General features: G+C 61.2%; 56 protein-coding genes (2 of these 56 running past the window's edge). 22 read left to right on the top strand and 34 right to left on the bottom strand.

Features of this window, described 5'->3' with window-relative positions:
• The 4 genes in view from INS80_RS11010 to INS80_RS10995 are tightly spaced (at most 1 nt apart) and all read left to right on the top strand, a layout consistent with a single transcriptional unit that may run on beyond the window.
• Positions 1–981: the 3' portion of an ABC transporter ATP-binding protein gene (locus tag INS80_RS11010; protein WP_192965682.1), read on the top strand. Its footprint begins 564 nt before the window's first position; only the last 981 of its 1,545 coding nucleotides appear in the window; its start codon lies beyond the left edge, outside the window; it ends in the stop codon at positions 979–981.
• Positions 971–2,020: an ABC transporter permease gene (locus tag INS80_RS11005; protein ID WP_192965681.1), complete on the top strand. Its 1,050-nt coding sequence runs from the start codon at positions 971–973 to the stop codon at positions 2,018–2,020. Before INS80_RS11010 ends, INS80_RS11005 begins: the two co-directional genes overlap by 11 nt.
• A 1-nt stretch (position 2,021) precedes the next feature.
• Complete coding sequence (locus INS80_RS11000) at positions 2,022–2,966, top strand: ABC transporter permease (RefSeq protein ID WP_192965680.1); 945 nt, start codon at positions 2,022–2,024, stop codon at positions 2,964–2,966.
• Entirely contained in the window at positions 2,966–4,243 is a 1,278-nt protein-coding gene (locus INS80_RS10995; protein WP_192965679.1) for an amidohydrolase family protein, read from the top strand. Before INS80_RS11000 ends, INS80_RS10995 begins: the two co-directional genes overlap by 1 nt.
• 71 nt (positions 4,244–4,314) lie before the next feature.
• On the opposite strand, the gene INS80_RS10990 is transcribed toward INS80_RS10995, so the two are convergent.
• The 9 genes from INS80_RS10990 to INS80_RS10950 all read right to left on the bottom strand — a co-directional run bounded on the left by INS80_RS10990 (position 4,315) and on the right by INS80_RS10950 (position 13,597).
• Entirely contained in the window at positions 4,315–5,538 is a 1,224-nt protein-coding gene (locus INS80_RS10990; protein WP_192965678.1) for a hypothetical protein, read from the bottom strand.
• A 184-nt stretch (positions 5,539–5,722) separates the two neighbouring features.
• Entirely contained in the window at positions 5,723–6,412 is a 690-nt protein-coding gene (locus INS80_RS10985) for an ABC transporter ATP-binding protein (protein WP_192965677.1), read from the bottom strand.
• Positions 6,409–7,170, bottom strand: coding sequence for an ABC transporter ATP-binding protein (locus INS80_RS10980; protein WP_192965676.1), 762 nt, complete (start codon positions 7,168–7,170; stop codon positions 6,409–6,411). The genes INS80_RS10985 and INS80_RS10980 overlap by 4 nt, the downstream gene beginning before the upstream one ends.
• Positions 7,163–8,149 carry a branched-chain amino acid ABC transporter permease gene (locus INS80_RS10975; RefSeq protein WP_192965675.1) on the bottom strand — a complete coding sequence of 329 codons (987 nt, stop codon included), beginning with the start codon at positions 8,147–8,149 and terminating at the stop codon, positions 7,163–7,165. Before INS80_RS10975 ends, INS80_RS10980 begins: the two co-directional genes overlap by 8 nt.
• On the bottom strand, positions 8,149–9,069 hold the full coding sequence (locus INS80_RS10970) for a branched-chain amino acid ABC transporter permease (RefSeq protein WP_192965674.1): 921 nt from the start codon (positions 9,067–9,069) through the stop codon (positions 8,149–8,151). The genes INS80_RS10975 and INS80_RS10970 overlap by 1 nt, the downstream gene beginning before the upstream one ends.
• A gap of 61 nt (positions 9,070–9,130) precedes the next feature.
• Positions 9,131–10,267: an ABC transporter substrate-binding protein gene (locus INS80_RS10965; protein WP_192965673.1), complete on the bottom strand. Its 1,137-nt coding sequence runs from the start codon at positions 10,265–10,267 to the stop codon at positions 9,131–9,133.
• A gap of 328 nt (positions 10,268–10,595) precedes the next feature.
• Positions 10,596–11,345, bottom strand: coding sequence for a maleate cis-trans isomerase family protein (locus INS80_RS10960; RefSeq protein ID WP_192965672.1), 750 nt, complete (start codon positions 11,343–11,345; stop codon positions 10,596–10,598).
• 4 nt (positions 11,346–11,349) lie between these two features.
• The gene (locus tag INS80_RS10955; RefSeq protein WP_192965671.1) at positions 11,350–12,513 is read right to left on the bottom strand and encodes a M24 family metallopeptidase; all 1,164 of its coding nucleotides are present in this window, start codon (positions 12,511–12,513) and stop codon (positions 11,350–11,352) included.
• On the bottom strand, positions 12,506–13,597 hold the full coding sequence (locus INS80_RS10950; protein WP_439650940.1) for a pyridoxal-phosphate dependent enzyme: 1,092 nt from the start codon (positions 13,595–13,597) through the stop codon (positions 12,506–12,508). The genes INS80_RS10955 and INS80_RS10950 overlap by 8 nt, the downstream gene beginning before the upstream one ends.
• A gap of 238 nt (positions 13,598–13,835) precedes the next feature.
• Here INS80_RS10950 and INS80_RS10945 point away from each other — a divergent pair, with 238 nt between their 5' ends.
• Positions 13,836–14,306, top strand: coding sequence for an Lrp/AsnC family transcriptional regulator (locus INS80_RS10945; RefSeq protein ID WP_192965670.1), 471 nt, complete (start codon positions 13,836–13,838; stop codon positions 14,304–14,306).
• A 14-nt stretch (positions 14,307–14,320) separates the two neighbouring features.
• On the opposite strand, the gene INS80_RS10940 is transcribed toward INS80_RS10945, so the two are convergent.
• From INS80_RS10940 to INS80_RS10925, 4 genes are read right to left on the bottom strand one after another with little or no spacing between them, the layout of a single operon-like run.
• Entirely contained in the window at positions 14,321–15,085 is a 765-nt protein-coding gene (locus INS80_RS10940; RefSeq protein WP_192965669.1) for an SDR family NAD(P)-dependent oxidoreductase, read from the bottom strand.
• Positions 15,082–16,017, bottom strand: coding sequence for an SDR family oxidoreductase (locus INS80_RS10935; RefSeq protein WP_192965668.1), 936 nt, complete (start codon positions 16,015–16,017; stop codon positions 15,082–15,084). Before INS80_RS10935 ends, INS80_RS10940 begins: the two co-directional genes overlap by 4 nt.
• Positions 16,014–16,916, bottom strand: a complete 903-nt coding sequence (locus INS80_RS10930) for a bile acid:sodium symporter family protein (RefSeq protein ID WP_192965667.1) — start codon at positions 16,914–16,916, stop codon at positions 16,014–16,016. The genes INS80_RS10935 and INS80_RS10930 overlap by 4 nt, the downstream gene beginning before the upstream one ends.
• Complete coding sequence (locus INS80_RS10925) at positions 16,913–18,229, bottom strand: flavin-containing monooxygenase (protein WP_192965666.1); 1,317 nt, start codon at positions 18,227–18,229, stop codon at positions 16,913–16,915. Before INS80_RS10925 ends, INS80_RS10930 begins: the two co-directional genes overlap by 4 nt.
• A 79-nt stretch (positions 18,230–18,308) precedes the next feature.
• Between INS80_RS10925 and INS80_RS10920 the strand changes: the two genes are divergently transcribed.
• Complete coding sequence (locus INS80_RS10920) at positions 18,309–18,956, top strand: TetR/AcrR family transcriptional regulator (protein ID WP_369411395.1); 648 nt, start codon at positions 18,309–18,311, stop codon at positions 18,954–18,956.
• A 6-nt stretch (positions 18,957–18,962) separates the two neighbouring features.
• Here INS80_RS10920 and INS80_RS10915 read toward each other — a convergent pair whose 3' ends face one another.
• Positions 18,963–19,979 carry a LacI family DNA-binding transcriptional regulator gene (locus tag INS80_RS10915; RefSeq protein ID WP_369411394.1) on the bottom strand — a complete coding sequence of 339 codons (1,017 nt, stop codon included), beginning with the start codon at positions 19,977–19,979 and terminating at the stop codon, positions 18,963–18,965.
• A 233-nt stretch (positions 19,980–20,212) separates the two neighbouring features.
• Here INS80_RS10915 and gap point away from each other — a divergent pair, with 233 nt between their 5' ends.
• Complete coding sequence (gene gap / locus INS80_RS10910; protein ID WP_192965664.1) at positions 20,213–21,241, top strand: type I glyceraldehyde-3-phosphate dehydrogenase; 1,029 nt, start codon at positions 20,213–20,215, stop codon at positions 21,239–21,241.
• 18 nt (positions 21,242–21,259) lie between these two features.
• On the opposite strand, the gene INS80_RS10905 is transcribed toward gap, so the two are convergent.
• A complete protein-coding gene (locus tag INS80_RS10905) occupies positions 21,260–23,194 on the bottom strand; it encodes a putative bifunctional diguanylate cyclase/phosphodiesterase (RefSeq protein WP_192965663.1) in 1,935 nt (644 codons plus the stop codon).
• A gap of 446 nt (positions 23,195–23,640) precedes the next feature.
• Here INS80_RS10905 and INS80_RS10900 point away from each other — a divergent pair, with 446 nt between their 5' ends.
• Positions 23,641–24,348 carry a VPLPA-CTERM sorting domain-containing protein gene (locus tag INS80_RS10900; RefSeq protein WP_192965662.1) on the top strand — a complete coding sequence of 236 codons (708 nt, stop codon included), beginning with the start codon at positions 23,641–23,643 and terminating at the stop codon, positions 24,346–24,348.
• 146 nt (positions 24,349–24,494) lie between these two features.
• Here the strand turns inward: INS80_RS10900 and INS80_RS10895 are convergent, their stop codons facing one another.
• Both INS80_RS10895 and INS80_RS10890 read right to left on the bottom strand, forming a co-directional pair.
• Complete coding sequence (locus INS80_RS10895) at positions 24,495–25,142, bottom strand: ChrR family anti-sigma-E factor (protein ID WP_192965661.1); 648 nt, start codon at positions 25,140–25,142, stop codon at positions 24,495–24,497.
• Positions 25,139–25,804 (bottom strand): sigma-70 family RNA polymerase sigma factor, encoded by a 666-nt coding sequence (locus tag INS80_RS10890; RefSeq protein ID WP_192965660.1) that lies wholly within the window; start codon positions 25,802–25,804, stop codon positions 25,139–25,141. Before INS80_RS10890 ends, INS80_RS10895 begins: the two co-directional genes overlap by 4 nt.
• A 190-nt stretch (positions 25,805–25,994) precedes the next feature.
• Here INS80_RS10890 and INS80_RS10885 point away from each other — a divergent pair, with 190 nt between their 5' ends.
• The 9 genes from INS80_RS10885 to INS80_RS10845 all read left to right on the top strand — a co-directional run bounded on the left by INS80_RS10885 (position 25,995) and on the right by INS80_RS10845 (position 34,990).
• Complete coding sequence (locus INS80_RS10885) at positions 25,995–27,290, top strand: NAD(P)/FAD-dependent oxidoreductase (protein WP_192965659.1); 1,296 nt, start codon at positions 25,995–25,997, stop codon at positions 27,288–27,290.
• The gene (locus INS80_RS10880; protein WP_192965658.1) at positions 27,287–28,054 is read left to right on the top strand and encodes a DUF1365 domain-containing protein; all 768 of its coding nucleotides are present in this window, start codon (positions 27,287–27,289) and stop codon (positions 28,052–28,054) included. The genes INS80_RS10885 and INS80_RS10880 overlap by 4 nt, the downstream gene beginning before the upstream one ends.
• Positions 28,054–29,211, top strand: a complete 1,158-nt coding sequence (locus tag INS80_RS10875; protein WP_192965657.1) for an SAM-dependent methyltransferase — start codon at positions 28,054–28,056, stop codon at positions 29,209–29,211. Before INS80_RS10880 ends, INS80_RS10875 begins: the two co-directional genes overlap by 1 nt.
• Positions 29,204–29,731, top strand: a complete 528-nt coding sequence (locus INS80_RS10870) for a chalcone isomerase family protein (protein ID WP_192965656.1) — start codon at positions 29,204–29,206, stop codon at positions 29,729–29,731. The genes INS80_RS10875 and INS80_RS10870 overlap by 8 nt, the downstream gene beginning before the upstream one ends.
• Complete coding sequence (locus INS80_RS10865) at positions 29,731–30,951, top strand: MFS transporter (protein WP_192965655.1); 1,221 nt, start codon at positions 29,731–29,733, stop codon at positions 30,949–30,951. Before INS80_RS10870 ends, INS80_RS10865 begins: the two co-directional genes overlap by 1 nt.
• Positions 30,948–31,496, top strand: a complete 549-nt coding sequence (locus INS80_RS10860; RefSeq protein ID WP_192965654.1) for a DUF3833 domain-containing protein — start codon at positions 30,948–30,950, stop codon at positions 31,494–31,496. The genes INS80_RS10865 and INS80_RS10860 overlap by 4 nt, the downstream gene beginning before the upstream one ends.
• A gap of 1 nt (position 31,497) precedes the next feature.
• A complete protein-coding gene (locus INS80_RS10855) occupies positions 31,498–32,223 on the top strand; it encodes an SDR family NAD(P)-dependent oxidoreductase (RefSeq protein WP_192965653.1) in 726 nt (241 codons plus the stop codon).
• A gap of 9 nt (positions 32,224–32,232) precedes the next feature.
• Positions 32,233–32,961 (top strand): SDR family NAD(P)-dependent oxidoreductase, encoded by a 729-nt coding sequence (locus tag INS80_RS10850; RefSeq protein ID WP_192965652.1) that lies wholly within the window; start codon positions 32,233–32,235, stop codon positions 32,959–32,961.
• A 76-nt stretch (positions 32,962–33,037) separates the two neighbouring features.
• The gene (locus INS80_RS10845; RefSeq protein WP_192965651.1) at positions 33,038–34,990 is read left to right on the top strand and encodes a sensor histidine kinase; all 1,953 of its coding nucleotides are present in this window, start codon (positions 33,038–33,040) and stop codon (positions 34,988–34,990) included.
• Positions 34,991–35,034: 44 nt separating this feature from the next.
• Here the strand turns inward: INS80_RS10845 and INS80_RS10840 are convergent, their stop codons facing one another.
• From INS80_RS10840 to INS80_RS10800, 10 genes are all read right to left on the bottom strand, one after another.
• The gene (locus INS80_RS10840; protein ID WP_192967254.1) at positions 35,035–36,384 is read right to left on the bottom strand and encodes a sigma-54-dependent transcriptional regulator; all 1,350 of its coding nucleotides are present in this window, start codon (positions 36,382–36,384) and stop codon (positions 35,035–35,037) included.
• 8 nt (positions 36,385–36,392) lie between these two features.
• Positions 36,393–36,518, bottom strand: a complete 126-nt coding sequence (locus INS80_RS19400; RefSeq protein ID WP_255430526.1) for a hypothetical protein — start codon at positions 36,516–36,518, stop codon at positions 36,393–36,395.
• A gap of 4 nt (positions 36,519–36,522) precedes the next feature.
• A complete protein-coding gene (locus INS80_RS10835) occupies positions 36,523–37,827 on the bottom strand; it encodes a c-type cytochrome (RefSeq protein ID WP_192965650.1) in 1,305 nt (434 codons plus the stop codon).
• 22 nt (positions 37,828–37,849) lie between these two features.
• Positions 37,850–39,070 (bottom strand): formate dehydrogenase subunit gamma, encoded by a 1,221-nt coding sequence (locus INS80_RS10830; protein WP_192965649.1) that lies wholly within the window; start codon positions 39,068–39,070, stop codon positions 37,850–37,852.
• 128 nt (positions 39,071–39,198) lie between these two features.
• Positions 39,199–39,795, bottom strand: a complete 597-nt coding sequence (gene fdh3B / locus INS80_RS10825; RefSeq protein ID WP_192965648.1) for a formate dehydrogenase FDH3 subunit beta — start codon at positions 39,793–39,795, stop codon at positions 39,199–39,201.
• Positions 39,796–39,810: 15 nt separating this feature from the next.
• A complete protein-coding gene (locus INS80_RS10820; RefSeq protein WP_192965647.1) occupies positions 39,811–42,705 on the bottom strand; it encodes a formate dehydrogenase subunit alpha in 2,895 nt (964 codons plus the stop codon).
• Between the two features lie 116 nt (positions 42,706–42,821).
• Positions 42,822–43,013 carry a twin-arginine translocation pathway signal protein gene (locus tag INS80_RS10815; RefSeq protein WP_192965646.1) on the bottom strand — a complete coding sequence of 64 codons (192 nt, stop codon included), beginning with the start codon at positions 43,011–43,013 and terminating at the stop codon, positions 42,822–42,824.
• Between the two features lie 58 nt (positions 43,014–43,071).
• Positions 43,072–43,695 carry a TorD/DmsD family molecular chaperone gene (locus INS80_RS10810; protein ID WP_226892600.1) on the bottom strand — a complete coding sequence of 208 codons (624 nt, stop codon included), beginning with the start codon at positions 43,693–43,695 and terminating at the stop codon, positions 43,072–43,074.
• A 14-nt stretch (positions 43,696–43,709) separates the two neighbouring features.
• Positions 43,710–44,402, bottom strand: a complete 693-nt coding sequence (locus INS80_RS10805; RefSeq protein WP_192965644.1) for a DUF3306 domain-containing protein — start codon at positions 44,400–44,402, stop codon at positions 43,710–43,712.
• On the bottom strand, positions 44,399–44,938 hold the full coding sequence (locus INS80_RS10800; protein WP_192967253.1) for a DUF3305 domain-containing protein: 540 nt from the start codon (positions 44,936–44,938) through the stop codon (positions 44,399–44,401). Before INS80_RS10800 ends, INS80_RS10805 begins: the two co-directional genes overlap by 4 nt.
• Before the next feature lie 375 nt (positions 44,939–45,313).
• On the opposite strand from INS80_RS10800, the gene INS80_RS10795 reads away from it, so the two are divergent.
• Positions 45,314–47,260 (top strand): 4Fe-4S binding protein, encoded by a 1,947-nt coding sequence (locus INS80_RS10795; RefSeq protein WP_192965643.1) that lies wholly within the window; start codon positions 45,314–45,316, stop codon positions 47,258–47,260.
• Here the strand turns inward: INS80_RS10795 and INS80_RS10790 are convergent.
• On the bottom strand, positions 47,254–48,090 hold the full coding sequence (locus tag INS80_RS10790) for a hypothetical protein (RefSeq protein WP_226892599.1): 837 nt from the start codon (positions 48,088–48,090) through the stop codon (positions 47,254–47,256). The two genes, INS80_RS10795 and INS80_RS10790, sit on opposite strands and share 7 nt — an antisense overlap.
• Positions 48,091–48,174: 84 nt before the next feature.
• Between INS80_RS10790 and apbC the strand changes: the two genes are divergently transcribed.
• Genes apbC through INS80_RS10775 form a run of 3 tightly spaced genes read left to right on the top strand, consistent with a single transcriptional unit; the run spans position 48,175 to position 50,431 of the window.
• Positions 48,175–49,239 (top strand): iron-sulfur cluster carrier protein ApbC, encoded by a 1,065-nt coding sequence (apbC, locus tag INS80_RS10785; protein WP_192965642.1) that lies wholly within the window; start codon positions 48,175–48,177, stop codon positions 49,237–49,239.
• Positions 49,236–49,952 (top strand): biotin/lipoate--protein ligase family protein, encoded by a 717-nt coding sequence (locus INS80_RS10780; RefSeq protein WP_192965641.1) that lies wholly within the window; start codon positions 49,236–49,238, stop codon positions 49,950–49,952. Before apbC ends, INS80_RS10780 begins: the two co-directional genes overlap by 4 nt.
• The gene (locus tag INS80_RS10775) at positions 49,952–50,431 is read left to right on the top strand and encodes a DUF6505 family protein (RefSeq protein WP_192965640.1); all 480 of its coding nucleotides are present in this window, start codon (positions 49,952–49,954) and stop codon (positions 50,429–50,431) included. The genes INS80_RS10780 and INS80_RS10775 overlap by 1 nt, the downstream gene beginning before the upstream one ends.
• A gap of 141 nt (positions 50,432–50,572) precedes the next feature.
• Here INS80_RS10775 and INS80_RS10770 read toward each other — a convergent pair whose 3' ends face one another.
• From INS80_RS10770 to phnC, 6 genes are all read right to left on the bottom strand, one after another.
• Positions 50,573–51,031: a hypothetical protein gene (locus tag INS80_RS10770; protein ID WP_192965639.1), complete on the bottom strand. Its 459-nt coding sequence runs from the start codon at positions 51,029–51,031 to the stop codon at positions 50,573–50,575.
• Between the two features lie 265 nt (positions 51,032–51,296).
• Complete coding sequence (locus tag INS80_RS10765) at positions 51,297–51,911, bottom strand: LbetaH domain-containing protein (RefSeq protein WP_192965638.1); 615 nt, start codon at positions 51,909–51,911, stop codon at positions 51,297–51,299.
• A gap of 22 nt (positions 51,912–51,933) precedes the next feature.
• Complete coding sequence (gene phnE / locus INS80_RS10760) at positions 51,934–53,331, bottom strand: phosphonate ABC transporter, permease protein PhnE (protein ID WP_192965637.1); 1,398 nt, start codon at positions 53,329–53,331, stop codon at positions 51,934–51,936.
• Positions 53,328–54,209, bottom strand: coding sequence for a phosphonate ABC transporter, permease protein PhnE (phnE, locus tag INS80_RS10755; protein WP_192965636.1), 882 nt, complete (start codon positions 54,207–54,209; stop codon positions 53,328–53,330). Before phnE (INS80_RS10755) ends, phnE (INS80_RS10760) begins: the two co-directional genes overlap by 4 nt.
• A gap of 131 nt (positions 54,210–54,340) precedes the next feature.
• Positions 54,341–55,243 carry a phosphonate ABC transporter substrate-binding protein gene (phnD, locus tag INS80_RS10750; protein WP_192965635.1) on the bottom strand — a complete coding sequence of 301 codons (903 nt, stop codon included), beginning with the start codon at positions 55,241–55,243 and terminating at the stop codon, positions 54,341–54,343.
• Positions 55,244–55,308: 65 nt separating this feature from the next.
• Positions 55,309–56,133 (bottom strand): phosphonate ABC transporter ATP-binding protein, encoded by an 825-nt coding sequence (gene phnC, locus INS80_RS10745; RefSeq protein ID WP_192965634.1) that lies wholly within the window; start codon positions 56,131–56,133, stop codon positions 55,309–55,311.
• Between the two features lie 250 nt (positions 56,134–56,383).
• Between phnC and rpe the strand changes: the two genes are divergently transcribed.
• On the top strand, positions 56,384–56,596 hold the 5' end (the start) of the coding sequence (gene rpe, locus INS80_RS10740; protein ID WP_192965633.1) for a ribulose-phosphate 3-epimerase. It continues 477 nt past the right edge of the window; the window shows 213 of its 690 coding nt (coding positions 1–213); the start codon lies at positions 56,384–56,386; its stop codon lies beyond the right edge, outside the window.

Below are 56,596 nucleotides of genomic sequence, written 5' to 3'. Positions count from 1 at the left end.
CTGCGCGAGGCGATTGCATCCGGCCTGTCGGTGATTTTCATTTCCCACAAACTGCACGAGGTGATGGCGATTTCCGACCGCGTGCTGGTGCTGCGCCATGGCCGCCTTGTGGCCGAGCGCGCCACCAAAGACACCAACGGCGAGGAACTTGCCGCGCTGATGGTCGGCGCCGAGGTGAGCGCACCCAGCATCGCCCCTGCCTCCCCCGGCGCGCCGCTCCTGTCCATGCGTGATGTCACCACGCCGGGGGTCGGCTCCGCGCCGGGCCTTGCCCGCGTCAGCCTTGATCTGCGGGCCGGTCAGATCACCGGGCTTGCCGGTGTGTCTGGCAACGGCCAGGCGGCGCTGTCGGATCTGATCTCGGGCCTCATCGCCCCGTCCAGCGGTAGCATGGAGCTGCATGGGCAAGCCCCTCAAGGATGGTCGCCGCGCAGCGCCATCGCAAATGGCGTGGCCCGCATTCCCGAGGACCGGCACAAGACCGGCACCATCGCCGATTTCGACCTCACCGAGAACGCCATCCTCGAAACCTACGCCACCCGGTTCAGCAAACGCGGCTGGCTTGACTGGAGCGGCGCGCGCGCCTTTGCGCAAAAGCTGATCGAGGGCTACGACATCCGCTGCCCCGGCCCGGATATCCGCATCCGCCTACTATCTGGCGGCAATATGCAAAAGCTGATCTTAGGACGGGTTCTGGAAGGCGCACCGGATATCATCCTGGCAAACCAGCCTGTCCGCGGCCTGGACATTGGCGCGGTGAACTATGTGCACGAGCAACTGGCCAAGGCCCGCGACCGGGGCGCCGCCGTTCTGCTGATTTCGGAAGACCTCGACGAAATCATGCGCCTGTCGGATGTGATCCATGTGATCTCCGAAGGACGGCTCAGTCCGGAATTTGCTCGTGGCACCATGCGCCCCGAGGATCTGGGCCGCTGGATGGCAGGCGAGGGTTTTGACAAGGGAATGACCGATGCGGCTTGAACCCATTGCAGCGCCCTCTTTCGGGCGGCGCGTCTTGCCGCCCGCGCTGGCCATCGGCGCGACCTTCGTGGTGGCGGCGCTTCTGGCAATGATCGCGGGCGGCAATCCTTTTGCGGTCTTTGGCCTGATCGTGAAAGGCGCTTTCGGGTCGAAGTTCGCCATATTGGAGACGCTGAACAGCGCAACGCCGCTGATCTTTACCGGCCTTGCCATCGCGGTGGCCTTTCGCGCCAAGCTGTGGAACATCGGTGCCGAGGCGCAGCTTTATGCGGGCGCGGTGCTCACCGTGGTTCTGGGGACAGGTGCCCTGTCCCTGCCTGCGCCGCTGATGCTGGCGCTTTGTGGCCTTGCCGCGATGCTGGCCGGCGCGCTGATCCTCTTGGGGCCTGCGCTGCTCAAGACCCGGCTGGGCGTCGATGAGGTGGTGACGACGCTGCTGTTCAACTTCATCTTTCTGCTCTTTGTAAGTTACCTGCTCGAAGGGCCGCTGAAGGATCCCATGGGCATGGGCTGGCCGAAATCCGCGCGGCTGATCCCTGAGGCCCGCCTGCCCCGCATTGTTGAAGGGCTGCGCCTGCACTGGGGCTTTGCCCTGGCTCTGATTGCCGCTGTCGCCGTCTGGATCATCAACACGCGCACCACGCTCGGCTATGAAATGCGCGCCGTCGGCCAGAACGCCGAGGCCGCAGCTTTCGCAGGCATTCCGGTGACCAAAGTCATCCTCAAGACCGCGGTGCTATCCGGTGGCCTTGCCGGCCTTGCGGGATTTTCCGAGGTCTCGGGGCTCAAAGGCTCCCTCACGCTCGATCTGTCGCCCGGCTTTGGCTACACCGGCATCGTGGTCGCCATGCTTGCGCTCTTGCACCCCTTGGGCGTGGTCGTCGCGGCTCTGTTCGTGGCGGCCATATTCGTTGGCGCGGACAGTATGAGCCGCGCAGCAGGCGTGCCGAGCTATCTCGCCGATATCATGCTGGCTTCGGCGCTGTTGTTCATGGTGCTGGCAATCCTTCTCACCAAATTCCGCGTGCGGAGGGACTGATATGGACCTCATTGACATCCTATTGTCCGCCAGTTTCTGGGCCGCCGCCATCCGCATCGCCTCTCCCCTGATCTTTGCCACCATCGGAGAGCTGATCTGCGAGCGTGCAGGCGTTCTGAACCTCGGCATCGAAGGCATCATGGTCGCGGGCGCCTTTGCAGGCTGGATCGCCGTCTGGGGCGGACTGCCCTTGTGGGGCGGGGTTGCCGTGGCGCTGCTGACGGGCATGATGCTGGGGCTGGTGCATTCCATTTTCAGCGTTCCCTTTGGCCTCTCGCAGCATGTGGTGGGGGTTGGCCTCACGCTGCTGGCGACCTCGCTGACCTTCTATACCTACCGCGTGGTGCTGCCCGAAGTGTCATCGCCGCCCAAGATCACGGCCTTCCAGCCTTATGAGATCCCGCTTTTGTCTGATCTGCCACTGGTCGGCCCGGCGCTGTTTTCGCAGACACCGCTCACCTATGCGGCATTCGTGCTGGCCGGTCTGACGGCATTGGTGCTTTATCGCACGCCCCTTGGCCTTGCGGTGCGCGCCGCCGGAGAAAACCCGCAGGCCGTCGCCGCCCAGGGTCTGTCGGTCACCGCCATCCGCATGGGCGCGGTTGTGGTCGGCTCGGGCTTCATGGCCATCGGAGGCGCTTTCCTGACGCTTTCGGCCTTTGACAGCTTCTTTTTCGACATGGTCAACGGGCGCGGCTGGATCTGCATTGCGCTGGTGGTCTTTGGGGCCTGGAAGCCGGGCAAAGCGGTGCTGGGTGCAATCCTGTTCGCGGCCTTTGACGCGCTGCAGATCCGCCTGCAGCAAACCGGCATCGGCGCGGTTGTTCCTTACCAGGTTTTCCTGATGATGCCCTATATCCTGTCCATTCTGGCGCTGGTGGTGATGTCCCGCCGCGCCGAGATCCCGGCGGCGCTGATGGTGCCCTTCAACAAGGGGGAAAGATGATGTTCGACCTGATCGTCAAGGGCGGCACCCTGCCCGATGGAACGGTGGCCGATATCGGCATCGCGGGCGGCAAAATCACCGCGATTGATGCCAATCTGGAGGCGGAAGCGGCCGAGGTGATCGACGCCAGCGGAGACCTCGTCGCCCCGCCCTTTGTGGACCCGCATTTCCACATGGATGCGACTTTGTCTTACGGCAGACCCCGGCTCAACGCCTCGGGCACGCTGCTGGAAGGGATCTCGCTTTGGGGAGAGCTGCGCGACATCGCCACGGTGGATGAGATGGTCGAACGCGCGCTGACCTATTGCGACTGGGCCGCCTCCATGGGGACGCTGGCGATCCGATCCCATGTGGACACCACACCCGACCATTTGAACACCGTAACCGCCATGCTGGAGGTCAAGGAGAAGGTCAAAGGCTACATCGATCTGCAACTGGTCGCCTTCCCGCAGGATGGGCTTTATCGCACGCCAACGGGGCGCGAGAATGTGCTGCGCGCCCTCGATATGGGCGTTGATGTGGTCGGCGGCATCCCCCATTTCGAGCGCACCATGCAGGACGGCGCCGCTTCCATGCGCGACCTCTGCGAGATCGCCGCCGAGCGGGGTCTGATGGTCGATATCCACTGCGACGAGACCGACGATCCCCTATCCCGCCATATCGAGGCGCTGGCCTATGAAACCCAGCGACTGGGATTGCAGGGGCGCGTTGCGGGCAGTCACCTGACCTCGATGCATTCGATGGACAACTACTACGTCAGCAAACTGCTGCCGCTAATCGCCGAGGCCGGGATTTCCGCAATCCCCAACCCTTTGATCAACATCATGCTGCAAGGGCGGCACGACACCTTTCCCAAACGCCGCGGCCTGACCCGCGTGAAGGAGATGCAGGCCCTTGGCATCCCCGTCGGCTGGGGGCAGGACTGCGTGCTCGACCCCTGGTATTCCCTTGGCACCGGAGACATGCTGGACGTCGCCTTCATGGGTCTGCACGTGGCGCAGATGAGTCACCCCGATGAGATGGCCCGCTGCTTCACCATGGTGACCGAGGTCAACGCCCAGATCATGGGATTAAAGGACTATGGCCTGAAAGTGGGCGGCGACGCCTCGCTGGTGATTCTAGACGCCAGTACCCCAACCGAAGCCGTCCGCCTGCGCCCCCCCCGTCTGGCGGTTGTGTCCAAGGGCAAGATCATCGCCCGCAGCGCCCGAGGGGATGCGAGTCTTTCGTTGCGGGGACGGCCCGAGACTGTGCGGCGGCGGCATGGGGTTGGGTAGTAAGGTGTAGTTTTCGCAGTTGGCGCCAGATATTTCGTTGCGTCAAAGCTACGGATCGAAACAGAATGCCTTTACGAGCGGGACAATGGTACTTTGCATGTGGTGCCCCGCCAGCCCTTGTAGACTCTTCTATCAATGATATCTCCCCGATACCCAATCACCCCAAATACCAGGACCTCAACCAGCCACTGCGCTATCAACCAGGTTTCGTGAAGCTGGATTCCGGTAGGAGAATGCTTCGCGTCTTGATGGACCAACTTATTTCTGAATCTCGAAATAATTTCAAACACATCTATGCCATTGCTTCCAATTGAAAAGGCAGCTAGCTCCGGGCTTTGAGACAGCAATTCAGTGCAAACTCCAAAATGCTGCGCAGCAGCACGGCTTTTATCTGAAAACGCTATGCTACGGTTATTCATCATCGACTTCGACCAGCCCGCTCGATGTTCGAGAACAAAATTCACAATCGACTCCAGGGCCGAATGCGCAGCAATAATAGACATTTCGACAGATACACTTCTCGAAGCATTCGATGCACGATAAAAACTGACAGTCTGACGAAGCGCGCGACCGGTCAAATCATCTGAAAATGCCCCAGAAAAGAGAGTGAATATTTCAGGAAGGTTTTTCTGTATTTCTATGTCAAACCAGTTTGTTTCCCGCTTCTCAACGTCACTGTGTGAAAATCCGAGCAATCTAAACGCAACGGCATCTTCCTCATCATAGGCGAACAGATTGCCAAGCCCACAATGACAACCCTTCATAAATGTAAGGAAATTCAGGATTGGCGAAAGTGGCCTAAGTGGGTCTTCCGCACTAAGGTGAAGACTTGACCGAAGCAGACACGCGGCCCCCTCTGCCGTTTCAAGGGGTTCTATCTCAAATTTATTTTTGTTCTCATCATGAAGAACAATAGGCGCTGAAATAAACTTGGGAGGGGACAAAAGAACAGCCTCAAATCTTGTTGAGTTTGGCTTGTCAAAAAGGACTAGAGGCTCCCTAGCAAGTCGGGCTTCAACAATTGGGCTAGCCTGCTCAGAGTAGATGCTACGCTTGGTTATTATCAACGGCCATGGCTCACTCTCTACCTTATAATTAATCTGAACTTCAGAGCTCAAGACCGACAGTGTCGACGGAAAAAGGTCCCCCAAGTGAAGAAGCGGCCGTCCTTTTTCATCGTATGACACCAAAATTTCAGTGGATCCTGTAACGACGCCGCCTACCTTGACCTGCTCGACAGAAAGTGAAAATTTCGAACCCTGTTCAATGTCCGAAAATTGACCGGGAAGTAGCATGAGAGTACCTTCTAAACCGTAGGTTGCCTTGGGGAATGGCCTGATAAAATTGAAAGCCTACGCTATGAAACTACGATGAGAAAACCAGATTTACAAATTGACTTCGCGCACGAAGAAATCGGAGTAAATTGGCTGATCGGCTCAGGACACTGAGCCAACCTTGTGCAACGCTGTCCGTGCCCGCTCAAACCCCCAAATACTGATCCGTCAGATCCGGGGTCAACTCCTCCATTTTCCCAGTCCAGACGCTTTGACCTCGGTTCAGGATCACCGCGTGATCGGCGATCTGGGCGAGCTCCTTCAGCGTCTTGTCCACCACCAGGATCGACAGGCCCGCCTCGCGTTTCAGCTGCGCAATGGCCGCCCAGATTTCCTGCCGCACCACGGGGGCGAGGCCCTCGGTTGCCTCGTCTAGGATCAACAGGCGCGGGTTGGTCATCAGGGCGCGGCCAATGGCGAGCATCTGCTGCTCTCCGCCCGAGAGCGAACTGGCGGTCTGGTCGCGCCGCTCTTTCAGGCGCGGAAACAGGCCCGCCACCCGGTCGAAATCCCAATGCCCCGGGCGGGCGGCGGCGGTCAGGTTTTCCTCTACCGTCAGCGGGCCGAAACAACGCCGCCCCTCGGGCACAAGGCCGATGCCCAGCCGCGCAATCTTGTGCGACGGAAGCTGCCGCAGGTCGTGGCCATCGAACCGCAGATCACCAGCAAAAGGCTGGACCATGCCGCAGATCGACTTGATGGTAGTGGTCTTGCCCATACCGTTGCGGCCCATCAGGGCGACGACCTCACCCTCGGCGAGATCCAGCGAAACGCCAAACAGCGCCTGCGAGGGGCCGTAGGAGGCTTCGATATTCTTCAGGGACAACAGGCTCATGCGGCGTCCTCCTCTCCGAGGTATGCGCGGCGCACCTCTGGGTTGGCGCGGATCTCATCCGCCGTGCCGGTGGCGATCACCGCACCGTAGACCAGCACGCTGATCCTGTCGGCGAGGGCGAAAACCGCGTCCATGTCATGTTCGACCAAGAGGATCGGCGCCTCATGGCGCAGCTCATCCAGAAAACCCGTCAGGGCCTTGGACCCGCTCGCCCCCAGACCCGCCATGGGTTCATCCATCAGGAAAAGTTTCGGCTGAAGTGTCAGCGCCACGGCGACCTCCAGCTGGCGACGCTGCCCGTGGGACAGATCGGCGGTGCGCCGCTGCGCTTCCTCCTGTAGGCCGACGCGTTCCAGTGCGCGCTGCGCAGGTTCCAGCAGGGCCTTGTCCTTCATCACGTTGCGGAAGAAGGAAAACGCCCGCCCCCGCGCGCCCAGCGCGCCAAGGACCACGTTCTGCAGCACCGTGAACTCCATGGCGAGGGACGAGATCTGGAAGGTCCGCCCCAGCCCCAGCCGCGCCCGCGCCACGGTATCAAGATCGGTGACATCGCGGCCCAGAACCTCGATCCGGCCACTATCGGGGCGCAGGCTGCCCGAGATCTGCTTGATCAGGGTGGATTTGCCCGCACCATTGGGGCCGATCAGGGCGTGGATTTCACCGGGCCGCAGATCAAGGCTCACATTGTCGCTGGCCTTCAGCGCGCCAAAGCTTTTGCTGATGCCCTCAACCTTCAGAACCGGGGTCATGTCAGTCATGGGCCACCTCCCGTCCGGCGACGGCTCCGATCAATCCGCCGCGTGCGAACAGCACCATCAGGAGGAGCAAGAGGCCGAGGAAGATCTGCCAGTATTCGCTGAAACCCCCAAGGATATGCTCCAAAAGGATAAAGACCGCCGCGCCCACGAGCGGGCCGAACAGACGCCCCACCCCGCCGATGATCACGAAGACCATGATCTCACCGCTGGTGTGCCAGCTGAGCATGGTGGGGCTGACAAAGCGATTAAGGTCGGCATAAAGCGCCCCGGCAAGCCCGGTGATCGCGCCCGAGATGACAAAGGCCACGAGCCGCAAATGAAAGGGCGTGAGGCCCACGGTCATCACGCGTTCCTCGGTCTGCCGGGCCGCCGCCAAGGCAAGGCCAAAAGGTGAGCGTGCAAGGCGCGCAGAAAAGACCAGCACCACGCATAAGATCACATATGCAATCAGGAAGAACTGGATCGGATCGAGCGTGTTAAGGCCCGGGAATTCGTTGCGCACCCAGATCGACTGACCATCCTCGCCGCCATAGGCAGACCAGCTGATCGCGAAGTAGTACAGCATCTGCCCGAAGGCCAGCGTGATCATGATGAAATAGACGCCCGAGGTGCGTAGGGAAAGCGCCCCGATCACCAGCGCCGCCAATGCGCTGGCGACGATGGCAACCAGCCAGATGATGGGCATCTGGTTGGTACCCTCGATCAGGAAAGGCACCTCCATGATCGGGTCATAGTTCTGCGCATGCGCAGCAAGGATCCCCATTGCATAGCCGCCGATCCCGAAAAAGGCCGCGTGCCCAAGGCTCACCAGGCCGCCGATGCCCAGCGCGATATTGAGGCCGACACCGGCCAGCGCCAGGATCGCAACCTTGGTGGCCAGCGTAATGATAAAGATCTCATCCATCGCCAGCGCCAGAAGCGGCACCGCCAAGAGGGTCGCGGCCAGCGCGATGTTCAATGTTGTTTCGCGGGTCGGCATCAGTTGCTCCCCCCATATAGGCCCGACGGGCGCACGAGCAGAACCAGCGCCATCAGGATGTAGATCAGCATAGAGGCGAGCGAAGCGCCCACGGAGGTTGCACTGGCAGGCTCAAGGAACAGCCCAAAGAATTGCGGCAGAAACACCTTGCCCAGCGTGTCGGTCAGCCCCACCAGAACAGCACCGACAAGGGCCCCCTTGATCGACCCGATACCGCCAATCACGATCACCACGAAGGCCAGGATCAGCACAGGCTCTCCCATGCCGACCTGCACCGACTGGATCGCGCCGACCAGGGCGCCCGCAAGGCCGGCCAGCGCCGCGCCAAGGGCAAAGACCAGCGTATAGAGCTTGGAAATGTCTACTCCCAGCGCCGCGATCATCTCGCGATCGGCTTCGCCTGCGCGGATCTGGATACCGATCCGGGTGCGGGCAATCAGCCAGAACAGCGCCGCCGCCACCACAAGACCGATGGCAATGATCGTAAGCCGGTACATGGGATACTCGATTCCCCCGGGCAGTGTCACCGGGCCAGAGAGGTAATCCGGCACATCAAGGAACAGCGGGAAGGAACCAAAGATCCAGCGCGTCCCTTCAGAGAAAATCAGGATCAGCGCGAATGTGGCCAGCACCTGATCAAGGTGATCGCGATCATAAAGCCGCCGGATCACGGCAACCTCGACAATCGCGCCAGCCGCTGCGGCGGCCGCAAGGCTCGCCACCAGCGCCAACAGAAAGGATCCGGTCAGCCCCGCCACGGCGGCGGCGGCAAAGGCCCCCACCATGTAAAGCGCGCCATGGGCGAGGTTGATCAGCCCCATCACGCCGAAGACCAGCGTCAGGCCCGCAGCCATGAGGAATAGCATGACCCCGAACTGCAACCCGTTCAGGACCTGCTCAAGAATGAGGAGTATGGACATGGGAATGTTCCGCCACTGCAGGGGCGCCTTTCGTCAGCGCCCCCGCGAGATTGGAGGTCTCTTACATCTTGCACTCGGCAGCGTAGGCGTCGCCGCGCATCTCAAGGCCGGTGGCGATGATCTTGTTGGTGAAGACCTCGCCTTCCTTGATCACTTCGCGCACATAGATGTTCTGGATCGGGTGATGGTTGGGGCCGAATTTGAACTCTCCCCGCACCGAGGCGAATTCCGCCGCTTCCAGAGCCGCGCGGAAAGCGTCCTTGTCGGATACATCGGCCTTCTCAAGCGCACTCAGGATCAGGTTGGCGGTGTCATAGCCCTGGCTGGCGTAAAGCGAGGGCAGACGGCCGTATTTCTCCTGAAAGCCTGCCACGAATTCGGCGTTGGCCGCGTTGTCCAGATCCTTGTTCCACTGGGAGGTGTTTTTTACACCCAGCGCCGCTTCACCCACGGCTTGCAGGATGCCCTGATCAAAGCTGAAGGCTGGCCCAACGACCGGCAGATCGACGCCGCTGTCGGCATATTGCTTGAGGAAGGAGATCCCCATGCCGCCGGGCAGGAAGAAGAACACCGAATCCGCACCGGAGGCCCGGATCTGGGCGATCTCGGCAGCATAGTCGGTCTGACCCAGTTTGGTGTAGATTTCACCGGCCAGATCGCCTTCGTACATGCGTTTGTACCCGGTCAGAGCGTCCTTGCCCGCCGGGTAGTTGGGCGCGAGGATGAAGGTGTTCTTAAAGCCTTCGGCGCTGGCATAGGCACCGGCGGCCTCATGCAGGTTGTCGTTCTGCCAAGCGACGTTGAAGTAGTTCTCGTGGCAGCGCTTGCCCGCCAGGGCCGAGGGGCCGGCATTGGGCGAGAGGTAAAACACGCCCTGCGCGGTGGCAGCAGGCACAACGGCCATGGCAAGGTTCGACCAGATGATGCCGGTCATGATGTCCACCTTCTCGGACTGGATCATCTGATCGGCGATCTGAACCGCGCTTTCGGGTTTGCGCTGATCGTCCTCGATCACCACTTCGATATCGTCGCGGCCCGCTTTTTCGATGGCCAGCATGAACCCGTCGCGCACATCCACACCGAGACCGGCGCCGCCGCCGGAAAGGGTGGTGATCATGCCGATCTTGGTGTCCGCCTGCGCCGCCATGGCGAGCGCGGATACGGCGGTTGCCAGCGCCAGTGTCTTGATTGCTTTCATTTCCCAAAGTCTCCCTATTGCAGTTATTGGGCCGGATCCGCGTTGCCCGCGGTTATCTCCATGGCACCACTATTCCGCCTTAGGGCGCAGGGCGCCAGCCCTTCGTGACCTTTTCCCTCTAGCGGGGTACCTTCCGCCCGTTTTACCGGGCGTGGCATCTCTCAAGGCGCATTTCCATCGCACCACCCGCAAACGCCTGCTCTTTTTGACTGGCAGGTTCGCAGTTGCGAGGACCGATAGAGAAACTCTAGGCAGCTTCACGTAGTTATTTCAAGATTAAAATATTAAACCCTAAAATATAATTCAGACCTCTTCGCACCAGCGCCATTCAAACGGGCAATGTCTGAAACAGATGGCCGGGACCGTTGCAAACCTCTGATATCTTGGCAAGCTTTGCCATATGCCAGGCCAAAACCTGATTGCTGCTCAGGACCGGTTTGCCAAGGACCGCCTCCAGATCCTCGATGATGTCCAGCGTGCGCAGGTTCGTGCAAGACAAGAAAACCGCGTCTGCATCATCCGCAACGGACAAGGCGGCCGCGCGAATCGAGGCGGGATCAATCCGTGCCACCCGCGCCTCCACCTCTTCACCGAAAGAGGCGGTCGCGCGTACCTCATACCCCTGCGCCGCAAAGGCGTCTCGAACCGGAGCGCTGACGCTATCCACGTAGGGCGACACGATCGCCAGCGACTGGATACCCAAACTCTCCAGCGCCGCCAGAGCCGCGCTCAGAGGATCAGTAACATGGGCCGAGGCGGCGCCCTGACGCACCAGATCCGCCACTCGGTCCGCCCCGATCAACGTGGTGCCCGAGGTGCAGCCATAGCCGATCACATCGAACGCAGCCGCCGGGGGCAACAGAGCCGCGGCGGCTGGCAGTGTGCCCTCCATCGTGGCGATGGTATCGGGCGTCAGAGCGTCCCCGCTGGGAATGCGTGTCACGTGATGGGCCACATCGCCTCCGGGCAGCAGGCGGCGCATGTCCTGTTCCAGCGTTTCATCCACCTGCAGTACGATCAGCCCCAGTGTGGCACGGCTGCCGATCGGACCTGTCAGATCATATGGAAAATGCTGCATTGGATCACTCCAGAACCGGCAAGTCCGCAGGAGCGCGGGTTGACAGGAGTTCCGGGCCGCCCTCGCGCAATACGATGTTTTCTTCGTGGACAAGGATGCGTCCCGGTGCGATCTGCGCCCCCGGCTCCAGCGTCAGGACCATGCCCGACCGCAAGACCGTCTGATCCTTTGGCGTGAAAGAGGGCCATTCAGTCAGGGTCACCCCTAGCCCATGCCCCAGCCGCCCGCCACCGGGCGTGGCGCCATGTGCGCGCATCCCTTCGCACAGGATCCGGTGCACATCGGCTGCCGTCATGCCGGGGCGCAGGGTCTCCAGTGCCAGATCCGTCGCCGCAAAAAGAGCCGCATGTGCACGCATCGTGTCTGGCGCGACATCGCCAATGGCATAGTTTCGATCAAAATCGCAGAAATACCCATCCCGCACTGCGCCGGTGTCCAGCATCAGCACATCGCCCCGTGCCAGCGGCTGCGCTGTCGCAGGGGAAATCACATCTCCATATCCACCCTGCCCGGCGCCGCCCGCCGTATAGCTGACCCAATCGGCACCTTCCTCCAGCAGAACGCGCTGGAAGTCGCGAAAGACCGCATCAAGCGGCCGCCCGAGACTTGCGAACTCTGGCACGCGGGCAAAGGTGCGATCCGCCACTGCGCAGGCGGCGCGAATCTTGTCCACCTCGGCCTCTGACTTCACCTCCCGCACGCGCTGCACCACATCGGTGGCATCCACCATCCGGCGCGGCGCAAGACGTGCCGTCAGCGCGAAATAGTCCCCCAGTGCCATACGCAGCTGTGTTTCCATCCCCATCGGCGTGCCGATCACGCCCTGCTCGGGCACAAGGTCGCCAAGTGTCGTGGCCAGAAGGCTGACCCCATCGTCCTCGGGATCGGGCGCATCCCAAGTCCGGATCTCTGCAACCCAGGTCTGTCCCATCAACTCGGCGCCGATGGAGGGGATCACCGCCACCGGATCGCCTTTCGCCGGGACCACCACGAACCAGGGGCGCGCGGGGCTTTCCCAGAACCGGGTCAGAAAGCCGGTGACATAAAAGATATCCGCCGCCGTGGTCAGCAGCAGCGCGTCCATCCCCGCAGCCCTCAGCCCCGCCTGAAGCGCACCGCAGCGGCGCAGGAACTCTGATCGCTGAAAGCCACGCGCTGGCTCAGCCATCTTCGCGCCCTTCACTGAGGATCGCGAGCACAGAAGCATCCGCGCCGCAATTCGGGATCCGGTGCGTCAGAAGAGCCGCCAACCCTGCCCCGCCCGAAGGCGTTGTGGCATATCCCATACGGGTCAAGGTCTGCGCGGCTTCGGCGCCCTCCTCCTCCGAAATGGTCACAAAGAGATCCGCATCACAGGCCAGCCCGTTGAGCGCCACCAGCGACGGCGTTTTGCAATCAAGGCGCCCCATGCAGGACACCGCACCAAGGGTATCGACCAGCTGTCCGGCCCGAATGCTCTCGATCAGGGCCGGCGCGACGTCAGGCTCGACCACCACGATCTGCGGGTCATCACCCCAGACGTGGCGTGCGTAGGCCGCGACTGCCGCAGCCATACCGCCAACCCCGGCCTGCAACACGATGTGAGTCGGCGCCTGATCCATCTGGGTCGCGGTTTCGGCTGCCAATTGCAGATACCCCTCCATCACCGCGCGCGCGGGCTCGGTATATCCCGGCCAGGAGCTGTCGGACAAAAGCGACCAGCCATTTTCCTCCGCCGCAGCCCCAGCGGCCGCCATGCTGGCCTCGTAATCGCTGCCTGCGCGCACCACCTCAGCGCCCTTTTCCCGCAGGCGCGCGGCAAAGGCGTCGGGCACGGTCTCGGCAAGGAATATCACCGCATGCGCCCCAAACAGTCGCGCCCCTGCAGCGACCGACAGCCCGTGGTTGCCAGCGCTGGCGGTAACAAAGGTGCGCCCCTGAAGCGCGGTGTCCCAAACCGGCTCCTCGGGCGTTTCTTCCTGCAGGGCCTGCGCTGCTTCACGGGCGATGGCATAGGCCGCTCCCAACGCCTTGAAACTGCCCAGCCCCATCCGGGCGCGCTCGTCCTTGATCCAGAGCTGGCCGACCCCGATCTCCTGCGCCAGATCGTCTGCATCGATCAGGGGCGTCACCGCATGCCGGGGACATAAGGTCAACAACTTGGCCACGGCAGCGGCGTTGATGCTGGGAAGGATCGGCGCCGCAACGCCCCCAACCGGCAACGCTTTGCCACGCCACATGTTTTCGAGAGTGTTGCTCAATACCACGCCCATGCGATCTCCCACGTCTTGTCTTGCCTTGCAGCCCTGCGCAAGGATAGCTCAGCTTGACGTCGGTTTATCGGAAATATCGACGCCGTTCTGACCGAAATTCAGACGGTTTAGGCAAAATGCGCTTTGAAAACGGATCACAGCTCTGCTTTATCCTGAAGAACGTCGGAAATTAGGCCGCCATCAAGCGAACACGCGCGGCCCACCGGGCCAACAGTCACACAGGTAAGAGGACACCCGCTTGGACACATTCGACAGGTTGATCCTGAATGCCATTCAGACCAACAACCGCCTGACCGCAGAAGCACTGTCAAAACAGGTCAGCCTTTCACCGGATGCCTGCCGCAAACGCCTGGCACGACTGCGTTCACAAGGATATGTCGATGCGGATATCGCCGTGCTCAACCCGGAGAAGCTGGGTCGCGGCCTGATGCTGATTGTCGAGGTATCACTTCAAAGCGAGCGACCCAGCGACATCGACCGCTTCCGCCGCCGCATGAGCGAGGCGCCCGAGGTCATGCAATGCTACTATGTGACGGGCAACGCCGATTTCATCGTCATACTGACCGCCCGTGACATGGCCGATTTCGAAGCTTTCACACGGGCGCATTTCTTTGACGAGGAGAATATCGCGCGGTTTCGCACCTCGGTGGTGATGAACCGGGTCAAGGCTGGTTTCTCGTTGCCAGTCCTGGAAGACGGGGCGACCTGAAATCGCCCCCGCCCTTAGTGTGTGTGCCCGCCGATCTTGCGCTCCATCAGGTGCTGGTACAGCCGCGGCGCGAGGCTGTTGATCCACCAGGCCAGATGGGCCACGCGCCCCACCGGTATCATCGGCTTGCGCCCCTCATACCCGCGCAGGATCTCTGCCGCCGCCGCTTCGGGGGTCATGTAATCCACACCGTCAGTGGCCGAACCAGGGCGCGCGGTGCCGTCGCTTTGGCGCTGATCGTTGCCTATATTCGTTGCCACGAAGGAAGGAGCGGCGATCAGAACATCAACGCCATGTGGCCCTTCTTCGGAGCGCAGCGATTTGAAGAACCCCTCAAGCGCGTGTTTCGACGCCGCATAGGACGTGCGATGATAGAGGGGCGTAAACCCCGCCACCGATGAGATTGCGATATGGGTACCTGCGGCGCGGCGCACCGCCGTCAGTAGCTGGCTCGCCATGGCGACCGCTGCAAAATAGTTGATCTCGAACACTCGGCGGTGGCTGGCCTCGTCAATTGTGTCAAAGCCCCCGATCTGGGTGATACCGGCGTTGTAGATCACCAGATCGATCACAGGATACTGCAGCAGAATATGTTGTACGGCGTCGCGCAACTGCTCACCGTCGGTCAGATCGCATCGGATCGGGATCTGGGTCTCGGTCCTTTCGAGCGCCGACACATCGAGATCCAGCAGAATAACGCGCCAGTGCCGCTCTTGCAGGGCGGCGGAAAGAGCGCGGCCCAGCCCCCCTGCGCCGCCGGAAATGATCGCTGTCTTCATAGTCCCGCCTGACGCCTCCAAAGGTCAAAGACTTCGGCGCTTGTTAGCTTGGGCGTGTAGCCAAAGTCGGTTTTTAGGGCACTGTTGTCCAACACCGGTCTATACTGCAAAAACCGCACCTGTTCGGGACCGTATTGCGTGAGGCCAAACGGTTTGGCCAAGGCAAGCACCGCCTTCAATATCCAGGGCGGCAGACGCAGCACGGGTTTGTTCAGCACCCGCGCCAGATCTGTCACTCCCATGGCGCCGTCACCGGCCACGTTGAATACTCCAGTGGGGCCATCCGTGGCTGCCCGCGCCAGGATCCGCGCCAGATCACGCGTCCAGATGAAGACGAAAGGGCTTTCGCTTCCCGCCACCGCCAAGAGGCGCGACCGATGGAACAGCGCGGTGATCTGATTCTCGGTGCCCTCCCCCAGCACTGTGCCGACGCGCAGCACCACCTGCTCCAGCTGGGGTGCCGTGTTTCGATATTCGGCAAGCATCTCCTCGACCTGCCGCTTGTGATCGGAATAGGCAAACTCCCGGTTACCGCGCAGGCTGTCGGTTTCGCGCAATGGCACCGGGTTATCCGCGTGATAGCCATAGGCCGCGCCGGAAGAGGTGACGACAATACGTCCCACACCATGTGCAACCGCTGCCTCCAGCACCTTGCGCGTACCTTCGACATCCACCGCATAGGCCAAATCCCGTCCACTGCCCTTGGGCGGGGTCGCGATGGAGGCCAGATGCACGATGACATCGGGCTTTTCCTGGCCAATCACGCAGGCGGGATCCTCCGTGGTGACATCCATGCGCCGGAACTCTGCCCCTTCGGGCAGGTCTGCGGGCGTGGCAAGGTCCGAGGCGATGATGCGGCAACCCTGCAATTCTTGCAGCAGGGCGCGGCCCACCATGCCGGCCGCGCCTGTGATCAAGATCGTCTTTCTCATCTTGCAGCCTCCGTCCGGGACATCAGCGCCGCCAAGGCAAGGCCAGATATGGCATGCCAGATCCCCCAGAATGCCGCCGCCACCGCCATGCCGCCTAGCCCGCCGAAGAAGGCAAAGATCAGGACAAGGCCAAGGCCCGAGTTCTGAATGCCTGTTTCAATCGTTACCGCGCGCCGGTCATAGGGCGAAAGGCCTGCCAGCGTCGCAGAGCCCCAGCCGCCACCCAACGCAAGCGCGTTGTGCAAGACCACAAGGCCCGCGACCGCGCCCGCAAATTGCAGGAAAAACGCCCAGTTGGCGGCCAGAGCCAGCACGATGAAGGCAATGAAAATGCCCATCGAAAGCCATTGCAATGGCCGCCGGATACGGTCGGTCCAACCGGGTCTGCGCATGTTGAGCTGTACCCCCAGCACGAGCGGCAGCACCAGCATCAGCCCAACGGTGATGGCAATCTGCAGCGGGTCGATTTCGGTCTGCTGCAAGATCGCGCGCGTGGGCGGATAAAGCCCGCCCCAAAGCCCGATGTTGATGGGCGTCAGCAGGATCGCCCCCACCGTGGCAAAGCCCGTCATCGACACCGACAGGGCGGAATTCCCACCTGCGCGGTGGGTGATGAAATTGGAGATATTCCCCCCCGGACAGGCCGCCACAAGGATAAGCCCCAGCGCAATCGAAGGGTGGGGCGCCGTCAGCCAGACCATCGCGAAGGTAAGAACCGGCAGGACCACGAACTGAGACAGAAGCCCCACGATCAGCGGCTTTGGCGCCCGGCGCAAGCGGTGGAAATCGGCGGGCTTCAGGTCAATGGCGATCGAGAACATCACCACCGCAAGGATAGCGTTCAACAGCGTCAGCGAGGCGGGGCTGAAATTCAGCGTGATCTCGTCTATCCCGCTCATGCGCCTGCCCCGGATAGGCGCTTGATCCAAGCAGTCACTGCTTTGCGATAGGTCGCCTTGTCCACGTAATAGGCCATCCGAGCGAGCTTCAGATAGGCCATGCCGCCGGTAGCACGCTCGAACCCTGCGGCCTTTTCATCTCTCAACGCTCTGGCCTCGGCATTGCCGGTTTGCAGACCCTTGATATAGCGGGCGACCATCTCGGCCTGCTCGTGCCGGCCCTGCCAGCCAAGGCCGCTGGCCTCTACCATGCCCAAAACGAACAGGTCGTCACGGCCCGGGTGCATCGCATTGAGGTACAGATGCGGCGCATCGCCCTGCCAGTTCAAGAGCGCCTGGTCAATGAAGGGGTAATGCAGCTTATAGCCCGTGGCGGCGAGGATCATGTCATAGTCGGCTTGGCTGCCATCGACAAACTTCACGGTCTTGCCTTCGATCCGGTCGATATCTGGTCGGATCTTCAGATCGCCGTGCCCCGCATGATAGAGCACCAGCGAATTCACCACCGGGTGGCTTTCGTAAAGCTGGTAGTCGGGCTTTGGAAACCCGTACTTCTGCGGATCGCCCACGAACCATTTCAGGATCATCCCGTCGATGCGCCGCTTGAGCCACATGGGCAGCTGGATCAGCCCGCCCATGGTATCCGCCGGTTTGCCAAAGACGTATTTGGGCACGAAGTAATAGCCGCGCCGCATGGAGAGATCGCAGGAGACGCCGTGATGAATGGCATCCACCGCAATGTCACAACCGGAGTTGCCCGCGCCCACCACCAGCACGCGCTTTCCGCCGAACTGTTCAGCCTTGCGGTACTGGCTGGAGTGGATCAGCTCGCCCGCGAATTCGCCCGGAAAGGTGGGCATATTTGGCTCCGACAGCGTGCCATTGGCGATCAGCACGCCCGCGAACTCCTCGCTATGCTCGCCCTCAGGGTCGCGCCAGGTTACGCGCCAACCCTCGCCTGGGTCACCCAGAGGCTCGGTCTTCAGCACCTCGGCATTGAACTGGTAGTGCTGGCGCAGTCCGAAATGATCTGCAAAGTCGTGGAAATACGCCTTCAGATCCCGGTGCGAGGGGTATTCGGCCACCTCGTCCTTCATGGGAAAATCGGCAAATTCCGTCATCCGCTTGGATGAGATCAAATGCGCGCTTTCGTACATCGTGGACTTTGGCCCATCGATATCCCACAAACCGCCCACATCCGAATGCAGTTCAAACCCCTGAAAGGGAATGCCTTGTTCGACCAATACCTTGGCCATGGCCAGCCCCATCGGCCCAGCGCCGATAAGGGCATAGCGCCCGCGCGTTTCCGTCATAAGTCCTCCCTGTCCTCCGGCTTTAGGTTGAACAACTGTTCAAAATAAGGCAAGATCTTTTCGTCAAAGGGAGTTTTTCGTGGAAAAACAACGCAAAAGAGCGCCATCGGCCCGGTCGTTGCAAACCAAGGCGCGCATCCTGGATGCCGCCGAACAGCTTTTTGCGGAGCGGGGATTCGAAGGCGCCTCCCTGCGCGATATCGCAAAGCTGGCCGACGTGCAGGTGGGCCTGGTGCATCATCATGGCGGCGGCAAGGAGGAGCTTTTTCACCAGACCGTCACCCGACGCGCCGATGAGCTGGCTTCGCTGCGTCTTGAGCGGCTTGAGGCGCTGAAACAGTCGGGCGAAGTCTCCTTGCGCGGTCTTCTGGATGTCTTCATGCGGGCCTATGTGACGCTGGCCCAAACCGGCGGGGCGCAATGGCAGCATTACGGGCGCCTTGTTGCGCATGTCTCTGCCGACCCGCGCTGGCGTGCGCTGGCCGCCCAGTGTTTCGACCCAACCGCCAACCGCTTTATCGAGGAGATCATGACCCTCCACCCCGACGCAGAGCGGCAGGCCGCTGCAACGGGTCAGGTCTATTCGGTGGCCGCCATGCTCGCCTTTCTCAATACCGGCTGGCGAATCGAGGCGCTCAGCCCCGGAGCCGCAGAAGCACAGGTGGATCAGCTCATTGATTTCTGCACCGCCGGGATGGAGGCGATCCTGACGCCGAAAACGGAGTAATCGTGTCTAGAGCGATTGGCCAAGACTGATCAGCGGACTGAGCCGCGTGCATACGGGCGCCAGTGGCTGCTTGGCCTTGCGCGCCTGCAGGACAATCATTGCGGCCCGCTCTCCGATTTCGCGGCGGCAAGCATCGGTAGTTGCCAGTTCCAGCGGCAGGCCCTGAAGGATCTGAAGATTGTTGAAACCAGCCAGCGCCACATCCCCCGGCACCGAGAGCCCCGCTGCCTGACAATGCATCAAGCCACCCAAACTCATGACGTCAGAGGAATAGTAGATGCAATCAAGGTCGGGGCTGCGCCCCAGCATTTGCGCGGTCAGCTGTCGCCCGGTCTGGATCGAGCTTTCCCCGGCATAGTGTTCGCGGTCCAAGAGCGTAACGCCCTGGTCTGCCAGCCCTTCAACAAAGCCGTCAAAACGTTTTCTGGCACGAAAATCCTGCGGCATCTTGGTGCCGATAAAGCCGACCCGCCGGTAGCCGCGCGCCAGGATCTGCGCCGCCATATCGCGGCCCGCCTGCAGGTGCGAGATGCCCACGCAATGCCCCACCGGGGTTCCATCCACATCCATAACTTCCACCACCGGGCAATCGGCCTGCGCCATCATCCGGCGCGTCGCCTCGCTATGCTCCAGCCCCGCCACGATCAGACCGGAAGGACGCCAGCTGAGCATTTCGCGGATGACCTCCTCTTCCTCTTCCAGCTCATAGCTCGACACCCCGACCACAGGCTTCAAAGGCGTTTCTTTGAGGACCGAGGATATGCCCGAAAGCACTTCGGGGAAGACAAAACTGTTGAGCGACGGAACCACCACGGCCACCAGATTGACCGATTGTGACGACAGCGATCCGGCGATGCGATTTGGCACGTAGCCGTGGGCGCGAGCGATTTCTTCCACGCGGGCACGCGTCGCCTTTGAGACATCCGCCGTGCCCCGCAATGCCCGCGAAGCGGTCATCTCGCTGACACCGGCAAGGCGCGCGACATCCTTCAAGAGCAGTTTCTTGGTCTCAGGTTTTGTCACGGCTTTGTCCCGGTCCGATGGTTCAGAATTCTGCGCTTGGCTTTCATGGCGCATCGTCCAGCACTTTGCCCGCCACCGCAAGAGGCAGTGCAACGCCATGTCGACGCTTCCTCCAAGAGACTTGATTTTCGATTTCGTTATCGATAACGATGCGCTGAACACAAGATGTTAGCGATACCGCTATCGATACCGCCTAGGCATCTTGTAATCTTCAGCAGACGGAGGCAGAAGCCATGACCCTCAAAATCGCAATCAATGGATTTGGCCGGATCGGTCGCGGCGTACTGCGGGCGCTTTTGGAACGGGGGGACACAGACATCGACGTTGTTGCCATCAACGATCTGGCCCCGGCAGAAACTCTGGTGCACCTTCTGAAATATGATTCCGTCCATGGCCGCCTGCGCAGCCCTGTGGCTCTGTCTGACGGCTCCTTGCGGGTCGGTCGCCACACAATCCGGCTAAGTAGCGAGCGCAAGCCCGCCGATCTGCCTTGGGGCGATGTGGACATCGCCTATGAATGCACCGGCCTGTTCACAAAACGCGATGCGGCCGCGGCGCATCTTGAGAATGGCGCAAAACGCGTTCTGATCTCGGCGCCGGGCACGGACGTGGACCGCACCGTCGTCTACGGCGTCAACCATATGGACCTGACTGCCGAAGACCTGATCGTCTCCAATGCCTCCTGCACGACCAACTGCCTGGCGCCCGTAGCTCAAGTTCTGGACCGCGCATTCGGGATAAAGACCGGCTACATGACAACGATCCATGCCTACACCGGGGATCAGCCGACCCATGACAGCCCCCACAAGGATCCCTATCGCGCCCGTGCGGCGGCCTTGTCGATGATTCCGACCTCCACTGGCGCTGCCCGCGCCATTGCCGAGGTCCTCCCACATCTGAAAGGGCGGCTTGAGGGCTCTGCCATCCGGGTGCCGACACCCAATGTCTCTGTCGTTGATCTGAGTTTCGTGCCCGAACGCCCCACCACGGTCAAGAGCGTGAATGCTGCGATCAAAGCGGCGGCCTCATCCGATCTGGTAGGCATACTGGCCTATGAAGAGGACCCAATGGTCTCGGTGGATTTCAACCACGATCCGCATTCATCGTGCTTTGCAGCCGCCCAGACAGCCGTCACGGCGGAGGGGCTGGTCCGGGTGGTCAGCTGGTACGACAACGAATGGGGTTTCTCGAACCGGATGCTCGACACGGGCCGCCACATGGGCCGCCTGCTGCGGTCGCAGGACATCCCGTTGGCCAGCTAAAGCCCCTTCCCCGGAGCGTCAGAACGCGCGGTGAGCACTATCGTCCGCGCCTTCTGTATTTGGTGTATCAAGCGGGGCCGGACGACCATAAAGATATCCCTGCAGAATATCGCAGCCGAGGTCCGACAGGATCTTGGACTGGGTCTGCGTCTCGATCCCCTCTGCTGTCACCTGCATGTTCAGACGGTTACCCAGCATCAGGATCGTCTCGATGACCTGTCGTGAGCGTTCCGGATCTCTCTCCAGCCCGGCCACGAAAGAACGGTCCACCTTGAGCCGGTCAAAGCCGAAGCGCCACAGATACCCCAGACTGGAAAAGCCTGTACCGAAATCATCCATGGCAAGCGATACGCCCATCTCTTTCAGCGTATCGATCTGATAGGCCACTGCCGGATCATCATCGAGCAGGAGGGATTCCGTAATCTCCAGTTCCAGCCGGTGCGGGGCCAGCCCGGACTCCTCAAGCGCGGAGCGGACGATTTCAGGCAATTCACCATCCCAAAGCTGCGCCGCCGAAAGGTTGACCGAAATGGTGCTGTGATCGTCTCGCGCGGCGATCTCCTGCGTGGCGGAGCGGATCACCCAGGCGCCGATCTCTCCGATCAGGCCCAGTTCTTCGGCAATCGGGATAAAGACGGAAGGCGAAATCTCCGATCCGTCCTCGTCATGCATCCGCAAAAGGGCCTCATAACCGACCACCTGCTCGGAATGCGCATCCACCAGACATTGGTACAGAATCTTGAAATTCTTGTCTTTCGTCGTCTGACGCAGACGGGCATGCATAGCCATACGCTGGCGGTAGTCCTCGCCCATCTGCTCACCATAGACGGAAAACGTGTTCCGTCCGTTCGATTTCGAATGGTAAAGCGCGGCATCAGCGTCCGACAGGGCCGCGCTGAGATCCCGGTCCCGCGCAACAAAGGCAATGCCCGCACTCACCGACGCCTCGATCACGGCCTCTTCGTGCTGGAAGGCTTCGGCAGCGTCATGGATGATGCTGCGGACCCGCCCGATAATACTGTCATGCTCAGTCTCGTCTTGGCCCATATGCTTGAAACCGATGACGAATTCGTCGCCGCCAAAGCGCGCAAGAAGATCGCTGTGATGCGTGCAGCTGCGCAGAATGCCCGCGATGTGAACGAGGAAGGCATCGCCAACCGCATGTCCATGGAGATCGTTGATGGCCTTGAACTTGTCCGCATCAAGGTAGCAGATTGCCGCCAGCTTCCCTTCCGTCAGCAGAACATTCGCGCGGTCGATGAACTCGCGCCGATTCATCAGGCCGGTCAGGGCATCGTATCTGGCCAGGTACTCCACCTCATGCTGCGAGGTCTCGGTGCGCTTTTTTTGCAGCAGATAGGCGATATAGGGCACCGAGAACAAAACGGCGCAGACCGCCGTCAGAAATATCGCAAAGTGGCTGAAGCTATCATGGAAGTAAACGTGCGTATCGGTCTGGTCCAAGTAGATCTCTGCGACTCCGAAGATCTCTCCATCCGCATTCAGAAGCGGCACGTAGGCCTCGGCGTAAAGCTCGGGCCGGTCCGGCTTTTCGGACCCGTCATGCACCGTGGCAAAGGGTACATGCGAGGCAATGACCTTCAGCGCCTCGGGATCCGGTTCAGACGCCGGCTGCTGCAGAGGATCGTCAAGCATCGACTGATCCGAAACCAGCACAAGCCGCCCTTGGGCGTCGAACAGCTTGAAGCGGAACACATCGACAAACTGGCGAAGATTACGTATCGCGCGGATCTGATCCGGAGCCGGCACCGGGTTTTCTAGCAGGTCTTCGATGTCGCGGATCTGGGACGACATGTGCCGTGCGTGATGCATAGCCTTGTCCACCGACATTCGGCTAATCGTCTCGTGGACGCTGGTGTGGGTCGCATACCCTATGCCAACTGCCAGCGTGAGCAGCGCCAAGGCCAGAAACCCCAAGAGTCTAAACAACATGAACCCACCCCCAAAATGGACACGTCATGATTGCGCCTTTGGTCTTAAAATCTGTTGAACAAACCAAAATCCGCAGTTGCAGGGGCTATGGATCGAGGCGTTAAGCGGGCCGAGTTTGTCGAAAATGCGAATTTGGCAGACGGTCCTGTCGCGTCTTTTTGACCTCCGCTTATCCGCTGAGTCGGCCGACTTGGCTGTTCTTGGTCAACAAAGTCGGCAGATATCCCGTCCGCATGCCCACCAAAAACCACCTGCCACACAAAATCACCTTTCAAAAAGGCTGCGCAAACGCCTGTTCTTCCGAAATAAACACCTCGGTCTCCAAGTCCGTTACGGACATGCGGCAGAAGCAACCATCGACATATCAGAGGACGCAGCGGTAAGGTTAACGCAGGTTAACGCGCATAAAGCCCAAAATTTTGATTTTTAGACAAAGGAGAACCATAATGAGAGCTTTGCAACTCGCAACAGCGCTCTGCCTGTCCCTGCTTCCCGCCACACACATCAATGCTGCGACCCTAGTCAGCCAGTTCACATTTGACTCCGGTTTCACGGATTCGCAGGGCGGTGCATCCGCATCCGGATCCGGGTCCGTGTCGGGCGGGCGATACAACTTTGCCGCCAACCAGGGGCTTGGTGTATCGATGGGGTCCAGCCTGCTGACCTACTCGATCCTCTTCGGGGTCGAGCTCGACGTCATTTCAGGCTACCGCAAGCTTATTGATGTCTCCGGCCTGTCTTCGGACTCTGGCCTCTACAACCTGAACGGGGCTTTGAGATACTATAGTCCGACCTCCGCCACTGGCGGGACGATATTGGCAAACGTGGACACAGTCATCGGCGTGACCTACGACGGCGCGACCACGACGGGTTACGTCAACGGCAGCCAGGCCTTCTCGGTCAGCGGTGGGCTGGGCACGCTCAGCGCCTTTACAATGGTCGAGGACGACACCGCTACCGGAAAAAGGGAAGCCACGTCGGGCACGCTGGACTTCCTCGAAGTCTACAGCGGCGTCATGAGTTCCTCCGAAATGGCAACCTACACGGGGCCGAGCCCAGTGCCGCTGCCCGCCGGTGGCGTCCTGTTGCTGACCGGTCTGCTTGGCGCAGCCAGCCTGAAGCGCCGCAACAGCCGCGCGGCCAAGGCCGTTTGATCAGATCAAACGGTGCACATGCTTTCAGCTAAGTGAAACAACGAAGCCGTGCGGTTTGAAGACCCTTCAAATCGCACGGCTTCCTTTTTTGGCTTTGTGCCTGTACCGCATCCGGCCCCACGCCGTTGCAGAGGCAGCCCCTTCGGTCAGATACGGAACACCGGCTGCAACAGGCGCGGTATGAAGGAGCGGAACCGCAAGGCAGCATCCGTCGCCGCAAGGCAGATACAGGCCGGACCTTCATCGGCAATCGGCGTATGCTCCAGATCGCTGTTTGCGATCTCCATGTCCCCGACGCCGAACCGGCCGGTTTCATCGCTGAAGGCCCCTTGCAATACGAGAGTAAGTTCCAGACCGTTGTGGCCGTGATCAGGCACCGCCTGCCCGCCAGGAATGTAAAGAAGCCGCACGCTGCCGTTCTTGCCATGGGACAGGATCGACTGGCGCACCCCCATGCCGAGCGGTTTCCACTTGGGAGGAAGGCCACCCAGTGCCTCCATCACCGGAGCCGGGAAAATGCCCGAGCGCTCATAGGTTGGTGGCGACTCGAACGGGTCATCCAGCGCATCCATCAGGCGCGCCTTCATGTCGGACGACACCGAGATCGACTGGTCAGAGGCCGCAAATTCTTCCAGCATTGCACCGCCAACGGCCTCGTGCGCGCCAAGACGGGCGCGGCACTCGTCACACATCGAGATATGCGTCGCCAGCACAAGCGAAAACGCCTGGTCCAGGTTGCCTGCCGCATAGGCAATCAGCAACTCGTCTGGGATATGATGGGTAATCCCGCTCATGTCGTCTCAGTTCCCTTCAATTCGTGCCGCAACCGTTCCAGCCCCAGCCGGATGCGGGATTTAATCGTGCCAAGCGGCAAACCCGTCTCGGCGCGGATATCAGAGTGGGTCAGCTCGCCGAGGTAGGCCTTCTCAACCATTTCGCGCTGTGCGGGTTTGAGCCGTGCCAGTGCCTCTCTCAGGCGTGTGGTCTCCTGCTCAAGCGCCACGATCTGGCTTGCGTCTTCCTGCACCTCTTCGGGTTGCTTCAACTCTTCCGGTACGGGCCGCCGCTCCTTTCGGATCACATCGATCTGGCGATTTCGCGCGATCTGGTAGATCCATGACGACACCTGGGCCCGCTGGGGGTCAAACAGATGCGCCTTGCGCCAGACGGTCAACATCACGTCCTGCACGATGTCCTCGGCCTGCCCCGGAGGTATCCCCGAGCGGCAGATCACGCCCTTCAGGCGGGGCGCAAAGTGATCGAACAGCTGCCCAAAGGCCACGCGGTCCCGTTTGTCCCGTACAGCCAGCATCCACAGTGTTTGCTCGGACGGTGTCTGCTCGGACGGTTTTGTCTTGTCCACGTCTTTCCTTTCCCGCAAGCGCGAGGTGTCCTCACTCACCCTAACGGGTGACGCAGGCACTTCAAGTGCGGGCTCGACGTCTACTTCCAACATAACCCCACTACGCGGTGCATCCTTTGACGGATCATTTTTCCGCAAATTTTTTTCATGGGGCACAGCGAGCAGTCCCGTCACCTTGTCATCACTGTCGGTCCAACCGGAGTCCGCGGCCGGGGCTGAATGAACAAAGTTTTGATCCGCTTTCCTGCAGCCTGCGTAACCGTTGAAAAGAAACGGAGATCACATGTCCTTTGATGCCCCACCTCTTCCCCGCCAGCGCATCGCCATCGTCGGCGGCGGCATTTCTGGTCTGGCTGCGGCTTACCGCCTTTCGCCCGGCCACGACGTGACCCTGTTCGAGGCCGCGCCGCGCCTCGGTGGCCATGCGCGCACCGTGACGGCGGGGCTTCGCGGGGATCAGCCCGTGGACACCGGGTTCATTGTCTTCAATTTCGTGAACTACCCGCATCTGACGGCAATGTTCCGCGATCTGGAGGTGCCCATCGTCAAAAGCGACATGACCTTTGGCGCCAGCATCGACGACGGGGCCGTGGAATATGGCCTGAAGACGCTTTCAACACTCTTTGGCCAGCCCTCAAACGCACTGAGACCGGCCTTTTATGGTATGGTGCGCGACATCCTGCGCTTCAACGCCCGCGCGGTCGAGGCCGCCCAGAGCGACGACGTGACGATCGGGCAGTTGATGGAAGACCTGCGTCTTGGCGACTGGTTTCAGCGCTACTACCTGATGCCCATCTGCGGTGCGATCTGGTCCACTCCGATGGAGGAAATTCGCGGCTTTCCTGCCAAGGCGCTGGTCCAGTTCTTCCGCAATCACGCACTGCTCAGCGCCACCGGCCAGCACCAGTGGTGGACGGTGAAGGGTGGCAGCATCGAATATGTGCGCAGGCTCGAAGCGCATCTGCGCGCCACCGGATGCACCCTGCGCCCCGGCACTCCGGTCCAGTCGGTAGAGCGGCACCCCGGCGGTGTTACCATCCGCCTGCCGCAAGGCGAAGCGCAGGAGTTCGATCAAGTCATCATGGCCTGCCACTCCGATGACTCCCTGCGCCTGCTGGCTAACCCGACCGCCAAGGAAGAAGTGCTACTCGGGGATATGCGCTATCAAGACAACGAGGTGATCCTGCACCGCGATGCCGGTCAGATGCCGAAACGCCGCGCCTGCTGGTCCTCCTGGGTCTACAAGGCCGAGGCACGCGACACCCGCCCGGCAATCGGCGTCACCTACTGGATGAACCGCTTGCAGAACATTCCTGAAGACGATCCGCTATTCATCTCTCTCAACCCGGTCAGCCCGGTGCGCGAAGAGATGATCTATGACGTCAACACCTTCCGTCACCCGGTCTTTGACCGTGCCGCGATGCGCGCTCAGAAAGAAATTCAGAAAATCCAGGGCGACAACAACACATGGTTTGCCGGTGCCTACCTGCGCCACGGCTTCCACGAAGATGGTTTTGCCAGCGCCGTACGCGTTGCCCGCGCGATCGAGGCAAAGACCACCGCTCGGATCGCCGCATGAGCCTGACCTCTGCGCATCCCTGGCCCGATCACATTGCGGGCCACACCACCCACGCAAGGCGCGGCAGCATCCGCAATGCCTTTCGTTATGGTGTGGACTATGTGCTCATCGACCCTTTGTGCGAGGCCACGCCGAGGCTGTTTTCCCGCAACGGTCTGAACCTTGCATCGGTCAATGACCGCAACCATGGCGGCCCCATCGGCGCGGGACGTGGCTTGCCCTGGGCGCGCGAGGTTTTTGAGACCGCAGGTCTGGACCTTGAAGGGCTGCAGATCCTCCTGCTGACGCAACCCAGCTTCCTGTGGTACAATTTCAACCCTGTCAGTTTCTGGCTGGCGATGGAGGGGGAGGACCTGCGTGCGGTGATTGCAGAGGTCTCCAACACGTTCGGAGACCGCCACAGCTACCTGTGCCACCGGGACGGATTTGATGCGATCCGGGCCGGGGACGAGATCACCGCGCAAAAGATCTTTCACGTCTCCCCTTTTCAAAAGATCGCCGGAGAGTACCGGTTCCATTTCGACATCCGCCCGGACCGGATTGCTATTCGCATCGCGCTGAAAGACGGTCAGGACGGCGTGATTGCGACCCTGTTCGGGCGGCGCCAGCCGCTGAGCAATGTATCGATCCTGCGGGCCAGCCTGCGCCGACCCTTTGGCGCCTTTCGGACCATCGCGCTGATCTACTGGCAGGCACTGAAACTCAAACTCAAGGGGGCGCCCTATCGCGAGCGCCCCCTGCCCCCGAAACAGGAGGTCAGCTGATGCTTTTCATTACAAACCGCGTAAAACGCGACTTTCTCGACAGTTGCGCTCGCATCCGAAAAGGCAGTTTACGCCTTACGACCCCCGAGGGCGAAGTGCATGATTTCGGAAAGGGCGCGCCAGAGGCCGAGATGGTAATTTTCGACTGGGCTGCCGTAACAGCAATGGCAGCACGTGGCGACATCGGTATGGGGGAAACCTACATCGAAGGTCTGTGGGAAACCTCCAGCATCGAGACGCTGATCCATGTCGCCTTGCTGAACCTCGACTACTTTGGCGATTTTGCCTATCCGAGCTTCTGGAGCGGACTAAAGTTCCGCGCCGTTGACCGCATTCTTCGCGCCAATTCGATCCGCGGTTCGGCCCGCAACATCAAGGCGCATTACGATGTGGGCAACGAGTTCTACCAGCTGTGGCTGGATAGCAGCATGACCTATTCTTCGGCGCTATTTGCCCCCGGGGACAATGACCTGGAACGCGCTCAGAACCGCAAATACGACCGCGCCTTGAGCCGCCTTTCGCAAGGAGAGCGCATTCTGGAGATCGGCTGCGGCTGGGGCGGCTTTGCCGAACGCGCCGCTGACAGTGGTCGTCATGTAACTGGCCTCACCATCTCGCCCAGCCAGCACGGGTACGCAGATGCCCGCCTTGACGGGCGCGCCGCGATCGAGTTGTGCGATTATCGCAAATCGCAAGGCACTTTCGACAATATCGTCTCGATCGAGATGATCGAAGCGGTGGGCGAACGCTATTGGCCCAGCTACTTCTCGACAGTGAAATCGCGCCTGGCCGAGGGCGGCAAGGCCGTGGTTCAGGCGATCACCGTTCAGGACAGCTATTTCGACATCTACCGCAACTCCTCGGACTATATCCGCCAGTACACCTTCCCAGGCGGTATGCTTTTGTCCGATGCGGTGATCTCGCATCAGGCGCGGCAAGCCGGCCTAAAGGTCACCAACTCCTTTGCGTTTGGGCAGGATTATGCCCGCACCTGCCGGATGTGGGCCGAACGCCTGACCGAACGCGCGCCCAAGATCCTCGAACTTGGTTACGATCAGGCATTCTTGCGCAACTGGCGCTACTACCTTGAAATCTGCGCCGGCTCTTTTGCGGCGGGTCAGACAGATGTGGTGCAGGTGGAGCTGAGCCATGCGTAGCAAGATCTTTACATCCCTGATCGCAATCGCCACCGCCGCGACGCTGCTTGGGCCCGCCGCAGCCTCGGCCAACCTCAGGACATATGGCCTGATGCAGCCGGTCGAACTGGGTACTGCAACACTTCGCTGGCTTGGCATCGCCGTTTACCGCGCCCGCCTGCACACCGATGGCGCCAACAGCTTCGATTGGAGTCGGCCGCTGGCGCTTGAAATCGAATACTTCCGCAGCATCGACCGCGAAGACCTGACGGAATCAACCCGCTCCGAAATCGAGCGTATTGAAGGCGCGAAAGCGGATCTTGATACGCTGATCGGCAAGCTCGGCACCTGTTTTCGCAACGTGGGAAAGGGCGATGTCTTCACCGCTGTTTCTGTGACACCGGACAGCATGGCGCTTTATCTGAACGGGGAACGCACCTGCAACATTCGCCATGCTGGCGTGCGCAAACGGTTTCTTGGCATCTGGCTGTCCGAAAACAGCCGCTGCGCGCGACTGTCGGCAGAACTGCGGGGTGAGTGATGCATGCCGCCCGGATCAGTCTGTTTGCGCTCATGCTGGCTGCGGCCGGGCTGCCGCTTTACATCCATCTACCCCGCTATGCCACGGCTGAGCTGGGCCTGAGCCTTGCGACACTGGCCGCTGTTCTGGCAGGGATCCGGATCCTTGATTTCGTGCAGGATCCAGCCCTTGGCTGGCTGATCGACCGCTATCCGAGGGCGCGCAGCGCCTTTGCGGCCCTGTCCTGCATTGGCATGGCTGCGGGGTTTCTCTTGCTTTACACGCTTTTGCCCGGCTCAAATACGCTGATCTGGCTGGTGGCGGCTTTGGTCTTGTTGTTCAGTGCCTACAGCCTTGGCACCATCCTGTTTTACGGCCAAAGCCTTTCGCTGGCCGGATCGCAAGAGGCGCTGATCCGAATGGCCGGCTGGCGCGAGGGCGGCACCTTGACCGGCATCATCCTGGCTGCGCTGGCCCCCACCGTTTTAATGGCCCTTGGCGCGTCTGGGCAAGGTTACGGTGCTTTTGGCATGGCTCTGGCGGTGGTTTGCCTTGCGGTCTGGATGCTGACGCGCCCGCTGTGGCGCCTGCCTGCCCGCGCCGAAACTCCCTTGTCCCTGACCGCCCTCCATGGTGCTGGCGGCACACGCCTGTTGGTTCTGGCTCTGATCAACAGCCTGCCCGTGGCAATGACCTCGACACTGTTCCTGTTCTTCGTCGAAGAAAAACTGGGCCTTCCGGACCTGGCCGGTCCCTTTCTGATCCTGTTCTTTCTGGCCGCAGGGATTTCGGTGCCCTTCTGGACCCGCGTCAGCGCCAAATACGGCGCGCGACAAGTGCTGATCCCGGCTATGGCGTTGGCGATCATGTCCTTCATCTCTGCCGCGATCCTGCCCGAAGGCGCCGCTCTGGCCTTTGCCCTGATCTGCATCGGATCGGGCGCAGCCCTTGGCGCGGACATGGTCATCCTGCCGGTGCTGTTCTCCTCTGCCTTGGCGCGGGCCGGAATACAGGCGGGGCAGGCCTTTGGTCTCTGGAGCTTTGCCGCCAAGCTGGCCCTGGCCGCCGCTGCGCTGATCCTGCTTCCTGCGCTTGAGCTGAGCGGCTTCACTCCGGGCGAGCAGAACAGCGCTGCAGCGCTTGAGGCGCTCACGCTCGCCTATGCCGTTCTTCCCTGTCTCATCAAGCTACTGGCGATCGCACTGGTGGTGCGTTTGCCGCGCGAGGTCTCTGTCTCATGAAACTTGCCCTTATCATCCTTGTTGCCGTTCTGATCCTGGCCCTCTGGCGGCCCGGTTTCGGTTTTCGCTCCCAGCGGCTGGAACATTACGCGGATACCAGTCCGGCCTTTGACATTCAGGAACGCCTCTCAGGAAATCTCATCTCCGAAGGCATGATCTATGGTCCGCGCGGTCGCGTCGTGTCCCGCTTTGTGGCGCAGATGAGGGGCACCTGGGATGGGGCCACCGGCACCCTGAGCGAAGATTTCAATTACGCCAACGGGACCACCCAAGCGCGCAAATGGTACCTCAAAATGGGCGAGAACGGCCATTTTACCGCCACCGCTGATGACATCATCGGCACCGGCAAGGGCCGTCAGATGGGCGCGATGGTCGAGCTCAACTATCGCATCCGCCTGCCCGAAGACGCAGGCGGCCATGTGCTGGACGTGACCGACTGGATGTACCTGATGGAGAATGGCACCATTCTCAACCGTTCCGAAATGCGCAAGTTCGGCATAAAGGTTGTCGAGTTGATCGCGACCATGCGCCCGGCGGAGGGATAAGATGTCCGCGTTCAAAGGCCAGACATGGTGGATTGTCGGTGCCAGCGAGGGGCTGGGCCGCGCCATGGCCGAAGCCCTGGATGAGGCCGGCGCGCGCCTTATCCTGTCGGCACGCAACGCAACGCGGCTCGATGTGCTGGCCGCGCGACTCAGCGACGCCAAATCCCTGCCCCTGGATGTCACAGATGCTGCCAGTGTGGCGGATGCGACCCAAGCGCTCGGCTCCATCGATGGCATCATCTATTGCGCCGGCGCCTATGACCCGCTCACCGCGCAGGAGTGGCGGCCGGACGCGGTTGAAACCATGTGCGAAGTCAACTTCATGGGCGCAATACGGGTGCTTGGGCGTATCGTGCCGGAGTTCTCCAAGCGTGATCGCGGCCATATCGTTCTGATCGGGTCTCTGGCTGGGTTCACCGGCTTGCCCGGCGCCATTGGCTATGGCGCGTCCAAGGCGGCATTGATGCATCTGGGCGAGAACCTGCAGGCAGATCTGCGCGGCACCGGCGTGCAAGTACAGGTCATAAACCCCGGTTTCATCCGCACCCGCCTAACCGACAAGAACCAGTTCAAGATGCCGCAAATCCTGGAGCCACAGGACGCCGCCCAACGCTGTTTGAGCGCAATGCGCGGTGGTCGGTTTTCAACCTCCTTCCCGGCGCCCTTTTCCTGGGTCTTCACCATCGGCCGCCTTTTGCCGCGGCGTCTGTTTCTCAAACTGATGTAAAGGCTGCCCATGTCCGCAGAGCATTCCCCGAAAGAGGTGGTTATCTTTGGCGCCAGCGGCGGTATCGGCTCCGCGTTGGTTCGCCATTATGCGGCCCTGCCGGGGGTAAAAACGGTCCACGCCGTCAGCCGCAGCGGCGCTTATGACGCGGGCGGCCGCGTTGTCGCGCAGGCCGCCGATATCACCGATGAAGACACCCTGTCCAATTTTGCAAAATCCACCCATGCGCCGGACCTGGTGATTGTCGCGACCGGCATCCTGTCGGACTCTGCAGGCCTGACGCCGGAGAAATCGCTCAAACAGCAAAACCTGCCAGCCTTTGAGCGTGTCTTTGCCGTCAACACCTTCGGCCCCGCCCTCGTCGCGAAACATCTGCTACCACGTATGCCGCGCGATCAGCGCGCGGTCTTTGCGGCGCTGTCGGCGCGGGTGGGCTCGATATCCGACAATGGCCTTGGCGGCTGGCATGCCTATCGGGCCTCTAAGACCGCGCTCAACATGCTATTGCGCAACTACGCCATCGAGATGGCCCGCACCCACCCCAACCTCGTCTGCGCGGGGCTGCATCCGGGCACTGTGGACACCGGGCTCTCCCGCCCGTTTAGCCGTGGCGTGCCGGAAGGCAAACTGTTCACCCCTGATTATGCGGCCTCCTGCCTTGCAGGGGTCATTCAAAACCTTGAACCCCAGCACAGCGGCAAGATTTTCGACTGGGCCGGTAAGATGATCCCTGCCTGAACCTTGCAGTCACTCCCCCCTTGCCCTGGCCTCCGAAGCGGTGCGACAGTAGGGGTGCCTTGGGAGGAACAGCACCTTGAAATCCGTTCGCCTACGCCTGTTGCTTCTGGCCCTTGTGCCGCTCAGCGTGTTGATGCCTCTGGTGTTGATCCTCGCGATGACCCGCTGGAACGCGGACTACGATGCGGTGCTGATCGCCAAGGTGGACAGCGATCTGCGCATCGCCGAACAGTACCTTGGTCACCTGCAGACCGGCAGTGCCAACGGGATGCTGAGCCTTGCCCAATCCACCGCGTTTGAAGCCGCTCTCAAGGAGGGCCCCGAGGCCGTCAGCCTTTTCCTCAACAGCCGCAGACAGCAGCTTCAGCTTGATTTTCTGGAATATCTGCCCCTTTCGGCCGTAAACGGCGCGCAAGGAAAATGGCCCGTGGTGCAAACAGCGGCGCGCGGTCAGCTTGCATCAGAGATCGACCTTTTCTCTGCTGCGGATCTGGCGCTTCTGTCCCCCGCCCTGCAGGAACGCGCCGTCATCCCGCTGATTGAGACCGAAGCTGCCGCCCCAACCCAGCGCAAGATCGAGGATCGCGGTATGGTGGTCCACACAGCCGCCCCGGTAATCATGGCCGGTCACAACGGCGTTTTGCGCGGGGGGCTGTTGCTCAACCGAAATCTTGATTTCATCGATACGCTCAATGCGCTGGTCTACCTCGGCGACGAAGAGGACGGGAATCGCCAGGGCACTGCCACGCTGTTCCTGGAGGACACGCGGGTTTCGACCAATGTGCGCCTATTCGAGGACGTGCGCGCCCTTGGCACGCGGGTGTCTGCGGCAGTGCGCAACGTGGTGCTTGAGGAGGGACGCACCTGGCTCAACCGCGCTTTTGTTGTGAATGATTGGTATATCTCGGGCTATCTGCCGCTGACCGACAGTTTCGGCTCCCGAGTCGGCATGCTCTATGTCGGTTTTCTTGAGGCGCCCTACAATACGGCAAAGACCGAAGCCTACTGGACCGTCGTAGGCCTGTTCCTCCTGGTCCTGGCGCTCTCTGCCCCGCTGTTCCTTTGGCTCGCCAAGGGCATTTTCGCCCCGCTCGAGCGGATGACACATACGATGAAGAAAGTAGAGCTTGGTGATCTGGCGGCCCGTAATGGCAATGTGGGCAGCCGGGATGAAATCGGCCAGGTTGCAGCGCACCTTGATACGCTACTCGATCAGATACAGGACCGCGATCAGAAACTGCGGAACTGGGCGGAGGAGTTGAACACACGCGTGGATCAGCGCACCGCCGAACTGAGGGATGCCAACCAGAAACTGGAAGAGACCTACAAACAACTGGTGATGAGCGAGAAACTCGCCTCCATCGGCGAGATCACCGCCGGGGTCGCCCATGAGATCAACAATCCCGTGGCGGTGATCCAGGGCAATGTGGACGTGATCCGGATGACCCTCGGTCCGGCTGCAGGCGAGGTGCAGACCGAACTCGACCTGATCGACAATCAGGTGATGCGGATCGGCGCCATCGTCGGAAAGCTCTTGCAGTTCGCGCGCCCCTCCGAATTCGGAACCTTCGAGGAAAGCGTCGAGATATCAAATGTTGTGACCGACTGCTTGGTGCTGGTCGATCATGTGATCGCCAAACATGGCATTACCGTCGAGGGCAATCTTGGGGCAGCTCCGCAGGTGAGGATCGATCCGGGCGAGCTGCAGCAGGTAATCATCAACCTGATCATCAATGCCGCGCAAGCCATGAAGGATAACGGCACCTTGACCCTGACCCTTGCTCCAAAAGACCGGGGCGGCACGCCTGGCGCCTGCCTCACGGTGGCCGACACCGGCCCGGGCATTCGCGCGGATCACCTCTCAGAGGTGTTCAATCCGTTCTTCACGACTAAGCCAGGCGAAGGCACCGGGCTGGGCCTGTCGATAAGCCAAACGCTGATCCAGAACGTGGGCGGCATCATCACCGCCCGAAACCGCCCCACTGGCGGCGCCTCGTTCTCCGTCTGGTTACCAGAGCGAAACGACTAGGACCGGGAAACGCGCCTTCTCTGCCTACGCGCTTCCTCGGATCGTCAGACACCCCAGGAAGCGCATTTGCGGTCGATGGTCTTGCGCGAAACACCAAGGCGGCGGGCCGCTTCGGCGCGGTTCCCATCGCAGGCGTCCAGCATGTGCATGATGTGACGCTGTGTGACCAGTTCCAGGCTCTCGATCGCCGCAGGGCCAATGACGGACCCCTTGCCGGAGAACTCCTCCGGAAACGCCCCAAGGATTACAGACCTTTCGATCAGATTGCGCAACTCCCGCACGTTCCCCGGCCACTCATATCGCGAGAATTTCAGCAGGGTTTCCTCGTCCAGCTCAAGCGCGGGCATGGCCAGCGTCGCGGAAAATTGCTCCATGAACAGCGCCGCCAGTTCCACGATATCCTCGATCCGCTCCCGCAGGGGGGGCATCTCAATCTTCACCACGTTGATCCGATGATAGAGATCCGAGCGGAACCGTCCCTCGGCCACTGCCTGTTCCAGATCGGCATTTGTCGCAAAGAGGAACCGCAGATTGAGCGGGATATCCCGCTCGGCACCCACTGGGCGCACGCGCTGGTCTTCAAGAACCCGCAGGAGCGCCGCCTGTACCTGATCGGGCATCTGAGCGACCTCATCAAGAAACAGCGTGCCGCCGTCAGCGTGCAGGAACAACCCGTCCCGGCGCCGATCCTGATCGTCCAGAACACCGAACAATTCATGCGCGATGCGATCCGGCGCGATGGCCGCGCAATTGACCGCCACGAACGGCTTTTCCGCCCGATCCGAAAGGGAATGCAGCGTGCGCGCTGCTATCTCCTTGCCGGTGCCGCTGGCGCCTGTGAACAAAACCGGTGTCGGCAGCGGAGCAAGGCGTGTCAGCATCTCGCGCGCCTTGGTGATGGCCGCCGACTTCCCCAGAAGCCGCCCGCGCGCAGCGGACCCTTCGACCGAGAGTTCATGCTTCAGAAGGTAGTTTTCCCGCCGAAGGTACTTCCGGTCCAGCGCCCGCGCCACCGAGTTCAGAATTTGATTGGCCCTGAAGGGTTTCAGCACGAAATCGGCCACCCCTGCCCTCAGCGCCAGGATCGCTGTTTCCAGGTCCGCATAGGCCGTTACCAGAATGGTGTCGGCAAACAGCCCCACACGGCGCTGTTCCTGCACCCATTCAAGACCGGTTTTTCCCGGCATAATATTGTCGAGGATCACCAGATCAAAATGCGCCTTGTCCAGAATTTCCGAGGCTTCGGCGGCAGAGCCCGCCTGCTCCACCCGTTTGCAACGCGGACTCAGGATCTTGGTCATGAAATTGCGCATGCCCGGCTCATCGTCGATCACCAGGATCGAGGCACCGGCAAGGTTCTCACCGTATTCATCGCGCGGGGCGGCAGAGATCACAGGCTGGTTCAATCCAGACGCACCGCTTGGCCTGCGAATTTCTCATCTGCGGCAAACCCGATCTGGTCCAAGGCCAGATCCGCCCCCACAGCAATCACGGCAATGGCCACAAAGCCCGCTATCATCGCTTTCATCCTGTCATTTCTCCGGTTGCGTTGCGTGTTTCAGAAAAGCCACCAGGTCCCTACGATCCTCGGCGGCGGTGATGCGCTGCATCGGCATCTTTGAGCCCGGAATATAGTGATCCGGCCCAAGATCGAACAGCGCGTCAATAGTCTCGTCATTCCAGATGATATCAGATCCATCCAGAACAGGCGAATAGCGGTACCCTGGCAGGCTACCCGCACGGCGCCCAAAGAGCGCATATAGCGTCGGTCCTGCCTTGCGGCTTTCGCCCTCGGTCAAGGCATGACAGATTGAGCATTTTCGCATGAACTGGCGCTCACCGTTTGGCATGCTGTCTGCAGGACGCAGGAAGCTGTGTTCCTGCCCCATGGCCGGATCAAACGTCCCCATCAGGGCCACCGGCCAGCCGTAGATCACATCATCAAGACCCCCGGCCCACACAATGTCACCATCAGGCGAAAAGGCGAGAGCCCAGATCGGCCCCTTGCGGGCCGCCCGAAAATCGCGCGCGATCCGCCATCTCTCACCGGTGTTCCCAGTGGCGATCATCATGATGTAGCCATGCCCATCTCCTACGGCGAGCTGTCCCGTCGCTGCATGATAGTCCATCGCCAGAACCGGGCGGCGATCAAGGGTGAAATCGGCAACCTCAGCCGCCGTCTCCAGATCGATCACTCGCGTTGCGCCATCGACGGCACCATAGGCCAGCCAGCCAGCCTCTGCGTCCACCACGAGGCGGTTGACGCTGAACCCCTGCTCGACCATGGGACGCGGCGCACTCTTCCCTGCAGGGTCAATTCCAAGAATCCGGCCATCCATCGTCGCGGCAAAGACCATGGATTCTCCCCCATAGGCCACATCGTTTACACCGCTCCCAAGGTCGATCATGCGTTGCAGGCTGCCAGTCTCAAGGGACCAGATTCCGACGCTGCCGTCCCAACTGGCCGAGGCAAGCATCTGCCCATCCGGCGAAACCGCAAGGCCGCGCACCTTGCCCTTATGCAGGCCCAGCACCTGCGAGGTTCCGTCCGGCATCCATAGGCGCAGCGCGAAATCATCGCCCCCGGTTACCAGTCGGCCTGCCCCGGCAAATGACACCGCCGTCACCGCCGCATCGTGCCCTTCGAGCCATTGCGGCAGGCGCCCGGCCCAAAGAGCTGCCGAATTGTCGAAACTGGCGCTGGCGACTTGGCCCGAGGGCGCCGCATCAAGGCCCATGATCGGTCCCCCGTGTCCTTTGAGCGTGGTGAACTCCTGCGCCGGAATCGATCCGGCGCAGACGCTTGCCACGAGACTCAAGGACGCAAGGAGGCGCATCTGCACGGTCCCTCTTGCCCGCCTATTCCGCTGGCGTCGCGCCCTTGGCGCTTGCTGCGGAGTTGGCCTTTTCTTTTTCCTGCAGCTCCTCCAGCCAGATGGAGTGGTGCTGATGGGCCCAGGCCTCGTCTACTTCGCCCGACCCCATGGCATCATAAGCGCCTTCCATACCAACCGAGCCGATGTAGATATGCGCAATGATGATCGCCATCAGAACGAAGGCCACGATCGAATGCCAGGCCTGCGCGAACTGCATCTCTTCCTGCGGAGACAGTTGCTCAGGCAACGTGCCAAGGCCGATCCACTGCGGAAGGCCGATGTCGTTCAGGATAGTGAATGTCTTGGCAAAGAGCGGCATCTCATAGGGGAACAGCAGAGACAGGCCAGAGACCGAGATGGAGGCTCCAAACAGGATCACCGACCAGAAGATCACCTTTTGCCCGGCGTTGAATTTCTTGGCAGGCGGGTGCTTGTTGCCAATGATGCCACCGAACTGACGAATCCAAACAAGATCGGTGCGGTTCGGGATATTGTGAACGACCCACATCACAAAGACGAGGACCAACGCCACCATGAAGGCCCAGGCGACCGAGTTGTGGAGCCATTTACCATAAATCAGCAGGAAGGAATTCACCTCCTTGCCAAGGTAGGGAGCGATAAAAGCGCGGCCAAAGAGGGTCAGAAGACCGGTGATGCCAAGAATGATAAAGGATCCTGCCAGGGTCCAGTGTGCCATGCGTTCGATGAATTTGAACCGGGTCACCGTGCGTCCGGTCATCTCACCATCCACAGGGATACGGCCGCGCAGGATGTAGAACACCAAGAGTGCGCCCAGAGTGCCCAAAAGGAGCCAACCGCCATACTGCCGCATCGGGCCCTCCCGGAAGCTCAACCAGGGCATGCCGCCGTCCTGAACCAGAACGCTGGCCACTTCGCCGCCGGATGATACGGTGATCTCAGCCGATCCATACCGGATCTGGCGCCAGACCTCTGCATCCGACGTACCGCCCAGGGTGCCAAGCTGTTCTGTCAGGCCAGCGGCGCCGTCGGGGTTGCCCGTGGCGTTCCTGCGGAAGGAGTCGTCCAGTTTCTCGCCTCTCTGACGGGCAAGGATATCCTCAAGCGTCTGCGCGCCGCCAGTGGCACTGCGGTCCACTTCGGCCGGCGCTGCCGTGTCCTGTGCCTGCACCGCGCCGACCACCAGCGCCAGATGCAGAGCAAATGCGAAAACCATGCGCAGCATGAGCCACACTCCTTCGAGTCTGTCATACGTACGGACAGGTGCCGTACGGGTTTGTTGTATTTGAAACAAATAGGGCAGGATGGCCCGCTGTCCGCAGGCCATCCGAAATTTACCCTGAAAAGGCCGGATTAACCGCCCTTTTGCTCGTAGGCGGTGCCCCAGCCCCATGCGCCGGAGCCGAAGCCCCGCGCCACGACGCGTTCACGGTAGACCGCCGACACGACGTCGCCGTCCCCGGCCAGAAGCGCCTTGGTCGAGCACATTTCGGCGCAGATGGGCAGTTTGCCCTCGGCGATCCGGTTACGGCCGTACTTGGAGAACTCCGCGTTGGAGTGGGTCTCCTCCGGGCCACCGGCGCAGAAGGTGCATTTGTCCATCTTGCCGCGGCTGCCAAAGTTGCCTGCCTGCGGGAACTGCGGCGCGCCGAACGGGCACGCATAGAAGCAGTAGCCACAACCAATGCAGAGGTCCTTGGAGTGCAGAACCACCCCTTCCTCGTTCTGGTAGAAGCAGTCAACCGGACAAACGGCCATACAGGGCGCGTCCGAACAGTGCATACAGGCGACCGAGATCGACCGCTCGCCGGGCTTACCATCGTTGATAGTGACAACACGGCGACGGTTGATGCCCCAGGGCACCTCATGCTCGTTCTTACAGGCGGTTACGCAGGCGTTGCATTCAATACAGCGCTCGGCGTCGCAGAGAAACTTTGCTCTTGCTGCCATTGTCTCTTCTCCTCCTTACGCTGGCATGATTTTGCAGAGAGTCGCTTTGGTCTCCTGCATTTGGGTCACACTGTCATACCCGTAGGTCTGTGCCGTGTTGGTGCTTTCGCCCAGCACATATGGATCAGCACCATCGGGGTATTTGTGTCGCTGGTCTTCGCCCTGGAAGTGACCGCCAAAGTGGAACGGCATGAAGGCAACGCCTTCGCCGACCCGTTCGGTGACCATAGCCATGACCTTGACCTTGCCGCCCTCCGGGCCTTCGACCCAGCACTGCTCGCCGTCCCGAACACCAAGGTTGTTGGCATCGCGCGGGTTGATTTCGACGAACATGTCCTGCTGCAGTTCAGCCAGCCACGGGTTCGAACGGGTCTCGTCGCCGCCACCCTCGTATTCGACCAGACGGCCGGAGGTGAGGATGATCGGGTACTCCTGCGAGACATCCTTCTTCTGGATCGAAGCATACATCGTCGGCAGACGATAGAACTTGCGATCTTCGTAGGTCGGATAGTCCGCAACCAGATCCCGGCGATTGGTATAGAGCGGCTCGCGGTGCAGCGGCACCGGATCCGGGAAGGTCCACACGACCGCACGCGCTTTGGCGTTGCCGAAGGGCGCACATTCGTGCTTGATCGCAACCCGCTGGATGCCGCCTGACAGGTCGGTTTTCCAGTTGGTCTTGGGACCGGCCACCGCGTCGATTGCGGCACGCTCTTCGTCGGTCAGGTCACCATCCCAGCCCAGGTCCATCAGCATCTGCATGGTGAACTCAGGATAGCCATCCTGAATTTCGGACCCCGCAGAATAGACGCCCTCTGCCAGAAGGTTGTCGCCGTCCCGCTCCACGCCGAAACGGGCACGGAAGGTGAGACCACCCTCGGAGACCGGCTTGGACATGTCGTAAAGGTTCGGCGTACCCGGATGGTTCATCTCGGGCGTACCCCAGCACGGCCAGGGCATACCGTAGTAATCCCCATCGGCAGGACCACCAATCGCCTTGAGCGTGGTACGGTCAAAGGTGTGCTGGTTGGCCATGTGCTTTTTGATCCGCTCCGGGCTTTGACCGGTGTAGCCGACCGTCCACATGCCGCGGTTGAACTCGCGGGTCACGCTTTCGATGTTGGGCGTTTCGGCATCTTCCATCTCGATATTCCGGAAGAGGCGATCGGCCCAGCCGAACTTGTTCGCGAACTTTGCGATGATCACGTGATCGGGCAGGCTTTCGAACAGCGGATCAACCACCTTGTCGCGCCACTGGATCGAGCGGTTCGACGCGGTGACAGAGCCACGGGTTTCGAACTGGGTACAGGCCGGCAGCAGGTAGACACCATCGGTGCGGTCATGCAGCACGGCGGAAACGGTGGGATACGGGTCGACCACGACCAGCATGTCCAGCTTCTCCATCGCCGTCTTCATTTCCGTCATCCGGGTCTGCGAGTTGGGCGCGTGGCCCCACAGAACCATGGCGCGAACATTGTTCGGCTGGTCCATGTTGTCCGCATCTTCCAAGATACCGTCGATCCAGCGGCTGACCGGGATACCCGTCAGGTTCTGCAGGCTCTTGTCCTTGCCGTCAGCACCTTTCAGCGTGTCGAACTGTCCAGCAAGCCATTCCGGATCTTCGCCCCAAACGCGCGCCCAGTGACCCCATGCGCCCTTGGACAGGCCATAGTAGCCGGGCAGCGTGTGCGACAGAACGCCAAGGTCGGTTGCACCCTGCACGTTGTCGTGGCCGCGGAAGATGTTCGTACCACCACCCGAGGTGCCCATGTTGCCCAGCGCCAGCTGCAGCACACAGTATGCACGGGTGTTGTTGTTGCCGTTGGTGTGCTGGGTGCCGCCCATGCACCAGATCACGGTGCCGGGACGGTTGTTGGCCATGGTGCGAGCCACACGGCGCAGCTGCTCGCCGGGGGTTCCGGTGACGCGCTCAACCTCTTCGGGGTTCCACTTGGCCACTTCGGCCTTGATCTGGTCCATGCCCCAGACACGGGTGCGGATGAACTCTTTGTCTTCCCAACCGTTTTCAAAGATGTGCCACAGGATACCCCATACCAGTGCAACGTCGGTGCCCGGACGGAAGCGCACATATTCGTCGGCATGAGCCGCGGTGCGGGTGAAACGCGGATCGCAGACAATCAGCGGCGCGTTGTTCTGCTCCTTGGCCTTCAGGACGTGCAACAGCGAGACGGGGTGCGCCTCGGCCGGGTTGCCACCGATGATAAAGATCGCCTTGGACTTGTGGATATCGTTGTAGCTGTTGGTCATGGCGCCGTAGCCCCATGTGTTCGCAACACCTGCAACGGTGGTGGAGTGACAGATCCGTGCCTGGTGGTCCACGTTGTTCGTGCCCCAATAGGCGGCGAACTTGCGGAACAGGTAGGCCTGTTCGTTGTTGTGCTTGGCCGAGCCGAGCCAGTAGACGCTGTCAGGTCCGCTCTCTTCGCGGATCTGCATCATCCCGTCGCCGATCTCGTTGATCGCCTGATCCCAGGAGATGCGCTTCCACTCGCCACCCTCTTTTTTCATCGGGTACTTGAGGCGGCGCTCACCATGGGCGTGCTCACGCACGGATGCACCCTTGGCGCAATGGGCGCCGAGGTTGAACGGGCTGTCCCAGCCGGGTTCCTGCCCGACCCAGACGCCGTTCTGGACCTCTGCCACGACGGTACAACCGACCGAGCAGTGGGTGCAGACGGATTTTACGGTTTCAACAGCGCCCGCTGCCGCGGTGGCCGCATTGGCCTGGGTCACCGACCCGCCGGTGGCGCTGATGGCAGCCAGGCCGCCAATGGCCAGGCCAGAGCCACGCAGAAACGCGCGGCGGTCGACGGATGTTTCGCCGACTTTGGACAGGATACTGGTCCGCTGGGGGCGTCTCGCAACCCCGTTGGTCTTTTTCCTAAGCATTTAGAACCTCCCTTGCTTGCTCCCTCCCCGGAAGCGCGCTGGGTTGACGACAATACCTCAGGCGGTCGGGCGTCACGCAACCAGTTGCCTTTGGTCAGTAAGGTGCGATCGGTGCGTTAGAACCGGACGCTTTCGTAGTAGGCGCGGGTGTGCGCGGTATCCTGCATCGTCTCCTTTGCAAGATCAGGTTCAGCGGCCTTTACCGCGCCCCCTGTCGTCGCAACAGCCACTGCCGCGAGCGGCGCCGTGGTTGCGGCGATCTTCAGAAAGTCGCGGCGGCTGGATGCTGCCTCTGCTTTCTTGGTCATGTGAGTCTCTCCTCCTTGGTGATCGCTCACGTTTTGGGGCGGGCTCAGCCGCCCCGGTTTATGCGGATTGCTCCGCGCTCATCCGGAAGGCCTCGGCCTCAATCTCCATGAATACCCGGCCGACAGCGCCGACCGAGGCATAAAGAACCGAGTTCTTGGCCTTCTCGAGATCCGAAAAGAAGTGACCGGCCCAGGGGCCGATATGGGTGTTGAAGAATGTCTTCTGGTCCGCAAGGCTGGCAGGCGCGCCAAAGCGACCCGCGATCAGTGCCCCCATCATCTCCATCAGGGACGCGATGTTGTCCTCGGGTTCATAGACATTCGCCGCGCGCGTCATGCCGCGCGCTGCCATGTCCCGGCGCAGCTGCGCCAGCGGCTTTTCATTCAGGAAACCGGTCAGATAGTAGCTGGCATAGGGCAACAGCTCACCCCGCCCCAGTCCGATGAACAGCTTGTTGAACTCCCGCTCTACGGCAGCAGGCTTGGAAAGCTTTGCGATCTTGGCCAGCGCATTGATCGCCACGCCCAGATCGGTGTCATCCCCTTCAAGGCCTGCGGTCTGCGCGAGCAGAAACTCATCCGGCGGCGCGGCCAGGATCAGCCCCAGAAAATTATAGAGATCCGCGCGCAGGCGATCCTCTTCGCTTACCAGCGGCGCTGAGGTGTCAGCGGTGGCTGTCATGATGTGCTCCTTGTTCATGCCGTCTCCCGCGCCTCTGGGCGATCCTGATCAAAGGAAAACCGCATCCGGCGCGGCAGGATGTCCACAGGGTCAGTATCACCGGCTTCGGTTGCCCTGTCACCCCCTAGGGTTGTAAGGTGTTCAGCGCTGGCAGATTGATCTGCTGCGGGGGTCGCTGCGGCTTCGGCCTGAGTACCCGGTTGATCCGAACCAGGTTCAGCCGTTTGCACATCCTCCGGGGCAAGCGCGATGTCTGCCTCCGTGTCTTCCGGCGCATCGGCCACCTGCTGGGCCTTCTCCTTTTCAGCAGCCTGCCGGGCCAGTTCCTCGACATGTTTGGTCATGCCCTTACCGACCTGATACGCGGTCTGCATGCCTTCGACGACCATGGCGCTGTCAGTGAAATCCTCTCCGTAATCCACCAGACCATCCACGTTCGCCAGAACGGGGTTGAGCCGCCAGAGGCGGCGCAGGGCGCGGGTGCGAATACGCGCCGGGACCACATCGCGCAGGAACACCTTGAAATCATCGCCCTCTTCCAGCGTGTCGGGATCGGGCAGCTCCAGCTCGGCCAGGATCTCTTCGTCGGTCTTTTCCTCAAGCGCCTGTTCACGCTCGGCCGCTTCTGCGGCGGCTTCGGCGCGTCTTTCCGCCTCTGCCTCAGCCTGAACTGCAGCCTTTCGGCGGGCCCAGAAATCACGGGTCATTGCAGGCGCCCCTTCTTGACCAGAGCGGGCGAGCGATAGACGTCGGTCATCTGCGCGATCCGCGGATCGCCAATCCCGTCCTCTGCCTCACCCACGGTGCGCTTGTCGCGGCGGCGTTTCTTGAATTCCTCTTCCTTGAAATGGGCAAGCGTGAACTCCCGGACCCATGCCACAAGTCCCGAGGGCATCGGCACCCGCTCAACCAGATCCTCACCGTTGTCGGCGTAGTCCTGCGCCTCGAACGGAGAGGCCGTCACCAGCGTCACCTCAAGCGGGCGATCTGCGTCATCGCTGTCGCGCATGATCACGTAGACGCAGGGCGGCTCGGCGGTCAGGCCCTGCATGTAGGCTTCGGCCTCGGCGCGGTGCAGCTCAAGTGGCAATGTCGCGGCGTGGAACTCGCTGGCGCCCTCCTCCTCGCGCAGGAGCTGCCAGTCCGCAGGGCCTGCGGCTGGCAAAACGGCAGAAACCTTCCACGACCACCTTGCCCAACGGGTCACCCCGGGGGTTCGGCGAATGACGATGCCCAGCGGCATGACGTCGGTCTTGTCCAAAGTCTGGCTCACGGTTGGCTTGATCCTGGCTTTCCCTGCGTCACCAGAACTTGCCGTACTTTCACACCACCGTGAAAGCCTGCTGATTGCCAGCAAGGCAAAAATCGCCAAAGCCGGACAAATTGGACCACACCCAAGGCCACACAATGTCGCCGTGGTCGAATTGTCTATGTCGACAAAATTAATCGGAATACCGCCGTACACCGAATTGCACGAATCACTTTGCCGACTCGCGCCTTTTCGAGCCCGCGCTCTGCGCCGCAAACAGGTTTACGCCGCTTTCGAATCATGCCTAATCTGTGGGCCAAACAGCGGAAATCCGCCCAATATGCCAGCCCTTACGCAAGCGAGGAAATCATGTCTAAGCAGTTGATTTTGTGTGACTGTTCTGGATCGCAAAAGATCGATTCCGAGGGGCTGTCGCGCACCACCGGATTGACCTGTTCCAAGGTGCACTCTGCCCTCTGCACCCGACAGACAGACAGCGCAGCTGCCGCGATCGCAACCGGCGAAGCAGTAATTTGCTGCACCCAGGAACAGCGCCTATTTGAGGAGATCGCCGGTGAGATCGAGGCCCCTGTACCCGCCTTCCTGGACCTTCGGGATCGGGCCGGCTGGACAGCAGACAAGGGCGATCTGCTACCCAAAATGTCCGCATTGGTGGCCGAGGCCGCAGTAGACCGTTCGGCGGCCAAGACCGTTGATGTGATCTCCGAAGGTCTGTGCCTCATCGTCGGCGCGGCTGAAGTTGCCCTTCCAGCCGCCGATCGCTTGCAGAATACGCTCGGGGTCACGGTCCTTCTGACCGATGAAGGCGAGGCCCCGGTGACCCGCTCTTATGATGTGGTGCGCGGGCGCCTGCGTCAGGCCAAGGGCGCGCTCGGTCAATTTCAGGTCACCATCGATGCGCTGCAACAGCTCGACGTTACCGGCCGTGAATGGAACTGGAGCGACGCACGTGACGGCGGGCGCTCTGAGTGCGACATCATTCTGGACCTGACAGGCGGCACGCCCCTGTTTCCCGCCCACGAAAAGCGCGAAGGATACCTGCGCGCCGATCCAAAGGGCGTGCAGGCCGTTGCCGATGCGGTGCTCGAAGCGAGTCAACTGATCGGCACCTTCGAAAAGCCGCTCTACGTGCGCACGGAACCGCTGCTCTGCGCCCACTCCCGCGCTGGCAAGACCGGTTGCACCAACTGCCTAGATGTTTGCCCCACAGGCGCCATAATATCGAATGGTGATCACGTCAGCATAGATCCGATGGTCTGCGCCGGATGCGGCGCCTGTGCCTCGCTCTGCCCGTCCGGGTCGATCACCTATGATGCACCGCCCACCGAAACCCTCATGCGCCGTATCCAAACCCTCGCCAAAGCCTACATCGAGGCGGGTGGAGAGGCCCCGCGCCTGCTTGTGGTCAATGCCCACGGCGCCGAGATGATCCGCTTGGCCGCACGCTTTGGCCGGGGCCTGCCCGCCGATGTGCTGCCGCTGGAGGTCGAGGCACTGAATACATTCGGCCATGCCGAAATCCTCGCCGCCCTGGCGGCCGGTTTCGCCCAGGTCTCTGTCGTGCTGTCGCCAAAGGCAGACCGCGACGTGCAAGAGCGGGAGCTTGCGCTGGCCTGCGCCATCGCGGGAGACAAGGCCGAGCTCCTTGATCTCGCGGACCCGGATGCGCTGAGCGATGCGCTTTATGATGCAGAGGTCTCGGCAGCGATTGCAGAGCCGATGCGCCCGATGGGCACCCGCCGCCAGATCACCCGTCAGGCCGCTCGCGCACTGGCACCGGAGGCAGAGGTTCTCCCCCTGCCAGAGGATGCCCCCTATGGCGCGGTGCTGGTTGATACAGACAGCTGCACCCTCTGCCTGTCCTGCGTGTCCCTATGCCCATCCGGCGCGCTTGGCGATAATTCGGACCTGCCGCAGCTGCGCTTTCAGGAAGACGCCTGCCTGCAATGCGGCCTTTGCGCCAATGTCTGCCCCGAGCAGGCCATCTCTTACGAGCCGCGCCTGAACCTGCAGCCCGAAGCCCTGTCCCAGGTGGTGCTACACGAGGAAGAGCCCTTTGCTTGCGTCGAATGCGGCAGCCTGTTCGGAGTGAAGTCCACCATCGAACGGATCACCGAGAAGCTGGCCGGCAAGCATTCGATGTTCGGCACGTCAGATGCGGCGCGGATGATCCAGATGTGCGACGATTGCCGTGTGAATGCGCAGTTCCATCAGGAAAACAACCCGTTTGCGGGCGCAGATCGCCCGGCTGTGCGCACCACTGCCGACTACCTCAGCAAGCGCCGCGATCACTGATGCTGCAGCGGCGCGCCCAGATCGGCCGGCTCAAGGATAGCCACATAGGCGAGGATCGCCTCCAGATCGTCCAGAGTCATGGTGACCGGCACGATGGGAGATGGGCGGTCGTCGGGGAAGGGCGGTGTCACATCGGCGACCTGGGTAAAGGACGGATGCGGGTTCAGCGCATAAAAGGCCTGAAACCTGTAGTCCCAGTCCGGCAGGGTGCGCAGCACGAAGAAGGATGGCGTCGAGCCGATGTCGTTGAGGTGCATGTCATCGGCAACCGCATGACAGCGCCCGCACATGGTGCGCGACAGGCTTTCTCCGAGCTCCGCGTCGCCCTCGAACAGGATCTCTTCCACCTCGGCCACCTGCACCTCCGGCAGAGTGAACATCTGCACCCCGTCCGGCGCGTATGCGGTGATGGTGCGCGCGCCGATGTCGGAGCCAAGCCAGTCCACAAAGCGCCTTGTACCGGGGTGCGCCTCGTCCAGGACCTCAAGGTGCCACAGATCAGTGCTGCCCTGGAACACCGGCCTTCTACCTGCGCCCCCATCTGCAGTAAGCGCCGCCTCGGCGACGGCGCCAGGCGCAACAAGCTGAACCCGGACCTGCGTTTTCAGGGAAAACCTGGGCAAAAGGTACTTCAGAAAACCCGTCTCGACCAAGCTCTCGGGCACCGCCAAGCGCACCACGCGATCTTCGGCGCGTACCGGACTGGCCGTCATGACGCAGGCAATCAAAAAAGCCATAGCTACAGCGACAATCCGACGTGCCGCAGGGCTGAACGAAATCGCCGCTGCACGACACCAGCGGATCGGATAGAGAAAAATCAAACGAGCCATTCGAAATGCTAGGAAGCAACCTACATCTTCGTCAAGTGTTCCGTCAGAATACGACCAATGACCATACCAAAGGAGTAGACCGGCGTGTCCCTCACCCGTGAAACTGTCCTCGAGGCACTGAAGACCATCACCGACCCCGTCAGCGGCAGCGATATCGTCGCCGCGGGAATTGTACGCGCGCTCAATATCGAAGGGGGAGAGGTCCGCTTTGTGCTGGAGATCGACCCGGCCCGTGCCAAGACCTATGAACCCATCCGCGATGAGGCAGAGGCCAAGGTCACGGCCCTGCCCGGGGTCGAAAAGATTTCGGCCCTTTTGACCGCCCATTCGGACAAGGCGCCGCCGGATCTGAAGCCCAAGAAACCCGCGCAGCCCCAGGGCCCGCAGAAGATCCCCGGTGTGGACCGCATCCTTGCTGTTGCCTCGGGCAAGGGCGGCGTGGGCAAATCCACCGTTTCGGCCAACCTCGCCTGCGCGCTGGCCGCCGAAGGGCGCCGGGTGGGTCTGCTGGATGCGGACGTCTATGGCCCCTCGCAGCCGAGGATGCTTGGCGTCTCGGGCCGCCCCGCCAGCCCCGATGGCAAGACTATCCTGCCCATGCGCAACCACGGCGTGACCATGATGTCCATCGGCCTCATGACCAACGAAGATCAGGCTGTGGTGTGGCGCGGCCCGATGCTGATGGGCGCGCTGCAGCAGATGATGATGCAGGTGCAATGGGGCGCTCTGGACGTTCTGATCGTGGACCTGCCGCCCGGCACCGGTGATGTGCAGATGACCCTTGCGCAAAAGGCCCATGTGGACGGCGCCATCGTCGTCTCCACCCCGCAGGACGTTGCCCTGATCGATGCACGCAAGGGTATCGACATGTTCAAGCAGCTGCATGTGCCGATCGTCGGGCTGATCGAGAACATGTCTACCCACATCTGCTCCAACTGCGGCCACGAGGAACACATCTTTGGCCACGGAGGCGTCGCGGCGGAGGCGAAAAAGCTGAACGTACCGCTGCTTTCGGAAATCCCGCTGCATCTGGACGTGCGCCTGGCCGCCGATGGCGGTGCACCAGTGGTGGTCAGCAAGCCCGACAGCCCGCAAGCAAAGGCCTTTCAGGATGTCGCCAAGGGCCTGATTGAGCGGGGCGCCGCATGACCGAGACGGCCCTCGCACTCTCCTTTCCGCCGCTGATGTCGGGCGAGGCCGTAACCGGCCTTGAGGATCCGTTCGAGACCGCCTGCAAGCGGGCGGTCTTGGGCTGTGATGCGGGGCTCGTGGTCTACAACCTTGCCCCGGACACAGTGCGCGCCGCGCTGGTCTTTGCGCCAGAGGTGCCGCTGGCGCAGGCCATGGCCATGCTACCTACCTGCGGCGTGGGCTTTCAGAACGCCCTTGGCGCGCTGGCACCGCCCGAGGTCGCCGTGCATCTGGAATGGAACGGCGCGATCCGCACCAATGGCGCCCGCTGCGGCACCCTGCGCGCCGCAGCCAGCACGGCGGATCCCGCCGAGGTGCCGGACTGGCTGGTGATCGGGCTGGAATTGCCGCTCTGGCCCGCGGACGGGGATGGCGGCGACAGCCCCGATCAGACCGCGCTGTACGCCGAAGGCTGCGCCGATGTAGAGGCCCCTGCCCTGATTGAGAGCTGGGCGCGCCACTGCCTGCATTGGATCAACCGCTGGGAAGAAGAAGGCGCCAAGCATCTACATGCGGACTGGCGCGAGCTGGCCCATGGAATTGGCGAGCCGGTACAAGAGGGCGGTCTCAGCGGCACCTTCCTCGGCATCGATGAAGCCTTCGGCATGCTTTTGCGCGACGACGAAACCACACACCTCATCCCCCTGACAGAGCTTCTGGAGACCCCGTGATGCACCTGGCCCGCGCCATCCATTTCGACGAGAGCGATCAAAACGTCTTTGCAAGCCCGGCCCGCACCGGTGAGTGGTGCATTTCGGGAGGCTTTGAGTTCTCCAACTGGGGTGAGGCGGATCTGACCGGCAAGCAGCGGCAGGCCTTTGCCAACGGCTGGATGGGGCTGGAGACCGGCGGGCGGGTGACCTTTGTCGCCGTGACCAAGATCGAAGAGAGCGAGCTAGAGACGCTGACCGACCTTCTGGCGCATCATTTCGTGACCTACTACGGCGCGCCCGATGTGGCAGCCGCCCGACCTGTGGCTGCCGAAGAGATCGCCCATATGGCCGAGCTCTGCGCCGATCACGCGCCCAACACGCTGCTGACGGTGATGCGAGAGCTGACCGAGGCTGGCGTGCGCGAAAGCTACCGGATGATCGAGGCACAATCGGCGGGCCTGGAGCAATTCGCCATCCACGGCGACATGGACAGCTGAGGCGGGGGCTCTCCCGCCCGTCGCCGGATCATGGGCATGATCCGCTCCCGTTGGGCCTGGCGCCGCTATCGCGGCGCTGACGGTGCCTCACGCCAGCAACAATGCCATCTCTCAGCTTGTCTATATTTTGGTTAGGGGCAGCTAGATACAGGTCAAACCTGAGAGCGCCCGCGATTTGAGTATTGTTTTCCCCTCGGCAATCCAAACGATGCTTAGGTTGCGCCCACAAATGAAAAACACCGGACTCATCGTATCGACAAAGGCTCCGGTCGCATGTTCAGCCGGGTCAAAACCAAGTTCATCTGCCAGCCTCAAATATTCTTTCTCCCTGCAGTCCAGATACCCCCCAACCTGACCGGCCTCGAAGTTGCAGTCTAGAAACCGGGACATCGCGTATTCGGGAGAGGCGTTAAGATCATGGATTTCGGCAATCCAAAATCCCTGCCTTTCCAGCAACCAAACCAGACGGTCCTCGGAGCCCGCTATCTGAGCGACATGCTCCATTGTCCAGGAGAACACAGGTGCGGGCATGAAGAAATAGACGATGCGTGTTTCAACAAGGATGACCCAAAGCCCGGCAACAGCCAAGGCTGCAGCCACGATACGGCGTGTCGGTCTGCGGGGTCTTGTCATTCCTAGAGAATGAGGTGGTGTTGATACCCTGCCTAGGTGCGGGAAACCGGACTTCTACAAATAATCCTTCATGTCGTGTGCCAACCCGCGCTCAAACCCGGCAAAACACTTTGCGACCTCCCCCACGCGGAAGTGCGCGCCCCGCGCCGCGTCAGCGGCGCCAGGCCCAACCGGGGCGGCCCTTCTCGTAGAAGGGCCAGACACGGGCGGGAGCAGCCCCGCCCTTCCACAATCAGGTGTATTTCTCGAGGAACTCTTCGGCCCGCAGCGCGCGGAAATCTGGTAGGGCGGCGCGTAGTTTCGCGTTGTCCCAGTCCCACCAGGCGAGATCCATCATCGCCTCGGCCACCGGTTCAGGATAGCGGCGGCGGATCAAGCGGGCCGTGTTGCCGCCAACGATGGTATAGGGAGCAACATCCTTGGTCACGACGCTCCCCGAGGCCACAACCGCGCCATGGCCGATGGTGACCTCGGGCTTAATCATCGCGCCGTGGCCGATCCAGGTGTCGTGTCCGACATAGGCCGTGCGGCTGGCGCGGCGGGCGAACCAGTCGGCGTCAGCTTCGGCATCGTCCCAGTAGTCGGCAGACCGATAGAGGAAGTGATGCAGGGAGGCCTTCTCCATCGGGTGATCGGTCGCCCCGATGCGGGTGAAGCTGGCGATATTGGCGAATTTGCCCACCTCGGCATTGGCGATGTCGCAGGTGCGGTCGCAATAGCTGTAGTCGCCAAAGCGGCTGTTTGCGATGCGGCTGCCTGCGCCGATCTCCACATAGGCGCCGAAATGGCTGCCGGTGATCTGGCAATCGGGGTGGATGAAGGGCTGATCTGCCTGGAGGCGGGCCATACTCGGGTCTTTCTTTTGAGGGTCAGGGCAGCACGAAAGGCATATTGCGCAGGGGCGGCTTCTTGGCGGTCTTGCGGCGCGGCTTGCCGCGGTCGCCCTGGATCAGGCGGCGGCGCAGCAGGCCAGAGAACCAGTCCATCACCATCACCATCAGGATCACCAGCACGATGTAGTAGGCCACCTCTTCCCAGTCCTTCTGGGTGATGATCGCCTGGGTCAGCAACAAGCCGATACCACCGCCGGTGATGGCGCCAATGATCGTCGCGCTGCGAGTGTTGGATTCAAGGAAGTAGAGCAGCTGCGACAGAAGCACCGGTGTCACCTGCGGGATCACGCCAAAACGGTAGCGCTGGATCGGTTTGGCGCCGGTGGAGGCGACGCCCTCGATCTGTTTCTCGTCCACATTCTCCAGCGCTTCGGAGAAAATCTTGCCGAAGGTGCCGGTGTCCGTCACCAGGATCGCCAGCGCGCCGGTCAAGGGGCCTGGACCAAAGGCGCGCGCCAGCACAACCGTCCAGATCAAGCTGTCCACCCCGCGCACGAAATCGAACAGGCGGCGGGTGGCGAACCGCAAGGTGCGGATCGGCATGAAGTTGCGGGTTGCAAGGAAGGCCAGCGGCAGCGCCACGATCCCCGCGCCGATGGTGCCGAGGAAGGCCATCAGCAGCGTCTCCCCGATGGCCCAGGCCACGTCCTGATGGCGCCACATCTTGTTGGTCCAGAAATCGTTGAAGATCGCGCCTGCCTCGCCTTGGAAGGCTTTTTCCAAGAGCGCAAGCGGGCCAAGGCCGTGATAGGGGCTGTCGAGGGTGAAGAAGAACAGCTCCCAGCCCATGAAATAGCGGAACACTTCGGCGCGGTTACGGGTCACGGTCAGACGGCCTGCCTCGGTCTTGATCGCAAGGCGGTTCTTTGAGGAACTGATCCACTCCGGCACATCACCCGCAGGCAATTCCGCCTGCACACCGGCGCTGCGCGACGGCGTTGCGCGCACGGTGCCATAGCCGGGAATGTCGTATTCAATCGTCTCGGGGCCAAAGCGCACGATGTGACCGTTTTCCAGGTCAATGACAGTAGTCTCACCCAAGGTAACCCATTCGGGCGCCTCGCCTTCGGGGTAGCTGCCTTTGCGTTCCCCTTCGATGGCGACCGAGACCGAGGCATCGCGGTTGTCGCGGGTCACATGGGTCTTGTAGCTGTAGCTGTCGCTGACCAAGGTGCGCGCATTTTCCAAGCTGGCGCGGTCGTAAAGGCCCGCGACATCAAAGGCAAAGAAGACATAGACCATATAGGCCAGCACGATCAGCGGCGCGGCGAAGGCCAGGATCTTTTTGGTGCGGAAGAGGTTTTCCATATCCTGCTTCAGCGCGGCGGCATTGCCGCCCAGACCCGCGCCCGGGTTCACATCAAGGGTGGTCATGGCTTGGCTCCATTGATCAGCCGGTCGCGCAGCTTGCCAGAGATCTGGTCGACCACGACGATTGTGACAAAAAGCAGGATGAAGATGGCGGCGGCCTCGTCATAGCGGCCCTTGCCCCAGGACATGGCGTTCTTCAGCTCGTAGCCGATACCGCCCGCACCGACAAAGCCGAGAATGGCAGAGGCGCGAATGTTGATTTCAAACCGCAAGAGCGCGTAGCTCACGTAGTTCGGCCCCACTTGCGGGATCACCCCCAGCCACATGCGTTGTGCCCAGGTGGCACCCACCGACGAAAGACCTTCGATCGGCTTCAGGGAGGCGTTCTCGTTCACTTCGGAAAACAGCTTGCCAAGGGCCCCAGCCGTATGGATCGCAATGGCGATCATCGCAGGCACCGGGCCACCGCCCAAAAGGAAGATCAGCACCAGAGCGATCACGATTTCGGGGATGGCGCGGCATATGTCCATCACCCGGCGAAACAGCGGGATCAGCGACGGCCAAAGCGCCATGCCCCGCGTTGCCAAAAGGGAAAACAGCGTGCCGAAGATGGCGCCGATCAGGGTCGAGGCCGCGGCGATATTCAGCGTCTCCACCAGCGCCGGGAAGAAGTGCATCACATGGCCGGGCAGTTGCGCGGCCTTCTCGACCGCTTCGCTCAGTACCTCGGCCGGATAGTCGAAAATGCGCGTGAACCCGTCGGCAAAGGAGCCCGCATTGCGGTCATCTGCGGTGCGGAAGCCCGCGACCATCATGGCAATGAAGACGATCAGAAGGATCGACCCATAAAGGCGCTTGCGCCGCGTGAGGTCCACATATTGGGCGCGGATCGCCTCTGTCGTGGAGGCGCCGGAAGGCGGGGCCGCTGTCAGATCTGCCATGAGGATGTCCTGAGGGTATCGTGATGTTCGTATGGGCTCTGACGGTTTGGCAAAATGGCACAAGGCCAGCCTGCATCAGAGGAATACGGGGCCCGGCACAAAGACCGGACCCCGCCGCGTTGGTCCTGAAATTAGTTGGACTTCAATTTGCGTGCTTCGATGATCACTTCGTAGGCGTCATGGGTGATCGGCATGAAGCCTTTGGCTTCACCCGCGGCCACGCCGTAGAAGCAATCTGCATCCATGGACTTCAGGCTTGCCATCAGGCCGGTCATCTTGACCTTGACGCTTTCAGGCAGGTCCTTGCGCAGAACAACAGGGCCTTCCGGGATCGGCTTGGACTGCCAGATCTGAACCAGGTCGTTCATGTCCACGAGACCCGCGTCAACTGCCTTGCGCAGGGCGCCGGAATTGAAACCGTCTTCCCAGTTGCCCAGACCGTCGGCCCAGGTCACACCGGCATCGATGTCACCGTTTGCAACCGCAACGATGGTCTGCTCGTGACCGCCGGTGAACTTGACTTCACCAAAGTAGGCGCCGGATTCCATGGTGGAACCGGTGGCCTGCGGGATCTCGATGGAGGGGATCAGGTACCCGGAGGTGGAGTTCGGGTCACCAAAACCAAAGACCTTGCCCTTGACGTCTTCCAGTGCCGCGATGCCGCTGTCCTTGCGGGCAAAACCAACCGAGTAGTAGCCGTAGCCGCCGTCGGTGTTCACTTTCACCAGGATCGGCTCAACCGCTTCGGCGTCAGACAGATAGGTCTTGGCGTAGCCGGAAGCGCCCAGCCAGGCCATGTCGATGGTGCCGCCCAGAAGGCCCTGGATCACGCCGTTGTAGTCGGCGGGAGCGAACAGCTTGGTTTCAACACCCAGCAGCTCTTCGGTCTTGGCGCGCAGGCACTCGTTGTTGTTCAGACGGTCCTGGGCGTTTTCACCGCCAAGGATACCGATGCGGAACTCTTGAATGTCCTCGGCCATGACCGGGGTGGTCAGGGCAGTGGTCATCAGGGCGGCAGCAATCAGTTTTTTCATCTCTAGGTCACTCCGGTTTGGTTGGCCCAAAGCGTCGTGCTTTGGGGGGATGAAAAGGGTGGAATTCACAGCGCGGCGGCTTCGGCCTCGCGGATGGGATCGTCGGCGCGCTCAAGCGTTTCGATTTCGGTAGAGGTGGCCGCCTCGGAGAATTCGGCGCCTGCGCCATAGATCTCGCGGGCGACGCCGGTGGTCAGCTGTTCTGGCAACCCGTCAAAGACGATACGCCCGTCGCGCATCCCCACCACCCGGTCGCAATAGCGGCGCGCGGTATCGAGCGTATGAAGGTTGGCGATCACGGTGCGCCCGTCTTCCTCGTGGATGCGGCGCAGCGCCTCCATCACGGTTTGCGCGTTCATCGGGTCGAGCGAGGCAATGGGTTCGTCCGCCAGGATGATCTTAGGATCCTGCATCAGGGCACGGGCAATCGCGACGCGCTGCTGTTGACCGCCCGACAGAGCCTCGGCGCGCTTGGCCGCATGTTCGGCAATGCCGAGACGATCCAGGATATCGATGGCACGATGGATGTCTTCCATCGGGTAGAGGTTGAACATGGTCGCCAGCGCCGAGCGGCGGTTGAGCGTACCATGGAGCACGTTCGACACCACATCCATGCGCGGCACCAGATTGAACTGCTGAAAGATCATCGCGCAATCGGACTGCCAGGCGCGCTTTTCGCGCCCTTTGAGCTTGGTCACGTCGCGCCCTTCGAACAGAATCCGGCCTTCGCTTGCATCACCCAGGCGATTGATCATGCGCAGCAGCGTGGATTTGCCTGCCCCCGAGCGACCAATAATGCCGATCATGCAAGGCTTGTCGATGTCCAGCGTCGCGGTATCCACCGCAGTCTTGTCGCCAAAGCGTTTGGTGAGTTTGTCAATGCGCAGCACAATCGGCCCCCGTTCGTTTCCGGGACTGCCTAAAGACGCTCCTCAAACCATTTGTGTAAAAGGGGTGAATTATTTGTAACGTACAGACCCGAGGGCCGCGCGCACGTCACAGGTCCGTCACATGCGTGCATATATCTTTCGCAGCGTTCTGAAGTGCCGGAAAGTCGCGAATGGACAATCTGCCCCTGTGCAGAAGGCCAAAGCCGGTTTATACGGCCCCCAAACCCCTATCCGGAAGGAAGCACAGCAGATGTCCTTTGATCGCAACGTGAAGATCGCGCCCTCCATCCTTTCCGCCGACTTCGCCAACTTCGGCAAGGAAATCCAGGCCATCGAGGCCGAAGGCGCAGACTGGGTGCATGTGGATGTGATGGATGGTCATTTCGTCCCCAACCTCACCTTTGGACCGATGGCGGTGAAGGCCTTCCGCCCGCATGTTAAAACCGTGATGGACGTGCACCTG

Origin of the sequence: Phycobacter azelaicus, assembly GCF_014884385.1 — a bacterium.
Lineage (GTDB): Bacteria > Pseudomonadota > Alphaproteobacteria > Rhodobacterales > Rhodobacteraceae > Phycobacter > Phycobacter azelaicus.
Note: the sequence above shows the minus strand (reverse complement) of the source record. Positions and strands in the feature narration are given on the sequence as shown.

Coding starts and splice junctions, on each gene's coding strand:
- INS80_RS11005 (WP_192965681.1), top strand. CDS start 971: ATGCGGCTTGAACCCATTGCAGCGCCCTCTTTCGGGCGGCGCGTCTTG.
- INS80_RS11000 (WP_192965680.1), top strand. CDS start 2,022: ATGGACCTCATTGACATCCTATTGTCCGCCAGTTTCTGGGCCGCCGCC.
- INS80_RS10995 (WP_192965679.1), top strand. CDS start 2,966: ATGTTCGACCTGATCGTCAAGGGCGGCACCCTGCCCGATGGAACGGTG.
- INS80_RS10990 (WP_192965678.1), bottom strand. CDS start 5,538: ATGCTACTTCCCGGTCAATTTTCGGACATTGAACAGGGTTCGAAATTT.
- INS80_RS10985 (WP_192965677.1), bottom strand. CDS start 6,412: ATGAGCCTGTTGTCCCTGAAGAATATCGAAGCCTCCTACGGCCCCTCG.
- INS80_RS10980 (WP_192965676.1), bottom strand. CDS start 7,170: ATGACTGACATGACCCCGGTTCTGAAGGTTGAGGGCATCAGCAAAAGC.
- INS80_RS10975 (WP_192965675.1), bottom strand. CDS start 8,149: ATGCCGACCCGCGAAACAACATTGAACATCGCGCTGGCCGCGACCCTC.
- INS80_RS10970 (WP_192965674.1), bottom strand. CDS start 9,069: ATGTCCATACTCCTCATTCTTGAGCAGGTCCTGAACGGGTTGCAGTTC.
- INS80_RS10965 (WP_192965673.1), bottom strand. CDS start 10,267: ATGAAAGCAATCAAGACACTGGCGCTGGCAACCGCCGTATCCGCGCTC.
- INS80_RS10960 (WP_192965672.1), bottom strand. CDS start 11,345: ATGCAGCATTTTCCATATGATCTGACAGGTCCGATCGGCAGCCGTGCC.
- INS80_RS10955 (WP_192965671.1), bottom strand. CDS start 12,513: ATGGCTGAGCCAGCGCGTGGCTTTCAGCGATCAGAGTTCCTGCGCCGC.
- INS80_RS10950 (WP_439650940.1), bottom strand. CDS start 13,597: ATGGGCGTGGTATTGAGCAACACTCTCGAAAACATGTGGCGTGGCAAA.
- INS80_RS10940 (WP_192965669.1), bottom strand. CDS start 15,085: ATGAAGACAGCGATCATTTCCGGCGGCGCAGGGGGGCTGGGCCGCGCT.
- INS80_RS10935 (WP_192965668.1), bottom strand. CDS start 16,017: ATGAGAAAGACGATCTTGATCACAGGCGCGGCCGGCATGGTGGGCCGC.
- INS80_RS10930 (WP_192965667.1), bottom strand. CDS start 16,916: ATGAGCGGGATAGACGAGATCACGCTGAATTTCAGCCCCGCCTCGCTG.
- INS80_RS10925 (WP_192965666.1), bottom strand. CDS start 18,229: ATGACGGAAACGCGCGGGCGCTATGCCCTTATCGGCGCTGGGCCGATG.
- gap (WP_192965664.1), top strand. CDS start 20,213: ATGACCCTCAAAATCGCAATCAATGGATTTGGCCGGATCGGTCGCGGC.
- INS80_RS10905 (WP_192965663.1), bottom strand. CDS start 23,194: ATGTTGTTTAGACTCTTGGGGTTTCTGGCCTTGGCGCTGCTCACGCTG.
- INS80_RS10900 (WP_192965662.1), top strand. CDS start 23,641: ATGAGAGCTTTGCAACTCGCAACAGCGCTCTGCCTGTCCCTGCTTCCC.
- INS80_RS10895 (WP_192965661.1), bottom strand. CDS start 25,142: ATGAGCGGGATTACCCATCATATCCCAGACGAGTTGCTGATTGCCTAT.
- INS80_RS10890 (WP_192965660.1), bottom strand. CDS start 25,804: ATGTTGGAAGTAGACGTCGAGCCCGCACTTGAAGTGCCTGCGTCACCC.
- INS80_RS10885 (WP_192965659.1), top strand. CDS start 25,995: ATGTCCTTTGATGCCCCACCTCTTCCCCGCCAGCGCATCGCCATCGTC.
- INS80_RS10880 (WP_192965658.1), top strand. CDS start 27,287: ATGAGCCTGACCTCTGCGCATCCCTGGCCCGATCACATTGCGGGCCAC.
- INS80_RS10875 (WP_192965657.1), top strand. CDS start 28,054: ATGCTTTTCATTACAAACCGCGTAAAACGCGACTTTCTCGACAGTTGC.
- INS80_RS10870 (WP_192965656.1), top strand. CDS start 29,204: ATGCGTAGCAAGATCTTTACATCCCTGATCGCAATCGCCACCGCCGCG.
- INS80_RS10865 (WP_192965655.1), top strand. CDS start 29,731: ATGCATGCCGCCCGGATCAGTCTGTTTGCGCTCATGCTGGCTGCGGCC.
- INS80_RS10860 (WP_192965654.1), top strand. CDS start 30,948: ATGAAACTTGCCCTTATCATCCTTGTTGCCGTTCTGATCCTGGCCCTC.
- INS80_RS10855 (WP_192965653.1), top strand. CDS start 31,498: ATGTCCGCGTTCAAAGGCCAGACATGGTGGATTGTCGGTGCCAGCGAG.
- INS80_RS10850 (WP_192965652.1), top strand. CDS start 32,233: ATGTCCGCAGAGCATTCCCCGAAAGAGGTGGTTATCTTTGGCGCCAGC.
- INS80_RS19400 (WP_255430526.1), bottom strand. CDS start 36,518: ATGAAAGCGATGATAGCGGGCTTTGTGGCCATTGCCGTGATTGCTGTG.
- INS80_RS10835 (WP_192965650.1), bottom strand. CDS start 37,827: ATGCGCCTCCTTGCGTCCTTGAGTCTCGTGGCAAGCGTCTGCGCCGGA.
- INS80_RS10830 (WP_192965649.1), bottom strand. CDS start 39,070: ATGCTGCGCATGGTTTTCGCATTTGCTCTGCATCTGGCGCTGGTGGTC.
- fdh3B (WP_192965648.1), bottom strand. CDS start 39,795: ATGGCAGCAAGAGCAAAGTTTCTCTGCGACGCCGAGCGCTGTATTGAA.
- INS80_RS10820 (WP_192965647.1), bottom strand. CDS start 42,705: ATGCTTAGGAAAAAGACCAACGGGGTTGCGAGACGCCCCCAGCGGACC.
- INS80_RS10815 (WP_192965646.1), bottom strand. CDS start 43,013: ATGACCAAGAAAGCAGAGGCAGCATCCAGCCGCCGCGACTTTCTGAAG.
- INS80_RS10810 (WP_226892600.1), bottom strand. CDS start 43,695: ATGACAGCCACCGCTGACACCTCAGCGCCGCTGGTAAGCGAAGAGGAT.
- INS80_RS10805 (WP_192965644.1), bottom strand. CDS start 44,402: ATGACCCGTGATTTCTGGGCCCGCCGAAAGGCTGCAGTTCAGGCTGAG.
- INS80_RS10800 (WP_192967253.1), bottom strand. CDS start 44,938: ATGCCGCTGGGCATCGTCATTCGCCGAACCCCCGGGGTGACCCGTTGG.
- INS80_RS10795 (WP_192965643.1), top strand. CDS start 45,314: ATGTCTAAGCAGTTGATTTTGTGTGACTGTTCTGGATCGCAAAAGATC.
- INS80_RS10790 (WP_226892599.1), bottom strand. CDS start 48,090: ATGGCTCGTTTGATTTTTCTCTATCCGATCCGCTGGTGTCGTGCAGCG.
- INS80_RS10780 (WP_192965641.1), top strand. CDS start 49,236: ATGACCGAGACGGCCCTCGCACTCTCCTTTCCGCCGCTGATGTCGGGC.
- INS80_RS10775 (WP_192965640.1), top strand. CDS start 49,952: ATGCACCTGGCCCGCGCCATCCATTTCGACGAGAGCGATCAAAACGTC.
- INS80_RS10765 (WP_192965638.1), bottom strand. CDS start 51,911: ATGGCCCGCCTCCAGGCAGATCAGCCCTTCATCCACCCCGATTGCCAG.
- phnE (WP_192965637.1), bottom strand. CDS start 53,331: ATGACCACCCTTGATGTGAACCCGGGCGCGGGTCTGGGCGGCAATGCC.
- phnE (WP_192965636.1), bottom strand. CDS start 54,209: ATGGCAGATCTGACAGCGGCCCCGCCTTCCGGCGCCTCCACGACAGAG.
- phnD (WP_192965635.1), bottom strand. CDS start 55,243: ATGAAAAAACTGATTGCTGCCGCCCTGATGACCACTGCCCTGACCACC.